The 56,202-nt window shown below is 72.6% G+C and carries 57 protein-coding genes (1 of these 57 cut by a window edge); 27 read left to right on the forward strand and 30 right to left on the reverse strand.

Annotated elements, in window-relative coordinates; all coding sequences use genetic code 11:
- The 5 genes from AC3A5R_RS08970 to AC3A5R_RS08990 all read left to right on the forward strand — a co-directional run.
- Positions 1-866, forward strand: an 866-nt coding sequence (locus tag AC3A5R_RS08970) for an ABC transporter ATP-binding protein (RefSeq protein ID WP_487620404.1), incomplete at its 5' end; no start/stop codon positions are given.
- Positions 826-1,647, forward strand: a complete 822-nt coding sequence (locus tag AC3A5R_RS08975; protein WP_487620405.1) for an ABC transporter permease — start codon at positions 826-828, stop codon at positions 1,645-1,647. The genes AC3A5R_RS08970 and AC3A5R_RS08975, both read left to right, overlap by 41 nt.
- 105 nt (positions 1,648-1,752) lie before the next feature.
- On the forward strand, positions 1,753-3,021 hold the full coding sequence (locus tag AC3A5R_RS08980) for an MFS transporter (RefSeq protein WP_487620406.1): 1,269 nt from the start codon (positions 1,753-1,755) through the stop codon (positions 3,019-3,021).
- A gap of 5 nt (positions 3,022-3,026) precedes the next feature.
- Positions 3,027-3,797, forward strand: a complete 771-nt coding sequence (locus tag AC3A5R_RS08985; protein WP_487620407.1) for a HipA family kinase — start codon at positions 3,027-3,029, stop codon at positions 3,795-3,797.
- Positions 3,794-4,171, forward strand: a complete 378-nt coding sequence (locus AC3A5R_RS08990) for a DUF3037 domain-containing protein (protein ID WP_487620408.1) — start codon at positions 3,794-3,796, stop codon at positions 4,169-4,171. Before AC3A5R_RS08985 ends, AC3A5R_RS08990 begins: the two co-directional genes overlap by 4 nt.
- Before the next feature lie 18 nt (positions 4,172-4,189).
- Here AC3A5R_RS08990 and AC3A5R_RS08995 read toward each other — a convergent pair whose 3' ends face one another.
- From AC3A5R_RS08995 to AC3A5R_RS09015, 5 genes are all read right to left on the reverse strand, one after another.
- Entirely contained in the window at positions 4,190-5,008 is an 819-nt protein-coding gene (locus tag AC3A5R_RS08995) for a TrmH family RNA methyltransferase (protein WP_487620409.1), read from the reverse strand.
- A gap of 14 nt (positions 5,009-5,022) precedes the next feature.
- Positions 5,023-5,802 carry a sulfite exporter TauE/SafE family protein gene (locus tag AC3A5R_RS09000; protein ID WP_487620410.1) on the reverse strand — a complete coding sequence of 260 codons (780 nt, stop codon included), beginning with the start codon at positions 5,800-5,802 and terminating at the stop codon, positions 5,023-5,025.
- Positions 5,803-5,885: 83 nt separating this feature from the next.
- Entirely contained in the window at positions 5,886-7,097 is a 1,212-nt protein-coding gene (locus tag AC3A5R_RS09005) for an SPFH domain-containing protein (RefSeq protein ID WP_487620411.1), read from the reverse strand.
- 79 nt (positions 7,098-7,176) lie between these two features.
- Positions 7,177-7,635 carry an NfeD family protein gene (locus AC3A5R_RS09010; protein ID WP_487620412.1) on the reverse strand — a complete coding sequence of 153 codons (459 nt, stop codon included), beginning with the start codon at positions 7,633-7,635 and terminating at the stop codon, positions 7,177-7,179.
- Between the two features lie 147 nt (positions 7,636-7,782).
- Positions 7,783-8,568 carry an ABC transporter ATP-binding protein gene (locus AC3A5R_RS09015; protein WP_487620413.1) on the reverse strand — a complete coding sequence of 262 codons (786 nt, stop codon included), beginning with the start codon at positions 8,566-8,568 and terminating at the stop codon, positions 7,783-7,785.
- A 78-nt stretch (positions 8,569-8,646) separates the two neighbouring features.
- Here AC3A5R_RS09015 and AC3A5R_RS09020 point away from each other — a divergent pair, with 78 nt between their 5' ends.
- The gene (locus AC3A5R_RS09020) at positions 8,647-9,411 is read left to right on the forward strand and encodes a hypothetical protein (protein WP_487620414.1); all 765 of its coding nucleotides are present in this window, start codon (positions 8,647-8,649) and stop codon (positions 9,409-9,411) included.
- A gap of 12 nt (positions 9,412-9,423) precedes the next feature.
- On the opposite strand, the gene AC3A5R_RS09025 is transcribed toward AC3A5R_RS09020, so the two are convergent.
- Positions 9,424-9,825 carry a pilus assembly protein CpaE gene (locus tag AC3A5R_RS09025; protein ID WP_487620415.1) on the reverse strand — a complete coding sequence of 134 codons (402 nt, stop codon included), beginning with the start codon at positions 9,823-9,825 and terminating at the stop codon, positions 9,424-9,426.
- Positions 9,826-9,877: 52 nt separating this feature from the next.
- Here AC3A5R_RS09025 and AC3A5R_RS09030 point away from each other — a divergent pair, with 52 nt between their 5' ends.
- Entirely contained in the window at positions 9,878-10,609 is a 732-nt protein-coding gene (locus tag AC3A5R_RS09030; protein ID WP_487620416.1) for a PIG-L deacetylase family protein, read from the forward strand.
- A gap of 11 nt (positions 10,610-10,620) precedes the next feature.
- Here the strand turns inward: AC3A5R_RS09030 and AC3A5R_RS09035 are convergent, their stop codons facing one another.
- The gene (locus AC3A5R_RS09035) at positions 10,621-11,538 is read right to left on the reverse strand and encodes a phosphotransferase family protein (RefSeq protein ID WP_487620417.1); all 918 of its coding nucleotides are present in this window, start codon (positions 11,536-11,538) and stop codon (positions 10,621-10,623) included.
- The gene (gene glgA / locus AC3A5R_RS09040; RefSeq protein WP_487620418.1) at positions 11,538-12,740 is read right to left on the reverse strand and encodes a glycogen synthase; all 1,203 of its coding nucleotides are present in this window, start codon (positions 12,738-12,740) and stop codon (positions 11,538-11,540) included. Before glgA ends, AC3A5R_RS09035 begins: the two co-directional genes overlap by 1 nt.
- A 90-nt stretch (positions 12,741-12,830) precedes the next feature.
- Between glgA and glgC the strand changes: the two genes are divergently transcribed.
- The 6 genes from glgC (at position 12,831) to cphA (ending at position 20,718) form a co-directional block, all read left to right on the forward strand.
- Positions 12,831-14,090: a glucose-1-phosphate adenylyltransferase gene (glgC, locus tag AC3A5R_RS09045; RefSeq protein WP_487620419.1), complete on the forward strand. Its 1,260-nt coding sequence runs from the start codon at positions 12,831-12,833 to the stop codon at positions 14,088-14,090.
- An 11-nt stretch (positions 14,091-14,101) separates the two neighbouring features.
- Positions 14,102-14,548: a GNAT family N-acetyltransferase gene (locus AC3A5R_RS09050; RefSeq protein WP_487620420.1), complete on the forward strand. Its 447-nt coding sequence runs from the start codon at positions 14,102-14,104 to the stop codon at positions 14,546-14,548.
- Between the two features lie 105 nt (positions 14,549-14,653).
- Complete coding sequence (locus AC3A5R_RS09055; RefSeq protein WP_487620421.1) at positions 14,654-15,508, forward strand: LLM class F420-dependent oxidoreductase; 855 nt, start codon at positions 14,654-14,656, stop codon at positions 15,506-15,508.
- Positions 15,509-15,576: 68 nt separating this feature from the next.
- Positions 15,577-16,830, forward strand: coding sequence for a phosphoserine phosphatase SerB (serB, locus tag AC3A5R_RS09060; protein WP_487620422.1), 1,254 nt, complete (start codon positions 15,577-15,579; stop codon positions 16,828-16,830).
- 9 nt (positions 16,831-16,839) lie between these two features.
- Entirely contained in the window at positions 16,840-17,763 is a 924-nt protein-coding gene (locus AC3A5R_RS09065) for a cyanophycinase (RefSeq protein ID WP_487620423.1), read from the forward strand.
- A 39-nt stretch (positions 17,764-17,802) separates the two neighbouring features.
- Positions 17,803-20,718 (forward strand): cyanophycin synthetase, encoded by a 2,916-nt coding sequence (cphA, locus tag AC3A5R_RS09070; protein ID WP_487620424.1) that lies wholly within the window; start codon positions 17,803-17,805, stop codon positions 20,716-20,718.
- A gap of 80 nt (positions 20,719-20,798) precedes the next feature.
- On the opposite strand, the gene AC3A5R_RS09075 is transcribed toward cphA, so the two are convergent.
- Genes AC3A5R_RS09075 through fabG form a run of 3 tightly spaced genes read right to left on the reverse strand, consistent with a single transcriptional unit; the run spans position 20,799 to position 24,679 of the window.
- A complete protein-coding gene (locus AC3A5R_RS09075) occupies positions 20,799-23,057 on the reverse strand; it encodes a tetratricopeptide repeat protein (RefSeq protein ID WP_487620425.1) in 2,259 nt (752 codons plus the stop codon).
- Positions 23,058-23,116: 59 nt separating this feature from the next.
- Positions 23,117-23,878 carry an enoyl-ACP reductase FabI gene (gene fabI / locus AC3A5R_RS09080; RefSeq protein ID WP_487620426.1) on the reverse strand — a complete coding sequence of 254 codons (762 nt, stop codon included), beginning with the start codon at positions 23,876-23,878 and terminating at the stop codon, positions 23,117-23,119.
- A 57-nt stretch (positions 23,879-23,935) separates the two neighbouring features.
- On the reverse strand, positions 23,936-24,679 hold the full coding sequence (gene fabG / locus AC3A5R_RS09085; RefSeq protein ID WP_487620427.1) for a 3-oxoacyl-ACP reductase FabG: 744 nt from the start codon (positions 24,677-24,679) through the stop codon (positions 23,936-23,938).
- A gap of 177 nt (positions 24,680-24,856) precedes the next feature.
- Between fabG and AC3A5R_RS09090 the strand changes: the two genes are divergently transcribed.
- Both AC3A5R_RS09090 and AC3A5R_RS09095 read left to right on the forward strand, forming a co-directional pair.
- Positions 24,857-25,150 carry a DUF3099 domain-containing protein gene (locus AC3A5R_RS09090; RefSeq protein WP_487620428.1) on the forward strand — a complete coding sequence of 98 codons (294 nt, stop codon included), beginning with the start codon at positions 24,857-24,859 and terminating at the stop codon, positions 25,148-25,150.
- A gap of 7 nt (positions 25,151-25,157) precedes the next feature.
- Positions 25,158-25,409 carry a hypothetical protein gene (locus AC3A5R_RS09095; protein WP_487620429.1) on the forward strand — a complete coding sequence of 84 codons (252 nt, stop codon included), beginning with the start codon at positions 25,158-25,160 and terminating at the stop codon, positions 25,407-25,409.
- A 21-nt stretch (positions 25,410-25,430) separates the two neighbouring features.
- Here the strand turns inward: AC3A5R_RS09095 and moaA are convergent, their stop codons facing one another.
- Entirely contained in the window at positions 25,431-26,453 is a 1,023-nt protein-coding gene (gene moaA, locus AC3A5R_RS09100; protein WP_487620430.1) for a GTP 3',8-cyclase MoaA, read from the reverse strand.
- A 177-nt stretch (positions 26,454-26,630) separates the two neighbouring features.
- Between moaA and AC3A5R_RS09105 the strand changes: the two genes are divergently transcribed.
- A complete protein-coding gene (locus AC3A5R_RS09105) occupies positions 26,631-27,713 on the forward strand; it encodes an ANTAR domain-containing protein (protein WP_487620431.1) in 1,083 nt (360 codons plus the stop codon).
- Positions 27,714-27,765: 52 nt separating this feature from the next.
- Positions 27,766-28,602: an SURF1 family cytochrome oxidase biogenesis protein gene (locus AC3A5R_RS09110; protein WP_487620432.1), complete on the forward strand. Its 837-nt coding sequence runs from the start codon at positions 27,766-27,768 to the stop codon at positions 28,600-28,602.
- A 33-nt stretch (positions 28,603-28,635) separates the two neighbouring features.
- Here the strand turns inward: AC3A5R_RS09110 and AC3A5R_RS09115 are convergent, their stop codons facing one another.
- From AC3A5R_RS09115 to AC3A5R_RS09135, 5 genes are all read right to left on the reverse strand, one after another.
- Entirely contained in the window at positions 28,636-30,507 is a 1,872-nt protein-coding gene (locus AC3A5R_RS09115; RefSeq protein ID WP_487620544.1) for an ABC transporter ATP-binding protein, read from the reverse strand.
- Positions 30,508-30,639: 132 nt separating this feature from the next.
- Entirely contained in the window at positions 30,640-31,443 is an 804-nt protein-coding gene (locus AC3A5R_RS09120) for an enoyl-CoA hydratase/isomerase family protein (RefSeq protein WP_487620433.1), read from the reverse strand.
- A gap of 26 nt (positions 31,444-31,469) precedes the next feature.
- Positions 31,470-31,700 (reverse strand): hypothetical protein, encoded by a 231-nt coding sequence (locus tag AC3A5R_RS09125; protein ID WP_487620434.1) that lies wholly within the window; start codon positions 31,698-31,700, stop codon positions 31,470-31,472.
- A 74-nt stretch (positions 31,701-31,774) separates the two neighbouring features.
- Entirely contained in the window at positions 31,775-32,497 is a 723-nt protein-coding gene (locus tag AC3A5R_RS09130) for a hypothetical protein (RefSeq protein WP_487620435.1), read from the reverse strand.
- A gap of 35 nt (positions 32,498-32,532) precedes the next feature.
- Positions 32,533-34,131: an ABC-F family ATP-binding cassette domain-containing protein gene (locus tag AC3A5R_RS09135; protein ID WP_487620436.1), complete on the reverse strand. Its 1,599-nt coding sequence runs from the start codon at positions 34,129-34,131 to the stop codon at positions 32,533-32,535.
- Positions 34,132-34,316: 185 nt separating this feature from the next.
- Between AC3A5R_RS09135 and AC3A5R_RS09140 the strand changes: the two genes are divergently transcribed.
- On the forward strand, positions 34,317-34,451 hold the full coding sequence (locus AC3A5R_RS09140) for a hypothetical protein (RefSeq protein WP_487620437.1): 135 nt from the start codon (positions 34,317-34,319) through the stop codon (positions 34,449-34,451).
- Positions 34,452-34,518: 67 nt separating this feature from the next.
- Here AC3A5R_RS09140 and AC3A5R_RS09145 read toward each other — a convergent pair whose 3' ends face one another.
- Positions 34,519-35,694, reverse strand: a complete 1,176-nt coding sequence (locus AC3A5R_RS09145) for a DNA polymerase III subunit beta family protein (protein ID WP_487620438.1) — start codon at positions 35,692-35,694, stop codon at positions 34,519-34,521.
- 34 nt (positions 35,695-35,728) lie between these two features.
- Positions 35,729-37,216: an MFS transporter gene (locus AC3A5R_RS09150; protein WP_487620439.1), complete on the reverse strand. Its 1,488-nt coding sequence runs from the start codon at positions 37,214-37,216 to the stop codon at positions 35,729-35,731.
- Between the two features lie 59 nt (positions 37,217-37,275).
- Between AC3A5R_RS09150 and AC3A5R_RS09155 the strand changes: the two genes are divergently transcribed.
- The 6 genes from AC3A5R_RS09155 (at position 37,276) to AC3A5R_RS09180 (ending at position 43,656) form a co-directional block, all read left to right on the forward strand.
- Positions 37,276-37,791: a winged helix-turn-helix transcriptional regulator gene (locus tag AC3A5R_RS09155; protein ID WP_487620440.1), complete on the forward strand. Its 516-nt coding sequence runs from the start codon at positions 37,276-37,278 to the stop codon at positions 37,789-37,791.
- A 44-nt stretch (positions 37,792-37,835) separates the two neighbouring features.
- A complete protein-coding gene (locus AC3A5R_RS09160) occupies positions 37,836-38,576 on the forward strand; it encodes a hypothetical protein (RefSeq protein ID WP_487620441.1) in 741 nt (246 codons plus the stop codon).
- Positions 38,573-40,528, forward strand: coding sequence for an MGH1-like glycoside hydrolase domain-containing protein (locus AC3A5R_RS09165; protein WP_487620442.1), 1,956 nt, complete (start codon positions 38,573-38,575; stop codon positions 40,526-40,528). The genes AC3A5R_RS09160 and AC3A5R_RS09165 overlap by 4 nt, the downstream gene beginning before the upstream one ends.
- Positions 40,529-40,580: 52 nt before the next feature.
- Positions 40,581-41,699, forward strand: coding sequence for a lipid II:glycine glycyltransferase FemX (locus AC3A5R_RS09170; protein ID WP_487620443.1), 1,119 nt, complete (start codon positions 40,581-40,583; stop codon positions 41,697-41,699).
- Positions 41,700-41,705: 6 nt separating this feature from the next.
- Entirely contained in the window at positions 41,706-42,722 is a 1,017-nt protein-coding gene (locus AC3A5R_RS09175; protein ID WP_487620444.1) for an alanine racemase, read from the forward strand.
- 124 nt (positions 42,723-42,846) lie between these two features.
- Positions 42,847-43,656, forward strand: a complete 810-nt coding sequence (locus AC3A5R_RS09180) for a CPBP family intramembrane glutamic endopeptidase (protein WP_487620445.1) — start codon at positions 42,847-42,849, stop codon at positions 43,654-43,656.
- A gap of 53 nt (positions 43,657-43,709) precedes the next feature.
- Here AC3A5R_RS09180 and AC3A5R_RS09185 read toward each other — a convergent pair whose 3' ends face one another.
- Positions 43,710-44,921 carry a S1C family serine protease gene (locus tag AC3A5R_RS09185; protein ID WP_487620446.1) on the reverse strand — a complete coding sequence of 404 codons (1,212 nt, stop codon included), beginning with the start codon at positions 44,919-44,921 and terminating at the stop codon, positions 43,710-43,712.
- A 215-nt stretch (positions 44,922-45,136) separates the two neighbouring features.
- Between AC3A5R_RS09185 and ypfJ the strand changes: the two genes are divergently transcribed.
- Complete coding sequence (gene ypfJ / locus AC3A5R_RS09190; RefSeq protein ID WP_487620447.1) at positions 45,137-46,105, forward strand: KPN_02809 family neutral zinc metallopeptidase; 969 nt, start codon at positions 45,137-45,139, stop codon at positions 46,103-46,105.
- On the opposite strand, the gene AC3A5R_RS09195 is transcribed toward ypfJ, so the two are convergent.
- The 10 genes from AC3A5R_RS09195 to AC3A5R_RS09240 all read right to left on the reverse strand — a co-directional run bounded on the left by AC3A5R_RS09195 (position 46,098) and on the right by AC3A5R_RS09240 (position 55,050).
- On the reverse strand, positions 46,098-46,712 hold the full coding sequence (locus AC3A5R_RS09195; RefSeq protein WP_487620448.1) for an acVLRF1 family peptidyl-tRNA hydrolase: 615 nt from the start codon (positions 46,710-46,712) through the stop codon (positions 46,098-46,100). The genes ypfJ and AC3A5R_RS09195 overlap by 8 nt on opposite strands.
- A gap of 10 nt (positions 46,713-46,722) precedes the next feature.
- Positions 46,723-47,049: a metal-sulfur cluster assembly factor gene (locus AC3A5R_RS09200; RefSeq protein ID WP_481340725.1), complete on the reverse strand. Its 327-nt coding sequence runs from the start codon at positions 47,047-47,049 to the stop codon at positions 46,723-46,725.
- Positions 47,046-47,552 carry a Fe-S cluster assembly sulfur transfer protein SufU gene (gene sufU, locus AC3A5R_RS09205; RefSeq protein WP_487620449.1) on the reverse strand — a complete coding sequence of 169 codons (507 nt, stop codon included), beginning with the start codon at positions 47,550-47,552 and terminating at the stop codon, positions 47,046-47,048. Before sufU ends, AC3A5R_RS09200 begins: the two co-directional genes overlap by 4 nt.
- On the reverse strand, positions 47,552-48,928 hold the full coding sequence (locus AC3A5R_RS09210; RefSeq protein WP_487620450.1) for a SufS family cysteine desulfurase: 1,377 nt from the start codon (positions 48,926-48,928) through the stop codon (positions 47,552-47,554). Before AC3A5R_RS09210 ends, sufU begins: the two co-directional genes overlap by 1 nt.
- A 5-nt stretch (positions 48,929-48,933) precedes the next feature.
- Positions 48,934-49,701 carry a Fe-S cluster assembly ATPase SufC gene (gene sufC, locus AC3A5R_RS09215; protein WP_487620451.1) on the reverse strand — a complete coding sequence of 256 codons (768 nt, stop codon included), beginning with the start codon at positions 49,699-49,701 and terminating at the stop codon, positions 48,934-48,936.
- A gap of 4 nt (positions 49,702-49,705) precedes the next feature.
- Entirely contained in the window at positions 49,706-50,971 is a 1,266-nt protein-coding gene (gene sufD / locus AC3A5R_RS09220) for a Fe-S cluster assembly protein SufD (RefSeq protein WP_487620452.1), read from the reverse strand.
- Complete coding sequence (gene sufB, locus AC3A5R_RS09225) at positions 50,971-52,392, reverse strand: Fe-S cluster assembly protein SufB (RefSeq protein WP_487620453.1); 1,422 nt, start codon at positions 52,390-52,392, stop codon at positions 50,971-50,973. Before sufB ends, sufD begins: the two co-directional genes overlap by 1 nt.
- Positions 52,389-53,219: a helix-turn-helix transcriptional regulator gene (locus AC3A5R_RS09230; RefSeq protein ID WP_487620454.1), complete on the reverse strand. Its 831-nt coding sequence runs from the start codon at positions 53,217-53,219 to the stop codon at positions 52,389-52,391. Before AC3A5R_RS09230 ends, sufB begins: the two co-directional genes overlap by 4 nt.
- A 128-nt stretch (positions 53,220-53,347) precedes the next feature.
- Positions 53,348-54,346, reverse strand: coding sequence for a CDP-alcohol phosphatidyltransferase family protein (locus AC3A5R_RS09235; RefSeq protein WP_487620455.1), 999 nt, complete (start codon positions 54,344-54,346; stop codon positions 53,348-53,350).
- A complete protein-coding gene (locus tag AC3A5R_RS09240; protein WP_487620456.1) occupies positions 54,343-55,050 on the reverse strand; it encodes a phosphatidylserine decarboxylase in 708 nt (235 codons plus the stop codon). The genes AC3A5R_RS09235 and AC3A5R_RS09240 overlap by 4 nt, the downstream gene beginning before the upstream one ends.
- 148 nt (positions 55,051-55,198) lie before the next feature.
- Between AC3A5R_RS09240 and AC3A5R_RS09245 the strand changes: the two genes are divergently transcribed.
- Together AC3A5R_RS09245 and AC3A5R_RS09250 are read left to right on the forward strand one after the other, a co-directional pair.
- Complete coding sequence (locus tag AC3A5R_RS09245) at positions 55,199-55,909, forward strand: ABC transporter ATP-binding protein (RefSeq protein WP_487620457.1); 711 nt, start codon at positions 55,199-55,201, stop codon at positions 55,907-55,909.
- Positions 55,906-56,202 carry the start of an ABC transporter permease gene (locus AC3A5R_RS09250; protein WP_487620458.1) on the forward strand. Its footprint extends 504 nt past the window's final position, so 297 of the gene's 801 nt are visible here — the first part of the coding sequence; the start codon lies at positions 55,906-55,908; the stop codon falls past the right edge of the window. The genes AC3A5R_RS09245 and AC3A5R_RS09250 overlap by 4 nt, the downstream gene beginning before the upstream one ends.

Below are 56,202 nucleotides of genomic sequence, written 5' to 3' on the forward strand. Positions count from 1 at the left end.
CGGCACGACGAGCGCGCAACCCGTCCCGGCCACCGCCGAGGAAACCCGGTGACGCCGTGACGGCGGTCGCGGCCCTCGACATCCGGGGCCTCGGCTACAGCTTCGGCCAGCACCGCGCCGTCGACGACCTCACCCTGGCCGTCGAGCGCGGCGAATGCTTCGGCCTGCTCGGCCCGAACGGCGCCGGCAAGACGACGACGATCCGTCTGCTCAACACGCTGCTGCCGCTCCAGGACGGCGAGGTCGAGGTCTTCGGCCACAGCGTGCGCACCGACGCCATGCGCGTCCGCCGACTCATCGGCTACGTCCCGCAGCAGCTGTCGATCGAGGGCGCGCTGACCGGCCGTGAGAACGTCGAGTGGTTCGCCCGCCTCTTCGACGTGCCCCGCCGCGAGCGCGCGACTCGCGTCGACGAGGTGCTGGACATGGTCGACCTGCGACCGGACCAGCACCGCCTCGCCTCGACGTACTCCGGCGGCATGGTCCGCCGCCTCGAGCTGGCCCAGGCCCTCGTCAACCAGCCGGCGCTGCTCGTCCTCGACGAGCCGACCGTGGGGCTGGACCCGGTGGCTCGCGACAGCGTCTGGCAGCGGGTCGACCAGATGCAGCGCGACCACGGCATGACCGTCGTGCTCACGACGCACTACATGGAGGAGGCCGACGCGCTGTGCGACCGCGTCGCCCTCATGCACCACGGCGCGCTGCGGGCCCTCGGCGCTCCTGACGACCTCAAGGCCGCGGCCGGTGAGGGCGCCACCCTCGAGGACGTCTTCCGTCACCACACCGGCGACACGCTCGAGGGCGAGCAGAAGGGAGGGCTGCGCAGTGTCCGGACAGCTCGTCGAACCGCGCGCCGCCTCGGCTGAGCGGGTGCGCCGCGCGGGGGTGCGCCTGATGGTCTCCCGGGTCGGCACGTTCTGCCTCGTCGAGCTGCAGAAGCTGCGCCACGACCGCACCGAGCTGCTGACCCGCGCCATCCAGCCGATCCTCTGGCTCGTCATCTTCGGCACGACCTTCAGCCGCATCCGGGCCATCCCGACCGGCGACGTGCCCTACCTCGACTTCCTCGCACCGGGCGTCATCGCGCAGTCGGCCCTGTTCATCGCGATCTTCTACGGCATCCAGATCATCTGGGAGCGCGACGCTGGGGTGCTGACCAAGCTGCTCGTCACCCCGACGCCGCGGGCCGCCCTCGTGACCGGCAAGGCGTTCGCTGCTGGGGTGCGCTCGGTGGCCCAGGCCGCGATCGTCGTCGTCGTGGCCGCGCTCATGGGCGTCGGCATGACGTGGAACCCGGTGCGCCTGCTCGGGGTCGTCGTCGTCGTCATGCTCGGCGCCGCGTTCTTCTCGTGCCTGTCGCTGTCGATCGCGGGGGTCGCCCTCAAGCGGGACCGGCTCATGGGCATCGGGCAGGCGATCACGATGCCGCTCTTCTTCGCCTCGAACGCCCTCTACCCCATCGAGCTCATGCCGGACTGGCTCCAGGTCGTCAGCCACGTCAACCCGTTGACCTACGAGGTGTCGGCGCTGCGCGGGCTCCTGCTCGGCACACCGACGAGCTACTGGCTGGACTGCGGGGTCCTGCTCGGCAGCGCCGTCGCCGGCATCGCGTGCGCGGCCGCGCTCATCGGCCGACTCGCCCGCTGATTCACCCGGCGGCCACCGGTTCTTCACCCGTCGCTCACCGATCCGACAGCAGGACGCGCCGCGTCCGTTCCGCGTCTGCTGGACACCGACCGTACGCTGTCCGCCGTGACCTTCCTGCGTGCGCTCTGGAGCCTGTTGCACGGGCGACGCTTCCGACGGCTCTTCGTCAGCCGCGTCACCTCGCAGGGCGCCGACGGCATCTTCCAGGTCGCCCTGGCCAGCCACGTCCTCTTCAACCCCGAGAAAGCCGCCGACGCGCGCAGCATCGCGCTCGCGTTCGCGACGGTGCTGCTCCCCTACAGCCTCCTTGGACCGTTCGTCGGCGTGCTGCTCGACCGGTGGGACCGCCGTCGGGTGCTCGTCGTCAGCCAGGCCGTGCGCGCCGCGGCGATGCTCGGCGTCGCCACGATCGTCACCGGTGCCGAGAGCGGTCCACTCTTCTTCGGGCTCGTCCTGCTCGTCTTCAGCGTCAACCGCTTCATCCTCGCCGGCCTCGGCTCGGCCATCCCGCACGTCGTCGAGCCGGACGAGCTCGTCAGCGCCAACTCCGTCGCACCGACGTGCGGCTCGCTCGCCTACCTGCTCGGTGGTGGCATCGGCACGGGCATCCGCGCGGCCGGGGGCTCGGACGTCGTCGTGGTCGTGCTCGGCGCGGCTGCGGTGCTCGTCGCGATGTGGGCGGCCGCCCGCCTCCCGAACGTCGGGCCCGACGACGTCAGCGAGTCCCCCTCGTTCGGTCACATCGCCCGGTCGGTCGTGTCCGGGTTCGTCGAGGCCGTCCGCACGGGACCGCGCCGGGCCCGCGTCCTGCTCGGGCTGGTGTTCCTGACCCGTCTGCCGTTCGGCTTCCTGCTGCTGCAGACGCTCCTGCTGTTCCGGGGCCCGTTCGAGCAGGGGCACGGCGCGCTCGGGTTCACCGTGGCGGCCGGGGCCTCGGCCCTCGGGTTCGCCTCCGCCGCCTTCGTCACCCCGTGGCTCGAGCCGCGCCTCACCGCCCTGCCGTTCGTCTCCCGCGTCCTCGCCGTCGGCGCCGCCGTGTGCGCGCTGCTCGGCCCCTTCCTGCAGCCGTGGAGCATCGTCGCCGTCGCGTTCGCCGTCGCGCTGACCTCCCAGTGCGTCAAGATCACCGTCGACTCCCTCATGCAGGCCCACGTGCCCGACCACCTTTTGGGCCGGGCCTTCTCGGCCTACGACGTCGTCTACAACGCCGGCATGGTCGCGGCGGCAGCCCTCGGCGCGGTGCTGCTGCCCGAGTCGGGGCTCGCCTGGTGGCCGCTCATCGCGTTCGCGTGCCTCTACGCCGGGGCGGCGATGTTCGTCGGACGGGCGTGGTCCGCGGCGGCACGGCTCGACGAGGAGCGGCCACTAGGCTGACGCCCGTGCTCCCCCAGCTCACCGCGACCCGCTACGTCACGCCGCTCAAGGAAGGCGGGTCGCTGCCGGGGATCGTCGAGGCCGACGACGACGGCACCTACGTGCTGAAGTTCCGCGGCGCGGGCCAGGGGCTCAAGGTGCTCGTCGCCGAAGTGCTCGTGGCCGGACTCGCACGGCTCGTCGACGTGCCCGTGCCCGACCTCGCCGTCGTGACCCTCGACCCGCGTATCGCTCGGTACGAGGCCGACGAGGAGGTCCAGGACCTGCTCACCGCGTCGGTCGGCACCAACCTCGGCGTCGACTTCCTGCCCGGTTCGCTCGGCTACGACGGGTCGCGCCCGCCGGACGCCGACCTCGCCGAGCGCATCCTGTGGCTCGACGCGCTGACCGCCAACGTCGACCGCACGTGGTCCAACCCGAACCTGCTCGTCTGGCACGGGCGCACGTGGGCCATCGACCACGGCGCCGCCCTCTACTTCCACCACTCGTGGCCGGGCCGCGCGCCCGACCCCGACCGCTTCGCGGCCCAGCCGTTCGACGCGTCGCGGCACGTGCTGCGCGAGGTCGCCGGCGACGTCGACGCCCGCCACGACGAGCTCGCGGCTCGCGTCACCCCCGACGCCGTGGCGTCGGTGCTCGCCGACGTACCCGACGAGTGGCTCGAGGACACTCCGTTCCTCACCGGCCCGGCCGAGGTGCGCGACGCCTACGTCCGGATGCTCACCGCCCGTCTCGCCAACCCGGGCGCCTGGCTGCCGACGGAGGCCGCCGCGTGAACGCCTACCAGTACGTCCTGCTGCGACTCGTGCCCCGCGTCGACCGCGAGGAGTTCATCAACGTCGGCGTCGTCCTCTACAGCCAGGACGCCGACTTCCTCGACGCCGCGTGGCAGGTCGACGAGGCGCGCGCCGCCGCACTGTGCCCGGCGTGCGACCTCGACGGCGTCCGCGCCATGCTCGAGCAGGTGCGGGCGGTGTGCCGGGGCGAGTCCGGTCGGGGTCGACCCGTGCTGGACAAGCTCGGCCAGCGCTTCGGCTGGATCATCGCCCCGCGCTCGACCGTGGTGCAGCCCGGCCCCGTCCACGGCGGGCTGTGCCACGACCCCGCCGTCGAGCTCGACCGGCTGATGACGCGCCTCGTGCGCGCCTGAGCCACAGCGCGTTCGGCGTCAGGCCCGGGCGCGCGGCCGCAGCGACCACATCGCCACGGCGCTCGCCGCGGCGACGTTGAGCGAGTCGACGCCGCCGGCCATCGGGATGCGCAGGGTGAGGTCGGCGTCGGCCACGGTGCGGTGCGACAGCCCGTCGCCCTCGGTGCCGACCACGAGGGCGAGCCGCGCGGGCGGTTCCGTCTCGAGGTCGTCGAGCGAGACCGAGTCGTCGGACAGCGCCATGGCCGCGACCGTCAGGCCGGCCTCGTGCAGCAGCCCGATCCCCTGCGGCCACGGGTCGATGCGGGTCCAGGATACTTGGAACACCGTGCCCATCGAGACCCGGATCGACCTGCGGTACAAGGGGTCCGCGCATCGCGGAGTGACGAGCACCGCGTCGACACCCAGTGCGGCGGCTGAGCGGAAGATGGCCCCGACGTTGGTGTGGTCCACGACGTCCTCGAGGACGATGACGCGGCGGGCGTCGGCGATGAGCGACTCGACGGACGGCAGCGGCGGGCGCTGCATGGCGGCCAGCGCCCCACGGTGCAGGTGGAACCCGGTGAGCTGCTCGATGACGTCGTGCTCTGCGAAGTAGACGGGCACGCCGTCGTTCTCGGCGTCGGCCACGATGTCGGCGAGGTCGTCGAGCCACCGCCGGGCCATGAGGTAGGACCGCGGCCGGTGCCCCGCCCGCAGCGCCCGCCGGATCACCTTCTGGCTCTCGGCGATGTAGAGGCCCTTCTCGGGCTCGTGCCGGCGCCGCAGCACGACATCGGTGAGGGACACGTAGTCGGCCAGGCGCGGGTCGGCGGGGTCGGAGATCTCGATCGGCACGGGAGCAGGCTAGGTCACGTGAACCAGAGGAGCCGAACCACGGCCACCACGCCGATGACGACGATCAGGGCCCGCAGCGCGTTCGGTGGGATGCGCCGGCCGATGCGCGCCCCGATGATGCCGCCGACGAAGGAGCCGGCCGCGATGAGCAGCACGATGAGCCAGTCGATGTGCTCGCGCGCGAAGAGGACGAAGACGACGGCCGCGACGAGGTTGACGATGAGGGCCAGCACGTTCTTGTAGCCGTTGAGCCGCTGGAGCGGCTCGCTGCTGAGCACGCTGAACAGCCCCATGAGGAGAACTCCCTGGGCGGCCCCGAAGTAGCCGCCGTACATGCCGGCCACGAAGACGCCGACCGCCATCGCCGGGGCGTGCCAGCGCGGGTCGCGCCCGCCGACGATGCCCTCCTCGGCGGCGGCCCGGCGCCGCTGCAGGGCCGGGCCGGCGAGGACGAGTGCGACGGCGATGACGATGAGCACCGGGACGATGGCCTTGAAGGCCTCCGGGGGCAGCACGAGCAGCAGCCCCGCGCCGGCGATCGACCCCAGGAAGGACAGCGGCATGAGGCGCCGGAGCGTCGGCCCGGCCCCGTGCAGCTCGTGGCGGTAGCCCCAGGACCCGGTCATGCCGCCGGCGACGAGGCCGATGTTGTTCGACACGTTGGCCACGAGCGGGTTGACGCCGAAGAACAGCAGCGTCGGGAACGTCAGCAGGGTGCCCGACCCGACGATGGTGTTGATGATGCCGGCACCGGTCCCGGCCAGCGCGACGACGACGGCAGACCAGAACGACACCCGGCCACCCTAGCGAGGGTGACCGGGTGTCGGCCGTCGCGTCCACGAGGGACGCGACGCGGGGTCGCGGACGCAGGGACGCGTCAGTGCTGGGCGGGCGGCTCCTGGCCGGGCTGCGGCGGGATGTCGCCCGAGGGCTGCGGCGGGGCGGCGGGCGGCTGCGCCGGAGCCTGCGCCGGAGTCTGCGCCGGAGTCTGCGACGGCGCGGCGGGCGCGCTCGGCGGCGGCGGGACCTCGCTCGCGGGGTGGATCGGCGGCTGCTGGCGCGCGACCGGTGCGGCGTGCTCGGTCGACTCGGCGCTCGCCTGGGCGGCCTGCCCGCGGGCCTCGGCGAGAGCCTTGGCCGGGTCCTCGAGGACGGTCGCGAGGAAGGCGTCGTCCACCTCGGGCTCGACCCAGCCCTCGTCGTCGCCGCCCTCGGGACGCGAGCTGCCGCCGAGGGCGTTCGAGATGCCCTTGAGGGCGTCGGTGACCTCGGACGGGATGATCCACATCTTGTTCGCGTCGCCGCGGGCGATCTGCGGCAGCACCTGCAGGTACTGGTAGGCGAGGAGACGCTGGGTCGGCTTGCCGCGGTGGATGGCCGCGAAGACCTGCTGGATGGCGCGCGCCTGGCCCTGGGCCTCGAGGATGCGGGCCTGGGCCGAGCCCTCGGCGCGCAGGATCTGGCTCTGCTTCTCACCCTCGGCGGTGAGGATCGCCGACTGCTTGACGCCCTCGGCGGTCAGGATCGCGGCGCGGCGGTCGCGCTCGGCGCGCATCTGCTTCTCCATCGAGTCCTGCACCGAGTGCGGCGGGTCGATGGCCTTGAGCTCGACGCGGTTGACGCGGATGCCCCACTTGCCGGTGGCCTCGTCGAGGACGCCGCGCAGCTGGCCGTTGATCTGGTCGCGGCTCGTCAGCGTCTGCTCGAGGTCGAGCGAGCCGATGACGTTGCGCAGCGTGGTGACCGTCAGCTGCTCGATGCCCTGGATGAAGTTGGCGATCTCGTAGACCGCGGCCTTGGCGTCGATGACCGAGTAGTAGATGACGGTGTCGATGCTGACGACGAGGTTGTCCGACGTGATGACCGGCTGCGGCGGGAAGGACACGACCTGCTCACGGAGGTCGATGTTGGCGCGCACCTTGTCGACGAACGGCACGAGGAAGTGGATGCCGGCGGTGAGCGTCTTGTTGTAGCTGCCGACGCGCTCGACGATCTGCGCGGTCTGCTGGGGCACGATCCGGACCGTGCGCAGCACGATGACGGCTGCCACGACCACGATGAGGATCGGGATGATGTATACCGGGTCCACGACCTTCTCCTTGTCTGGCCACGCGCCCCCGAGGACGCGTGGTCGCTTGCCCGGACCGGTCGGCCCGGGCGTCGAACGCTCAGCCGCCGACGATGTGCGCGCGGCTGACGATGACGGTGGCGCCGTCGATGGAGTCGACGACGACCTCCTCACCCGGCTCGATGCTGTCCCCGAGCGTGCGGGCCGACCACTCCTCGCCCGCGAGCTTGACCCGGCCACCGGCCGGGGTCACGTGGTCGAGGACGACGGCGGAGCGGCCGACGTTGGCGGCGGCGCCCATGATCTGTGTCGGGGCGCGGGTGTTGAGGCGGTTCTTGAGCCAGGGGCGCACGATGGCGAGCAGCGCCACGGCCACGAGGGCCGCGACGATGGCCTGGACGGCCGGCGGCGCACCGAGGGCCGCGGCGACCGAGCCGCCGACCGCGCCACCGGCGAGCATGAGGAACGTGAAGTCGACGGTGGCCGTCTCGATGGCGACGAGGACGAGCGCCACCCCCAGCCAGACCATCCACGCGTAGCCCTCGGACACCCCGTCCACCCCGTCTCGTCGAGCCGGCGCCGTGAGGTCACCGACGTCTCGTGCGTCACTCCTGTGACGTTCACAAGTCTGCCTCAGTTCCCTCCGGGTACGAACGTCCGCGCCCGGTCGCGACCGGAGCGTTACCCGGCGTGGAGCAGGGGGACCTCAGGAGCGGGCGCGAGCCGACCAGCGGTCGCCGTGCTGCTCGAGGACGAGCGGCAGCCCGAACGTCTCGGAGAGGTTCTCCTCGGTGAGCGTCAGCGGGATCGGGCCGGCGGCGACGACCCGGCCGTCGCGGATCATCAGCACGTCGGTGAACGACGGCGGGATCTCCTCGACGTGGTGGGTCACGAGCACGAGCGCGGGAGCCTCGGTGTCGGCGGCGAGGTGGCCGAGGCGGCGCACGAGGTCCTCGCGCCCGCCGAGGTCGAGACCGGCCGCGGGCTCGTCGAGCAGCATCAGCTCGGGGTCGGTCATGAGGGCGCGGGCGATCTGCACGCGCTTGCGCTCCCCCTCGCTCAGGGTGCCGTAGCGGCGGTCGGCCAGGTGGTCGGCGCCGAGGGCCTTGAGCAGCTCCATGGCGCGCACGTAGTCGACGGTGTCGTAGGACTCGCGCCAGCGGCCGATGATGCCGTACGAAGCGGTGACGACGACATTGCCGACGAGCTCGTCCCCGGGGATGCGCTCGGCCATCGCCGCGCTGGCCAGGCCGATGCGGGGCCGCAGCTCGAAGACGTCGACCGCGCCCAGCACCTCGCCGAGCACTCCTGCGACACCGGTCGTCGGGTGCATCCGCGCCGCGGCGACCTGCAGCAGCGTCGTCTTGCCGGCGCCGTTGGGGCCGAGCACGACCCAGCGCTCACCCTCCTCGACCTCCCACGAGACGTCGTCGAGCAGCGTCGTGGGTCCACGTCGGACGCTGACACCGGCGAGGGCGAGGACGTCGCTCATGGCTCGACCCTATGGCACGGGCCCCGCGGCTCGGACGCGCCACCCTGCCCGCAGCGGGGCCCGCCCTACGATGGCGGGGTGTCCGAGCTGCCCGCATCCGTGCGCCTGGCGCTCTGGGTCACGGCCTCGTGGCGCGGCGACGTCACGACGACCGAGGCACTGCAGCGCTCCTTCCCCGACCTCGACCACGTGGCCGGCGACCTGCGACGGATCGACGTGTGGCACGACCTCGGCGAACGCGCCCTCTTCGTCGCACTCCCCCGTCCGGGAGACCTCAGCCGGATGCCGAAGGGGTCCCCCGCTGGGGCCGCCCACGCCGCAGAGTCGGGCGAGTGCGTCTTCGTCGCCGGCATCGGTGGCGTCCTCGTGCCCACGCTGTCGGAGTTCGGACCGGACGACGACCTCGGCTACCGCGCGGACTGGACGGCCTACGAGGCCGACCCGATCCCCCGGCACCGGCTCGAGATGCTGGACCTGCGCGAGATCGAGCGTGGTCTCCTCCAGTCGCTGCGGGCGCACACGGACCGCTTCGAGGAGGTGGGCGGCCATCCGTGGGGGCCCGAGGCGAGGGCGGAGGCGGAGTCCGACCTCGACGCGTCGATCTGGGGCGTCCCCGAGGGCACGCCCGGCCGCGCGCTGCGCCTCATGTCGCTCGCCTCGAGCGTGTCGCGCCTCGCGCACCGGACGTCCGGGCTGACCGGGCTCGGCAGCTCGGGCGTCGACGCCGGCACGACGACCACCCGGGAGCTGCTCCTGCGTGACCTCGCCGCCGACGCCGACACGGCGCTGGCCGACGCGACGAACGTCGCCGTCATGTCCCTCGCCGGCTGGCGCCCCGCCTGAGGGCGACCACCCTCAACCGGTCAGGCGCTCGAGCAGCGCTCTCGCGTAGGCGCGTTCGGCGTCGATGTCGACGTGACGCTCCTGATTTCCCGACGCGTCGCGGACGACCACGGCGAAGCCGCCCTCGAGCCGCTCGAGCGCGACGAAGGCCTCGCCGAGCAGGTCGCGCAGCTGCTCCTCGCGAGGCAGCCACACCACCTTGTCCTGCTCGACGCTGTCGAGGGCCCACTCGGTCGTGCCGTTGAAGCCGATGACGTCACCGGTGGCGAAGTGGTGGACGTCGACGGTGAGGTCGCTGATGACGAAGACCTCCTCCTCCATGCCGTCGACCGGGACGACGAACCGGTCGCCCGAGCGCGGTTCCCAGGACAGGCCGGCCACGGAGAGCCGGCGTGCGAGGTCGAGGGTGAGCATGCCCCATCCTCACATCCCCCGCGGGCGCCGCCAAGGTCCCTAGATTGGGCTCATGACGACGCCGCCCGAGCTGGCCCCCCTCGACGAGTCCGCCTTCGACACCGTGCTCTGCGTCGTGGCCCACCCGGACGACCTCGAATACGGCACGGCCGCAGCCGTCGACAAGTGGGTGCGGGCCGGCAAGACCGTGACCTACCTGCTCGCGACGCGGGGGGAGGCCGGCATCGACACGATGCCCCCGGACGAGGCCGGTCCGCTGCGCGAGCGCGAGGAGCGGGCGGGCGCGGCCCATGTGGGGGTCGAGGTCGTCGAGTTCCTCGACGGCTTCACCGACGGCGCCGTCGAGTACGGCCTGCCGCTGCGTCGGGCCATCGCGCGCGAGATCCGGATCCGGCGCCCCGGCATCGTCGTCGCCCAGACCTACGCCGACCGCTTCCCGGGTGGCTGGAGCAACCAGGCCGACCACCGCGCCGTCGGCCTCGCCACCATCGACGCCAAGGCCGACGCCGGCAACCGGTGGATCTTCCCGGAGCTCGTCGAGGAGGGCCACGAGCCCTGGAGCGCCAAGCAGGTGCTGGTCATCGGCGACCCCGAGCCGACCCACTGGGTCGACGTGTCAGGTCACTTCGAGGCGGCCGTGGCCTCGCTCTCGGCGCACGACGAGTACCTGTCGGCCCTCGGACCCGACTACCCGGCCCCGCGCGACCTGCTCGGCATGATCCTCGGGGGCCCCTCCGAGCACCTCGGCGTGGAGCACGCCGTGGTGGGCCGTCTCTTCGGCTGACCCAGTGGGTGTCAACGCGGGACGATGCGCTGCAGGAGCGCTCGTGCCGGGGCGGCACGCCGGTCCGCCGACGCGTCCGGGGCGGTGAGGGCACGCTGCCTCAGCGACCCGGAACACGCGACGACGAACCGTGTTGCCTCGTAAGGCAGCCCGGTCAGGATGCCCGTCGCCAGATCGACCGCGGTCCGCGGACCGCCGACGTGGCCGGACACGACGATGTCGAGGGCCAGCAGCGCGCTGTCGGTCCACACGGCGCCCTTCGATGCCAAGGCCCATCCGACCAGCCGGACGTCGTCGTCTCGGCCGACGAGGTTCGCACAGCGCGGGTCGAGGTGCACGAGGCGGTCGCCGGCGGACCACCGGCGCCACCCGTCCGACATCGCCACGAGGGCAGGCAGCATCACCAGGTCCGCGTCGTCGAGTCGGTGGGCAGGCCCGGACGCCAAGGAAGCCCACGCGTCGAGGCCGTGAAGGTGCTCCGCGGCGTCGGGCAGCTCCCGCGGCGCGACGTGGGACGCCGTCGCCTCGATGACGTCACGCGCGGCCGCGATCCCCTGCGAACGCCACGGCGGCCCGAGGTCGTCGTGCGGGAGCGCCTCGCGGGCGAGGGCGACCCAGTCCTCGCGCCGGGCGCGGGCCAGCAGGCGCGCGTGCGGCACGGACGACGGCAGCACGGCTAGCACAGCGGCCTCGCGCTCGATACGTTCGGCCACACGCGGATCCGTCGGTGCCGCAACGGCTTCGACGTGCACACGCCGGCCGTCGTCGAGGTCGAGGAGGGCGACGACCTCGCCCGGTGCGGCACCTGCGACGGAGCCGCGGACATCCTCATGGGCCACGACTGCGGCACCCAGCGACCGCTCGAGGGCTCGGACGAGGGCGGGCGGCGCGTCGGCCCAGCCGCTGCCCGCGGTGGAGCCTCGGGGCATCAGCGCCCGAGCACCTGCTGGTACACCTCGAGCGTGCGGTCGCCGATGGACGCCCACGAGAACGACTCGACGGCACGCACCCGCCCGGCCCGACCGCGCTCGCGGGCCCTCTCGACGTCGGACACCGCGTCGGTCAACGTCGCCGCGAGGTCGGCGACGAAACGGTCGGGGTCGACCGGTGTGCCGGTGCCGTCCTGCACCTGGTCGATCGGCACCAGCCAGCCGGTCTCGCCATCGACGACGACCTCCGGGATGCCACCGGTCGCCGTCGCGACGACGGCCAGCTCGCACGCCATCGCCTCGAGGTTGACGATGCCGAGCGGCTCGTACACCGACGGGCACACGAACACCGTGCCGTGGCTGAGCAGGGCGACCACCTCGGACCGCGGCAGCATCTCGGCGATCCAGACGACGCCCTCGCGCCGGGCCTTGAGGTCGTTCATGAGCCCCTCGACCTCAGCCATGATCTCCGGTGTGTCCGGGGCCCCGGCGCACAGCACGAGCTGGACCTCCGGCGGCAGCTCGGCGCAGGCCCGGAGCAGGTAGGGCAGACCCTTCTGCCTGGTGATGCGCCCGACGAACACGACCGAGGGCCGGTCGGGGTCGACGCCGTGGCGCTGGACCGTCGCCCGCGCCGTGTCGGAGCGGTCAGGGGACCACCGCTGTGCGTCGATCCCGTTGTGCACCACGTGGACCCGCGCGGGATCGAGCGACGGGTAGCTCTTGAGGATGTCCTCGCGCATGCCAGCGCTGACGGCGACGACACCGGCCGAGGCCTCGTACGCGGTGCGTTCGGCCCACGACGAGACGCGGTACCCGCCACCGAGCTGCTCGGCCTTCCACGGGCGCATCGGCTCGAGGGAGTGCGCGGTGACGACGTGCGGCATGCCGCCGAGGAGCGAGGCGAGATGGCCGCCCATGTTGGCGTACCACGTGTGCGAGTGGACGATGTCGGCCCCGACGCAGTCGCCGGCCATGCCGAGGTCGACGCCCAGGGTCTGCAGGGCCGCGTTCGCAGAGGCCAGCTCGGGCAGGTCGGGATAGGCCGTCGTGCCGGGCTCGTCGCGCGGGGCACCGAAGCAGCGGACCTGCACCTCGAGGTCGCCGCGGGCCCGCAGGGCCCGGACGAGCTCGGCGACGTGGACGCCTGCTCCCCCGTAGATCGCCGGCGGGTACTCCTTGCTGAGGATGTCGACGCGCACGTTCGCAGACTAGTCCCGCCGCTCGGGACGGCAACTGTTTGTTCGTGGCACAACCTGCCGGGTCCCCGGCCGCTGGCCTACTGTGGCGACATGGCCCGACGAAGCCCTGCCGCAGGTCCGAAAGTGCTCGCGATCGTGCTCGCCGGAGGTGAGGGCAAGCGCTTGATGCCGTTGACGGCGGACCGGGCCAAACCAGCCGTGCCCTTCGCCGGCATCTACCGGCTCATCGACCTCGCCCTGTCCAACGTCGTCAACTCCGGCTACCTGCAGGTGGTCGTGCTGACCCAGTACAAGTCGCACAGCCTCGATGCCCACGTGACGAAGACGTGGCGCATGTCGACGCTCCTCGGCAACTACGTCACGACGGTCCCGGCCCAGCAACGGGTCGGCAAGAACTGGTACCTCGGCAGCGCCGATGCCATCTTCCAGAGCCTCAACCTCATGCACGACGAGCGCCCCGACATCGTCGTCGTCGTCGGCGCCGACCACGTGTACCGCATGGACTTCAGCGAGATGGTCGAGCAGCACATCGAGTCGGGCGCCGCGTGCACCGTCGCCGCCATCCGCCAGCCGATCTCGCTCGCCGACCAGTTCGGTGTCATCGAGGTCGACGACGCCGACCCCAAGAAGATCGCCGCCTTCCTCGAGAAGCCGAAGGACCCGAAGGGCCTGCCCGACAACGAGCACGAGGTGCTTGCGTCGATGGGCAACTACGTCTTCACCGCCTCGGCGCTCGAGGAGGCCGTCACGACCGACCACGACAACGACGCGAGCAACCACGACATGGGCGGCGACATCGTGCCGTACTTCGTGGGGCGCGGCGAGGCCGGCGTCTACGACTTCAAGGACAACGACGTCCCCGGCTCGACCGACCGCGACCGCGGCTACTGGCGCGACGTCGGCACCATCGAGTCCTACTACGACGCCCACATGGACCTCGTCTCGATCCACCCGGTCTTCAACCTCTACAACTACGAGTGGCCGATCTACACCCAGCACACGCCCTACCCGCCGGCGAAGTTCGTCCACGGCAGCGGAGACCGCATCGGCGAGGCGCTCAACTCGGCCGTCTCCCCCGGCGTCGTCGTCTCGGGCGCGCACGTCTACGCGTCGGTGCTCTCGCCACTCGTCCACGTGCACTCCTACGCGAGCATCCAGGGCTCGGTCATCCTCGACGGCGTCGAGGTGGGGCGGCACGCGCAGATCCGCCGGGCCATCATCGACAAGAACGTCGTCATACCGGAGGGTTGCCAGATCGGCATCGACCACGAGCACGACCGCGCCCGCGGCTTCCACGTCACCGAGACCGGCATCGTCGTCGTCGGCAAGGGCCAGGTCGTCACCCGTTGACCGTCCGGATCGTGCGGGCCTCCCCCGCCCACCTCCTCGAGGTGGGCGGGCTGCGCTGGGACGACGCCACCGGCGCGGGTGTCGAGACCGGCACGACCCGGCAGGCCTTCGCCGAACGGTTCCGCGACTGGGCCGAGGCGCACTCGGCCAGCCACCACGGCCTCGTCGGGGTCGACGCCATGGACGGCAGGGTCCTCGCCTTCGGCTTCCTCGCCGTGACTCCCCGCGTACCCACCGCCGAACGGCACGAGCGGACCTGCGCCGACGTGCAGTCGGTGTGGGTGGCGCCGGACCGCCGCGGGGACGGCGTCGGAGGGCGGCTCGTCACGGCGCTGCTCGACCTCGCCCACGAGCTCGGGGCCGAGCACGTGACCGTGCACTCGAGCCCTCGCGCGGTGGCGCTCTACGAGCGCGTCGGGTTCGTCCACGACCGCGAGCTGCTCAACCACGTGCCCTGAGACCCGGCGGGGCCCGGTGCGAGGATGGGGCGCGCCCGCCGGCACCTGCCTGCCGTCGCCACCCGTCGCCACCCGTCGCCACCCGTCATCGTCCGCGGAGGACCCATGAGCGCCCAGAACGATGTGAGCACGCCCCCCAGCGCCGCCGACCCGCGGCCCGCGCGCGTCGGCATCCAGATCCCGCCACAGCACGCGACGTGGGAGCAGATCCGCCGAACCGCAGCGACGCTCGAGGAGATGGGCGTCGACCTGCTCCTCAACTGGGACCACTTCTACCCGCTCAGCGGCGACCGCGGCGGGATGCACTTCGAGTGCTGGACGATGCTCGGCGCGTGGGCCGCCTCGACCGAGCGCGTCGAGATCGGCGCGCTCGTCACGTGCAACAGCTACCGCAACCCGAACCTGCTGGCCGACATGGCTCGAACCGTCGACCACATGAGCGGCGGCCGCCTCGTCCTCGGCATCGGGTCCGGGTGGGCCCAGCTCGACTACGACGAGTACGGCTACGAGTTCGGCACCGCGGGAGGCCGACTCGACGACCTCGCCCGCGACCTGCCGGTCATCCGCGACCGCTGGACCCGCCTCAACCCGCCGCCCACCCGCGACATCCCGATCCTCATCGGCGGTGGAGGCGAGAAGAAGACGCTGCGCATCGTCGCCGAGCACGCCGACATCTGGCACGGCTTCGGCGACGCCGACGAGATCGCCCACAAGCACCGCGTGCTCGACGAGTGGTGCCGGCGGCGCGGACGCGACCCGCTCGAGATCGAGCGCTCGGCCGGCGTCGCGTTCGTGCCCGGGCGCAACCCCGACCAGCGGGCCGACTACGCGGGCAACGCGGCCCGGCTCCACGCCATCGGCACCCGCCTGTTCACCGCGAGCGTGGCGGCCGCCGACCCCGACCTCGGACGCGTCCGTGACCTGCTGCAGTGGCGCGACGAGGTCAACACGCGCCGATGAGCCAGCACGCACGGGCCGCATGCCGGAAGGCGAGACTCCCGCACGGCGCCGCTCGTTAGCCTGACGAGGTGACCGACGCGAGCATCCCCGAGGCCATCCCCCCGACCGGCGCCACCCTGAGCGTCACCGTGACCGGCCAGGACCGCCCCGGTGTCACGGGCGGCCTGCTCAGCGCGCTCTCCGGCGTCGGTGCCGAGCTGCTCGACATCCAGCAGGTGGCGGTGCAGGGCCATTTGACCCTGACGATCCTGCTGCGCGCGGGCGACCACGCCGACCGACTGCGCGACGCCGCCGCCGTCGCGGCGCACCGGCTCGGGCTGACGCTGTCGGTCGTCGAGGGCTCCGGCGACAACCCGCGCTCCCGTCAGGGCCGAGCGGCGGTCGTCGTGCTCGGTGCCCCGCTGCGCGCCGACGCCGTGTCGCTCGTGACGACCCACATCGCCGCGCACGGCGCGAACATCGACCGCATCCGGCGCCTCTCGCGCTACCCGGTCACGACGGTCGAGTTCGACATCTCCGGCGCCGACGTCCCCTCGCTGCGCACCGAGCTGACGCTCGTGGCCGCGAGCGAGGGCATCGACGTCGCCGTGGCCCCCGGCGGCCTGGCCCGTCGCGGACGTCGCCTCGTCGTGCTCGACGTCGACTCGACGCTCATCCAGCAGGAGGTCATCGAGCTGCTCGCCTCGCACTGCGGCCGCGAGGCCGAGGTGGCCGAGGTGACGGCGCGCGCCATGGCGGGCGAGCTCGACTTCGAGGAGTCGCTGCGGGCCAGGGTCGCCACCCTTGCGGGCCTGCCCGAGTCGGTCCTCGGCGAGGTGCGCGACTCGGTCGTGCTGACGCCGGGGGCCCGCACGCTCGTGCGTACGCTCAAGCGGCTCGGCTTCACCGTCGGGCTCGTCAGCGGCGGGTTCATCGAGATCGTCGGCACGCTCGCCGACGATCTCGGCATCGACCACGCCCGGGCCAACCGCCTCGAGATCGAGGACGGGGTCCTCACCGGGCGCGTCGTCGGCGAGGTCGTCGACCGGGCCGGCAAGGCCCGCGCGCTGCGCGAGTTCGCCGAGGCCGAGGGCCTGCCGCTGAGCCGCACCGTGGCCATCGGAGACGGCGCCAACGACCTCGACATGCTCGACATCGCCGGGCTCGGTGTCGCCTTCAACGCCAAACCCCTTGTGCGCGAACAGGCCCAGACCTCGGTCAACGTGCCCTACCTCGACTCCGTCCTCTACCTGCTCGGCATCTCGCGCGAGGAGATCGAGGACGCCGACCTCTCCGACGGCACGCCGACCCAGGCTCCGCCCGTGCCGCACGGCGGTCACTAGGCTGGGCCGATGCAGAGCATCCCGCCGCCCGACCCGGCCCCGCCCACGGGTGGCGTGCGCCGGACGCTGCTCGTCATCGGCGGCGCCGAGGACCGCCTCGGCCGTTCGGTGGTGCTCAAGCGCTTCGTCCGCCTCGCCGGCGGGCGCTCGTCGCGGATCGTCGTCATCCCCACGGCGTCGTCGTACGCCGACGAGGTGTCCGAGTCCTACCGCGACGCCTTCACCCGCCTGCGCGGCGGCGACGTGTCCGTCGTGCACCCCGAGACCCGTCGCGACGCGGGCTCGCCCGACATGGTGGCCGCGCTCGACGCCGCCACCGGCGTCTTCCTCACCGGCGGCAGCCAGGTCAAGCTCGCCCAGAACGTCGTCGGCACCCCCGTCGGCGACGCCGTCGTGCGCGCCTACGAACGGGGCGCCGTCGTTGCCGGCACGTCGGCGGGCGCCTCGATCCTCAGCCGCTTCATGATCTCCCTCGGCGACGAGGGGCTGACGCCGCGCCAGCGCTCCAGCCAGATCTCGGCCGGCCTCGGGCTCGTCGAGGACGCGATCATCGACCAGCACTTCGACCAGCGCGGCCGCTACGGACGCCTCATGTCGATGGTCGCCGCCTCCCCCAACCTGCTCGGCATCGGCATCGACGAGAACACGGCCGCCGAGATCCGCGACGGCCGCCGTCTCACCGTGCTCGGGGCGGGCTCCATCTTCGTCGTCGACGCCCGCAACGCCATCACCGACGCCGCCGACGCCCGACGCGGGGCACCCCTGCTCGTCTCGGGTGCGGTGGTGCACTCGCTGCCGACCGGCAGTACGTTCGACCTCGAGCACGTCGAGCTGACGGCGTTCGTCGAGCGGCACCCTGACATCGAGGGCGCCGTCGTGCCGGCCAAGGACCGCGCGGCACGCTCGGCCCACGGCAGCTCCACCGTCCGCTGAGATCCCCGACTCTCTCTCCCGACCACCAGGAGGAATGCGATGGCCGTCGAGGTCCCGACCCCCACCGGACCCGCCCGTCCCGACCTGACGATCCTCGAGACGCGGATCTACCGCGGCCCCAACGTCTGGTCCTACCAGCAGGCCGTCCACCTCGTCGTCGACCTCGGCAGCCTCGAGGAGTACCCGACGGTGTCGCTGCCGGGCTTCACCGAGCGGCTCCTCGAGGCCGTGCCGGGCCTGGAGAACCACACGTGCTCGCGCGGCCGCAAGGGCGGCTTCATCGAACGGCTCCAGGAGGGCACCTGGCTCGGGCACGTCGCCGAGCACGTCGCGCTCCAGCTCCAGACGCTCGCCGGGCACGACTCGCGCCGGGGCAAGACCCGCGGCGTCAAGGGCCACCCGGGTCGCTACGACGTCGTCTACGCCTACACCGACGAGACCGTCGGCGTCGCGGCCGGGCGCCTCGCCGTCCGCCTCATCAACCACCTGGTGCAGGCCGAGGACGGCTTCGACTTCGACGCCGCCTTCCACGACTTCCTCCGGCAGGCCGAGCGGGTCGCCTTCGGGCCGTCCACCTCGGCGATCCTCGAGGAGGCGGCCTCCCGCGACATCCCCTTCATCCGGCTCAACACCGGCTCGCTCGTCCAGCTCGGCCAGGGCGTGCACGCCCAGCGCATCCGCGCGACGATGACGAGCCGCACGGGGGCCCTCGCCGTCGACATCGCCGGCGACAAGGACCTCACGACCAAGCTGCTCGGGTCGGCCGGGCTCCCGGTGCCGAAGCAGGAGTCGGTCCGCACCCTGCGCGGCGCGGTCGAGGCCGCCCGGCGCATCGGCTTCCCCGTCGTCGTCAAGCCGCTCGACGGCAACCACGGCCGCGGGGTGTGCCTCGACCTGCGCAGCGACGAGGACGTCGAGAAGGCCTTCGACATCGCCAAGGAGCAGTCGCGCCGGGGCACGATCATCGTCGAGTCGTTCGTCACCGGCCGCGACTACCGGTGCCTCATCGTCGGCGGCCGGATGCAGGCCATCGCCGAGCGCGTGCCGGCCCATGTCGTCGGCGACGGCGCGCACACCGTCGCGGAGCTCGTCGACACGACCAACGCCGACCCCCGGCGCGGCGTCGGGCACGAGAAGGTCCTGACGAAGATCCGCGTCGACGACAACGCGCTCGACGTCCTTGCGGCACAGGGGTACTCGCTCGACTCCGTCCCGCCGGAGGGTGAGATGGTCAAGCTCGCCCTCACCGGCAACATGTCGACCGGCGGCATCTCCATCGACCGCACCTTCGACGCGCACCCCGACAACGTCGAGATCGCCGAGGAGGCCGCGCGCATCGTCGGCCTCGACGTCGCCGGCATCGACTTCATCTGCCCCGACATCACCTACCCCGTGCGCGAGACCGGCGGTGCGATCTGCGAGGTCAACGCCGCGCCGGGCTTCCGGATGCACACCCACCCGACCGTCGGCGAGCCGCAGTTCATCGCCAAGCCGGTCGTCGACCTCCTCTTCCCGCCGGGCACGCCCTCGCGCGTGCCGATCGTCGCCGTCACCGGCACGAACGGCAAGACGACGACCTCGCGGATGATCGCCCACATCTTCAAGGGCCTCGGCCGCAAGGTCGGCATGACCTCGACCGACGGCGTCGTCATCGACGAGCGCCTCGTCATCAAGGCCGACGCGTCTGGCCCCCGGTCGGCGCGGATGGTGCTGCAGAACCCGCGCGTCGACTTCGCCGTCATGGAGGTGGCCCGCGGCGGCATCCTGCGCGAGGGCCTCGGCTATGACCGCAACGACATCGCGGTCGTCACGAACATCGCGCCCGACCACCTCGGCATGAAGGGCATCGACACCCTGCGCCAGCTCGCCGACGTCAAGGCCGTCATCGTCGAGGCCGTGCCGCGCGACGGCTTCGCCGTGCTCAACGCCGACGACCCGCACGTGCGCAACATGCGGCGCCGCTGCTCGGGCGGAATCGTCTGGTTCACCATGTCCGAGCCCGGCAGCGAGGTGCGCGAGCTCGTCGACGACCACTGCCGCCGGGGCGGGCGGGCCATCGTGCTCGAGCCGAGCGAGCGCGGCGAGATGATCGTCATCAAGCACGGGCGCCGCAGCATGCAGCTCGCGTGGACCCACCTGCTGCCCTCGACGTTCGGTGGGGCGGCTCGCTTCAACGTGGCCAACGCCCTCGCCGCAGCCGGTGCGGCCTTCGCGGCCGGCGCTCCGCTGCACGACATCCGCCAGGGCCTGCGCACCTTCGCCACGACCTACTACCTGTCCCCCGGGCGCCTCAACCTCGTGCAGGTGGGCAATGCCGACGTGTTCGTCGACTACTGCCACAACGCGGCCGGCATGAAGGAGCTCGGCACGTTCGTCGACCGGTACGCCGAGCAGAAGCGCGGCCAGGCCGACCTGTCGCGGGTCTCACGCATCGGCATGATCGGTGCCGCGGGTGACCGCCGCGACGACGACATCCGCGAGCTCGGCGAGGTCGCCGCGCACCACTTCGACGTCCTCGTCGTCCGTGAGGACGCCCGCCTGCGCGGCCGCCGCCCCGGCGAGTCCGCCCAGCTCGTCGCGGAGGGAGCGCGCAAGGCCATGGCCGACGGCGCGCGGTGCCGCCAGGTCGAGATCGTCCTCGACGAGCTCGAGGCGACGCGGCACGTGCTCGGGCGCACCAACCCCGGCGACGTCGTCGTCATGTGCGTCGACAACCACGCCCGCGTCGTCGCCGAGCTCGAGGATCGCACCAAGTCGGCCCAGGCCGGCGCGCGACTCGGTGCCCCCGGGGCCGCCACGAGCGACCCCGACCTCGACCCGAGCACCCTGACCGAGACCGCCGAGGCGGAGGGCACCGAGGCCGAGGAGGAGGCGCTCGGCGCGATCCCCGGCGAGGCCACGGGCGAGGCGTCCACCGGCAGCACCGTCGACCAGGCCGACGACACCGCCGTCTGACCGACGCCGTTCGGCTGGAACCCGCGCCACGGCGCGGTTCCAGCCGCGGGCCCGCCGACTCGGCCGGGGCGACGTTCGGGTCAGGCGTCCGGGGACGTGGCGTAGCGCTCGGAGGACTCGAGGTCGTCGGCGTAGGCGCGCAGGGCCCGGCGGTAGGACTGCGCGTCGACGTCGGTCGTCGCGTCGAGCGTCGCCCGGACGAGGTCGGCGACGGCCTCGCGCTCCCGGCCGAGGTCGGTGCGCACGAGCGCGCGGAACAGCAGGGCGGCCGTGCTGTGCGGACGGGTCTCGAGGACGTCGGCCAGGACCGCGTCGGCCTCCTCGGGCCGCCCCACGACGCGCAGGCTCGAGGCCAGCTGCAGCTGCGCCCGGTGGCGGTGCGGCTCGGGAAGCCCACCCCGGATCGCTTTCTCGTACAGGGGGATCGCGCCGTGCTCGTCGCCGGCGGAGTCCATGGTGCCGGCGAGCTCGAACTCGAGACGGGCGTCGCCTGGGTGCTCCTCCAGCAGGGTCCGTGCCGACGCGATGCGGGTATCGGCGTCGTCGGACTCCCAGAGGGCGGCGATCTCGGTCTCCAGCTCGTGCTCGCCGCGGGCGGCCACGACCTTGCGGCGGATCGCGCGGGCGTCGTCGACGCTGCCACCGTGCTCGCGCAGCCAGGAGTCCACCTCGGACCGCTCGGCGTGGCACATGAGCGCGACGACGTCACCGGCGTTGGCCTGCGCCACGAGCTGCTCGAGGGCGCCGAGCTCGGTGTCGTGCGACGGCACGTCGAGCACACCGACGCGCGCCAGGCCGTCGCGGAAGAGGCCGAGCAGGTTCTCCGGTTCGCGGCCCCGGAGGTAGCGCCGGGCGATCTTGAGCACGACGTCGTCGGCACCACGGCCGGCGATCTCGCCCATCGCCTCGATGGCCTCGTCGGTGCGGTCGCCCGCACAGCCGAGGCCGACGCGGACCGCGCCACCCGGGGCGACGAGTCCGTGGGCCACCTCGAGCAGCGCCTCGAGCCCGGCCTCGTTGTGGGCCATGTCCATGATGACGGTGGCCCGGCCGCCCTTCTCGAGCGGCAGCGAGTACGTGTTCATCCGGCCCCAGTTGTGCTCGGGGTCGGGGGCGAAGGTGCGTAGGCCCTCCACGACCGCCGACCGCGGCACGCCGAGCCCGAGGGCCGCGGCGGCACCGGCCAGCGCGTTGGCGATGTTGTTGCGCGACAGGCCGCTCAGCGTCATCGGCACGTCGGTGACCTTGACGAGGCGGTCGGGGTCACCGTTCGGCGACAGGACGACGATCTCGCCCTCCAGCACCGTGATGCCGCGGCCGCCGGCGTTGACCGCCTCCCACAGGGCCGGCGAGTCGGGGTCGAGGCTGAAGGCCCACGGCTTGGCGCGGCTGCCCCGGCGCATCGCCCAGACGCGCGGGTCGTCGCCGTTGAGGACGCACCACCCCTCCGGCTTGGTCACGGTGGTGACGATGGCCTTGACCTCGGCCAGCTGGTCGAGGGTGTCGATGCCCTGCAGCCCCAGGTGGTCGGCGCTGACGTTGGTGACGACGCTGACGTCGTTGGTCGTCACGCCCATGCCGCGCAGCAGCATGCCACCGCGGGCGGTCTCGAGGATTCCCATCTGCAGACCGGGCGTCTCGAGGACGCCACGCGCCCCGGCCGGACCCGAGAAGTCGCCGGACTCCTTGGTCTCGCCCATGACGACGACGCCGTCGGTCGAGCTCCAGGCCGTCGTGAGGCCGGCGGACATGCACATGTGCGCCATGAGACGCGTCGTCGTCGTCTTGCCGTTGGTGCCCGTGACCGAGGCCACGGGGACGCTCGGGGTGATGACGTTCGGACCGGGGCCATCGGGCGCGGCGAGGATCTTCTCGGCGGCGGCGCCGATGACCTCGTCGGGGCGCCGTGACGCGTCGAGCAGCTGCCCGAGCACCGCGGCGATCTGCTCTCCCGCCACCTGGCCCCGCGTGCGGTGCACCCACGGGAAGGCGAGCACGGCGTCCTCGACGGCACCGCCGGCGCGGACCCGGACGCCGAGGCGACCGACGCCGATCTCCGCGCCCACCCGTCGGGTCACCGTGCGGATGACCCGCATGACGAACCGCTGGCGCAGCGCCGTGCCACGTTTGCCGGGCCGCGCCGACCGCAGCCCGAGCCTCGACGCGAGCGCCTCGGCCTGGGGCCGCTTGAGCCCGAGGTAGCCGGGCAGGTGGAGGCTGACCTTGATCGCGGGTCGCGCGAAGTAGAGGTTCGGCCCGTCGAGGACACGTACCTCCTCGACGTGGACGCCCTTGGCGTGGTCGGTGGCGGTCGCGGCAGGGGTCGCGGCGTCAGGCATGGCAGGACTCTAGCGACGGGCGCTGCGGGTCGCTCGGGTGCCGGGCCGGCGTCGGCTCGTCACTGCCCCATCGCGTGGACGCCGCCGTCGACGTGGACGATCTCGCCCGTCGTGGCCGGGAACCAGTCCGACAGCAGGGCCGCGCACGCCTTGGCCGCGGGCACGGCGTCGTTGACGTCCCAGCCGAGGGGGGCGCGCTCGTCCCAGACCCGCTCGAACTGCTCGAAGCCGGGGATCGACTTGGCGGCCGTCGTGCGGATCGGGCCGGCGGCCACGAGGTTGCAGCGCACGTTCTTCGGGCCGAGGTCGCGGGCCAGGTAGCGGTTCGTCGACTCGAACGCGGCCTTGGCCACGCCCATCCAGTCGTAGACCGGCCACGCGAACTTGGCGTCGAAGGTGAGCCCGACGACGCTGCCGCCGTCGGCCATGAGCGGCAGGCTCGCCGCGGCGAGCGACTTGAGGCTGTAGGCCGAGATCTGCAGCGCCGTCGACACGTCCTCCCACGTGCCCTCCATGAAGTTGAAGGCCCCCTGCGGCGCGAAGCCGATCGAGTGCAGGACGCCGTCCAAGCCGTCGACGTGCTCGCGAAGTCTGTCGGCGAGCGTGTCGAGGTGCTCCTGCTCGGCGACGTCCAGCTCGATGACCGGGGGCGTCTCCGGCAGGCGTCGGGCGATCGTCTGGGTGATCTTCATCGTCCGGCCGAAGGAGGTGAGCACGACCTGTGCGCCCTCCTCCTGGGCGATCTTCGCCACGTGGAACGCGATCGAGCTGTCCATGAGCACGCCGGTGACGAGCAGCTTCTTGCCTTCGAGGATTCCCATGCCTGCGACTTTCTGTGGTTTCGGGGAGGAGTGCGGGGGCTGGCGCGCGGCGCCTGGTCAGTGACCCATGCCGAGGCCGCCGTCGACGGGGATGACGGCGCCGGAGATGTAGCCGGCGTCCTCGCTCGCGACGAAGCGCACGACCGATGCGACCTCCTCGGGTGTGGCGAAGCGTCCGGCGGGGATGCCGGCGAGGTAGGCCTTCTTCTGGTCCTCGGGCAGCACGGCCGTCATCTCGGTCTCGATGAAGCCGGGGGCGACGACGTTGGCCGTGATGCCGCGACCGCCGAGCTCGCGGGTGATCGAGCGGGCGAGGCCGACGAGCCCGGACTTCGACGCGGCGTAGTTGGTCTGGCCCGGCGAGCCGTAGAGGCCGACGACGCTGCTGATGAGGACGATGCGCCCCTTGCGCTTGCGGATCATGCCCGTGGCGGCGCGTCGGGCGCACCGGAAGGCGCCGGCGAGGTTGGTGTCGATGACGGAGTCGAACTCCTCGTCGCTCATCCGCATCAGCAGGGTGTCGCGGGTGATACCCGCGTTGGCCACGAGCACCTCGACCGGACCCCCGAGGATCTCCTCGGCCTCGGTGAAGGCGCGGTCGACAGACGCGGTGTCGGTGACCTCGCAGACGACGCCGCGCAGCCCCTCCGGCGGCTCGCCGGAGCGGTAGGTGATGACGACGTTGTCGCCCCCCTCGACGAAGGCCCGGGCGATCGACAGACCGATGCCGCGGTTGCCACCGGTCACGAGGACGTTGCGCGGGTTCCCCGTCGGGGTCTCGGGCGATGCGGTCGATGCCACTGGTCGTCTCCTCCGTCCGCCCGGCCCTCGGCCGGGTCGTCGTGCTCTCGAAGCGGCTCGTCGGCCGGGCCCCCGGAGCTCCATCGGTGCTGTCTGGTGCTGCCCCGAAACCTAACGGACTACCCAAGGGTAGACAGCACTGTGTGCGTCGGCCGGACGGCGACCTAGAGTGGATGGGTGGCACGTAGCAACGACCGACCGGTGGTCCACACCGTCACCTCAGCGGCGACGTCGGCGACCGACGACCAGGACGCGCGGATGAAGCGCTACCTCATCATGATGGGGATCCGCGTCGCGTGCTTCGGGCTCGTGTTCGTCACGTCGGGGTGGGTGCGGTGGGCGGCCGTCGCCGGTGCCGTCGTCATCCCTTACTTCGCGGTCGTCATCGCCAACGCGGTGGCCCCCCGCCAGATGGGCTCCATCCAGGCCGTGACGCCCCAGCCCGACGACACCCATCGCCTCGAGCGGTGACCCACCGGTGAACGTCCTCCCCTCCCTCGACCCCGTCGAGGACGCCGGCGCGCCCGAGCACGTCTGCAGCGCCAAGGGCTGCCGGGCCACGGCACGGCACGCCGTGGTCTGGAACAACCCGAAGCTCCACGCGGCCGACCGCCGCAAGGTCTGGCTGGCCTGCGAGGACCACCGGGGATCGCTCGCCGACTTCGTCGCGCTGCGCGGGTTCCTCATCGAGGTCGTCCCCGTCGAGGACCTCACCGACGCCGACGGCTGACGCGGCGCGCGGGGCGACCGCTCAGCCGCCGATGGCCGACATCGGTCGCTCGGGCTGCACGAAGCCCGGCTCGCCGATGCCGTGCCCGCGCCGCTTGCGCCACATCTCGCCGCGCATGAGCCCGAGCAGCTCGTCGTCGGAGGCGCCGTCGCGCATCGGGCCGCGCAGGTCGGTCTCGGTGGTGGAGAAGAGGCAGTTGCGCACCTGGCCGTCGGCGGTGAGCCGGGTGCGGTCGCAGGCGGCGCAGAACGGCGCCGAGACACTGGCGATGATGCCGACGGTCTCGGGCCCGCCGTCGACGAGGAACCGCTCGGCCGGCGCGCTGCCGCGGTCGGCGGCCGACAGCGGGGTCAGCTGCCAGCGCTGCGAGAGCCGGGCGCGGATCTCGTCGGCGGTCACCATGTCGCTGCGGTGCCAGGCGTGCTGGGCGTCGAGTGGCATCTGCTCGATGAAGCGCAGCTCGTAGCCGCGCTCGAGGCACCAGGCGAGGACGTCGGCGACCGAGTCGTCGTTGACGCCGCGCATCGCGACCGCGTTGACCTTGACGGGGGTCAGCCCGGCGTCGGCCGCCGCCTTGAGGCCGGCCTCGACGTCGGCAAGCCGGTCGCGACGCGTCAGTTGGGTGAACGTCTCGGAGTCGATGGTGTCGAGGCTGACGTTGACGCGGTCGAGGCCGGCCTCCTTGAGCCCCATGGCAACCCGCTCGAGGCCGACGCCGTTGGTCGTCATGGCGATGCGCGGTCGAGGCTCGAGCGCGGCGATCCCCGCGACGAGGTCGACGAGTGAGCGACGCAGCAGCGGCTCACCACCGGTGAGGCGCACCTGGGTGACGCCGTCACGGACGAAGAGCCCGATGACGCGCAGCATCTCCTCGTCGGTGAGCATCTCGGCCCGCGGCATCCACGGCAGGCCCTCGGCCGGCATGCAGTACGTGCACCGCAGGTTGCAGCGGTCGGTGACCGACACGCGCAGGTCGCGCGCCACCCGGCCGAACTGGTCGGCCAGGCCTGCCGGTCGAACGCTCGGGTCGGGAAGCGCGGTCATGCCACCCACTCTAGGCCGCGGGTGCGACGAGCCGGATCAGGTGACCACGCCGATCCTTCACGACCCGGAGATGCGCGCTTCCCACCGGCCCCGCTCGACCGCGACATCTGCCGGACCCGGGGCAGCGCACAGGCATAGAGTCCAAGCAGGGCGCCGTCGGCGAGGAGGTGGGATCCGATGGCTGAGCACGCACCCGACGACGAGAGCATGTGGGCCGCCGAGAAGCGCGACTTCGTCGCCGACCACCGGGACGACCTGGCCGCCGAGCGGGACGCAGCCGCCGACGCGCGCGAGCGGATGGCCGACGCGCGCGAGTCCGCCCTCGACGAGCGGGAACGGCTTCTGGACGCGCGCGCTGCCGAGCTCGCGGTCCTGCCCGATGAGGCCGAGCGCGCCCAACGGGCCGGAGCCTCCTCCGCCCGGGACGAGGCACGGCAGGGCCGCGAGCAGGCCCACGAGGACCGGGACCTCGCCGCCGACGCCCGTCACGAGGCAGCGGACCTCCGCCTGGAAGCGAGACCGACGACGAGGCTGGCAGCGACCTTCGCCGCCATCGCCGAGAACCTGTACAGCGCGGACTCCTACGACGCCGTGCTCCACCGCATCGCCCAGGCCGCGGTCGACACCGTCGCCGGGTGCGAGATGGCCAGCGTGACCCTCTTCGAGAGGGGCGCCTACCGGACCGCCGCGTCGACCGCCGCGAACGCATCGGCGGTCGACCGGGCCCAGTACGTCGCCGGTGAGGGTCCCTGCCTCGATGCCGTCGAGGCGCCCGTCGTCTATGCGCGGGCGTTTCCCGACCCCCGCTGGCCGACCCTCGGGTCCCGCCCGGTCGAGCTGGGCGCGTGCGCCGCGGCCTCGTACCGTCTTGCGGCCGCCGGCTCCGCACACGCCGCGGACCCCGAACGGACGGCCACGACCGGGTCGCTCAACACCTATGGAAGCACCGCCGACGCATTCAGCGTCGAGGCGCAGCAGATCGGGCTCATCCTGGCGGCACACGCCTCCCTGGCGGCGGCCGTCGTCCGCGAGCGGAGCCACCTGCACGACCAGACGCAGCAGCTGAGCGAGGCCCTGATCTCGCGGGACGTCATCGGCCAGGCCAAGGGCATCCTCATGGAGCGCCTCAAGCTCACCCCCGAGCAGGCCTTCGACGCGCTCCGGCACTCGTCCAAGCGGCTCAACGAGAAGCTCCGCACGGTGGCCGGCACCCTGGCCGAGACCGGTGAGTTCGACTCAGGCAGGATCCCCCGGACCTGACGGCGGCCGACCGGTCTCCGTGGCCCTCAGCGGGTCCGGGTACCGTCGAGGCGTGCTCAGAGTGTGGCTGACCCGGCGCTGGATGGTCGGGACCCTCATCGCGGTGCTCTTCGGCGTCGCGTGCTTCTACCTCGGCCTCTGGCAGTGGCACCGCCACGAGGACAAGCTCACCAAGGCCGACGCGATCGCCCAGCACTACGACGCGACGCCGGTCCCGCTCGAGCAGGCCCTCGGGGCCGGCCCACTCTCCCCGGAACGGCAGTGGACCCGCGTCACCCTGACCGGCACCTATGCCGGGGACGCCGACCTGCTCGTGCGCAACCGCACGCTGGACCAGACGGTCGGGTTCGAGGTGCTGACGCCCTTCACGACGGGTGGGCGCACCGTCCTGCTCGACCGCGGCTGGGTGCCCAACGCCGAGAACGCGGAGACGACGCCCCCGGCGGACCCCCCACCGGGCGGTGAGGTGACCGTGACGGGCTGGCTGCGCACCGACGAGCCGAGCCTGGGCCGCGACCTGCCGCGTCCGCAGCTGGCCAGCATCGACCTGCCCGACGCCCGGGCCCAGGTGCCCGGGCTCTCGGCCCTCGACCTGTACGTCGTCGTCGGCAGCCAGCAGCCGGGCCCTGCCTCGGGCTCGCACCCGGTCCGCCCGCTGCCACGCCCCGACCAGGACCTCGGACCGCACCAGGCCTACGCCTACCAGTGGTGGCTCTTCATGCCCGGCGGCGTCGTCTTCGTCTGGTGGGCCATGCGCCGCGAGCTGCTGCTCGAGCAGGCGGAGGTGGACGAGGGCGACGGGGCCGGGTCACGTCCAGTGGCGCCACCGCATCCCGCCCGACCCGCCAAGCCCAAGAAGGTCCGGATCTGGGACGAGGAGGACGCGTAGGCGTCCTCCGTCAGACGGCGCCACCGACACCGTTCAGCCGGCCCGCTCGACGGCCTTCTCGTCGAACTGGGTGGCGTGCAGGTCCGCGTAGAGCCCGCCACGCGCGAGCAGCTCGGCGTGGCGGCCGGTCTCGACGACGCGGCCGTGGTCGAGGACGACGATGAGGTCGGCCTGGCGGATCGTCGAGAGACGGTGCGCGATGACGATCGAGGTGCGGCCCTCGAGGGCGGCGTCGAGGGCCCGCTGGACCGCCACTTCGGACTCGGAGTCGAGGTGGGCCGTGGCCTCGTCGAGGACGACGACGTCGGGTGCCTTGAGCAGCAGGCGGGCGATGGCGAAGCGCTGCTTCTCGCCGCCGCTGAGCCGGTGGCCGCGGTCGCCGACGACCGTGTCGAGGCCCTCGGGGAGCTCCTCGACGAGCTCGCTGATCTGTGCGGCTCGCAGCGCCGCAGCGACCTGCTCGTCGGTGGCGTCGGGACGGGCGTACAGCAGGTTGGCGCGGATCGTGTCGTGGAAGAGGTGGGCCTCCTGGGTCACGACGCCGACGCGGGCGCGCAGCGAGTCCATCGTGACGTCGCGCAGGTCGACGCCGCCGATGCGGACGGCGCCGCCGCTCGGGTCGTAGAGGCGCGCGACGAGCGAGGTCAGGGTCGTCTTGCCCGCGCCGGACGGTCCGACGAGCGCCACGAGCGAGCCGGCGGGCACGTCGACGTCGATGTCGTGGAGCACGACGCCGCTGCCCCGGCGGTCGCCCGAGGCGACGGACTCGAGGGAGGCGAGGGAGATCTCGTCGGCGGAGGGGTAGCGGAACGAGACGTCCTCGAGCCCGACCCCGAGCGGCCCGGCCGGCAGGGCCACCGCGCCGGGGCGCTCCTTGACGAGCGGCTCGAGGTCGAGCACCTCGAAGACCCGCTCGAAGGAGATCAGCGCGGTCATGATGTCGACGCGGACGTTCGACAGCGACGTGAGCGGGCCGTAGAGGCGCGCGAGCAGGGCCGCGAGGGCGAGCAGCGTGCCGACCGACAGCGTGCCGTTCACGGCCATGACGCCGCCGAAGCCGTAGACCATCGCCGTCGCGAGCGCTGCCACGAAGGTGAGCCCGGCCATGAAGAGCGTGCGGTTGACGGCGATCTCGATGCCGATGTCACGGACGCGGCCGGCGCGGTCGGCGTACTCGGCCTCCTCCCGCACGGGCGAGCCGAAGAGCTTGACGAGGAGCGCACCGGCGACGTTGAAGCGCTCCGTCATCCGCGTGCCCATGTCGGCGTTGAGGGTCATCTGCCGGTGCGCGAGGGCCGCGAGCCGCCGCCCCATGAGCCGGGCCGGGACCAGGAAGAGCGGGACGAGCAGCAGCGAGCCGAGGGTCAGCTGCCACGAGAGGGCGAACATCGCCCCGACGACGAGGACGACCGACACGACGTTGCTGACGACGTTCGACAGCACCGAGGTGAAGGCCTGCTGCGCGCCGACCACGTCGTTGTTGAGCCGAGAGACGAGCGAGCCGGTCTGGGCGCGGGTGAAGAACGCGATGGGCTGGCGCAGCACGTGGCCGAAGACCTCGACGCGCAGGTCGTTGATCAGCCCCTCACCGATGCGGGCGGAGTACCAGCGCGACACGATCGTGAAGAGGACGTCGACGACCGCGATGACCGCCACGAGCAGGGAGAGCTTCACGACGACGCCGGAGTCCTTGGGCACCACGCCGTCGTCGACGATCGCCTTGAGCAGCAACGGGACCGCGACGACGAGCAGCGAGTCGAGCACGACGACCACGAGGAACGCCGCGATGTCGGCCCGGAACGGGCGGGCGTAGCCCAGGACGCGACGTCTCGTGCCGGGCGCCAGCCGGCGTTCGGCCACCGACGAGTCGCGCGACATCGACCGCATCGCCATCCACGGCTGCATGCCCACGGGCTGGTCCCTCCTGGTCCACGGTCAGCCGTACGTCCGGCTGCTCCTCCATCATCCAACCGCGGACCACCGACGCCGATTCCCGGCCGGCCTCGCGACCGATGCGGTGGTCCAGGACGCGGTGGGTCAGGACGCGTCGGGGCGCAGGCGGCCGAGCATCCCGAGCAGCAGCCCCGTCTGGGCCTCTCGCTCGGCCCGCAGCTGGGACTCGGCGTCGTTGGTGACGGCCGCGCGCAGCAGCGGCTTGAGGGCGCGCAGCGCCTCGTCGGGTGCCTCGAGCAGGGCCGCGACGAGCGAGGCGGTCGCGTCGTCGAGGTCGGCGGCAGGCGCCATCGAGGTGAGCAGGCCCATGGCGTGCGCCTCCGGCGCCGAGACGGGGCGCCCGGTCGCGCACAGCTCGAGCGCGCGGGCGTACCCGACGAGGTGCACGAGCGGGCCGGTGCCGCCGAGGTCGGGCACGAGGCCGAGGCTCGTCTCGCGCATGGCGAACCAGGCGTCGAGGGCCGCGAGGCGCAGGTCGGCGGCGAGCGCGAGCTGGAACCCGGCCCCGATGGCGTAGCCGTGCACCTGGGCCACGACGACGGCCGGGCACTGCGCCCAAGCCGTGAAGCCCTCCTGGTAGCGCACGATGCCCGCCTGGATGCCGGCCGGCCCGCCCTCGGCCAGGGCGAGGACGCTCTCCTCACCCGGCACGCCCTCGGGGGTGAACATCGCGGTGTCGATGCCCGCGCTGAAGGCCGGCCCCTCGCCGCGCAGGACGACGACACGGACCTCGTCGGGCACCGACCGGGCCTGTTCGGCGAGCGCGGCCCAGAGCGACGGCGTCTGGGCGTTGCGCTTGTCCGGGTGGTCGAGCACGAGGGTGCGCACGGGCCCCGCGGTCTCGACGCGCAGGTGCGGGTGCGGCCGGTCGGTCTGGGTCGACGTCATGGCCCGCAGGCTACCGGCGGGTCACCTCAGGCGGCGACGGGCGTGACGGAGGTGACGCAAGGGGCGGGCGTGACGGTCGCTCGGCCCGGCAGGACGGCGCGGAGCACGCCCCAACCGGTGACCGACGCCGGTTGCACGACCTCGACCCGGAACACGCGCGCGCAGTCCAGGCACGACCAGGCAGCGGTCGGGTCCGGGAACGGCGTGACGTCCTCACCCGAGCAGAACGGGCACGTGAGGGTGTGGTCGGTGGGCATGCCGTTCAGAGTGGCAGGACGACTCCGCAGATACAATAACCATCCATTATGTGATCCACAGGCAGTGGTTATGGCTAGCCGCCACCGCCCCCGAGCGCGCCCACCGCCCGGGCCACGACCAGGAGCGAGGTGAGCAGGGCCGCGGTTGCCTCGAGGCCCATCAGCGCCTTGGCCCGGGTGGACAGCGGCATCGTGTCGGTCGGGCTGAACGCGCTCGAGTTCGTCAGCGACACGTAGAGGTAGTCGACGAACTCCGGACGCCAGTTGCTCCGGTCCCCCGACGTCGCCGCGACCTCGACCACGGTGTCGCGGTTCTCGTCCTGGGAGAAGCGCCAGTCGGCCGGCGGTAGCCGGTCCCGCGAGAGGGTGTGCCGGGCCACCGGGCCGCCGCGGTCGACCTCCCAGAACAGCAGGCCGAACCCGATGACGTTCGTCAGCCAGACCTGCAGGCCGGCCAGCAGCAGCGGCATCCCGCTCGGCTGCCCCGACGTCAGGGTGCGCACGAGCATCCCCAGAGCGACGAGGTTCGCGGCGATGACGACGCACGCGAGGGCGATGGACACGGCTCGCGACCAGCGGGTCTGGCGGACCAGACGCGTCGGGTTCGTCACGAGCAGCGCGACGAGCAGCGCCAGCTCGACCGCCGGGATGGCGAGGCGCGGCCCGACGAGCAGGCTCTCGGGGAGCGCCGCGTAGGCAGCGATCGCGACGAGGACGGCGAGCGTCGGCCACAGCCGGTGCTCGCCGGTGCTGCTGCGGGCCTCGTGGTGTCGACGCCGCTGTCTGCCGGGTGCCATGCCGCCAAGGTAGCGGCCGGAGATCGGAATACCTCTCAGGCGAGCGCGATGAGGTCGCGGTAGTCCGGGCCCCAGAGGTCCTCGACGCCGTCGGGCAGCAGCAGGATCCGCTCGGGCTCCAGGGCCTCGACAGCCCCTTCGTCGTGCGTGACGAGCACGACGGCGCCCTCGTAGGTCTTGAGCGCGCCGAGGATCTCCTCGCGCGAGGCCGGGTCGAGGTTGTTCGTGGGCTCGTCGAGGAGCAGGACGTTGGCGGCCGACACGACGAGCATGGCCAGCGAAAGGCGCGTCTTCTCACCACCGGAGAGCACGCCCGCCGGCTTGAGCACGTCGTCGCCGGAGAAGAGGAACGAGCCGAGCACCTTGCGCACCTCGGTCTCGCCGAGGTCGGGTGCCGACGACTTCATGTTCTCGAGGACGGTCCGCCCGACGTCGAGGTTCTCGTGCTCCTGGGCGTAGTAGCCGAGGCGCAGCCCGTGGCCGGGCTCGACCTCGCCGGTGTCGGGTGCGTCGACGCCGGCGAGCATGCGCAGCAGCGTCGTCTTGCCCGCGCCGTTGAGGCCGAGCACGACGACCCTGCTGCCACGGTCGATCGCGAGGTCGACGTCGGTGAACACCTCGAGCGAGCCGTACGAGCGGGACAGCCCCGACGCGCGCAGCGGCGTGCGGCCGCAGGAGGCCGGCTTGGGGAAGCGCAGCTTGGCCACCTTGTCCTGCACGCGCTCGCCCTCGACGCCGGCGAGGAGACGCTCGGCCCGCTTGGCCATGTTCTGCGCGGCGACCGCCTTGGTGGCCTTGGCCCGCATCTTGTCGGCCTGGGCCAGCAGCGCCCCGGCCTTCTTCTGCGCGTTCTGCAGCTCGCGGCGCCGGCGCTTCTCGTCGGTCTCGCGCGACTGGAGGTAGGTCTTCCAGCCGACGTTGTAGACATCGAGGGCCGAGCGGTTCGCGTCGAGGTGGTAGACCTTGTTGACGACGGCGTCGAGCATCTCGGCGTCGTGGCTGATGATGATGAGCCCGCCCTTGTAGGCGCGCAGGTACTCGCGCAGCCAGACGATCGAGTCGGCGTCGAGGTGGTTGGTCGGCTCGTCGAGCAGCAGGGTCTCGTTGCCGGAGAAGAGGATCCGCGAGAGCTCGACCCGTCGGCGCTGACCGCCGGAGAGCGTGCGGAGCGGCTGCGAGAGGATGCGCTCCTCGAGCCCGAGGGCGCTGGCGATCGAGGCGGCCTCGGACTCGGAGGCGTAGCCACCCTGGGCCTCGAACTCGACCTCGAGCCGCGCGTACTTGCGCATGGCCTTGTCGCGGACCTTCTCGTCGTCGCTGCCCATCCGGACCTCGGCCGCCGCGCGGTCGCGGACGATGGTGTCGAGACCGCGGGCCGACAGGATGCGGTCGCGGGCGAGGATCTCGAGGTCGCCGGTGCGGGGGTCCTGCGGCAGGTAGCCGACGGCGCCGGTGCGGGTCACGGTGCCGGCGGCGGGCATGCCCTCGCCGGCGAGGACCTTGGTCAGGGTCGTCTTGCCGGCGCCGTTGCGGCCGACGAGGCCGATGCGGTCGCCGGAGTCGACGCGGAAGCTCGCATCCTCCAGCAGCAGGCGCGCGCCTGCACGCAGCTCGATCCCGGTGGCGACGATCACGGCATTCCTCCTCGGTGTGCCGCACTTCGTCAGCGGCCGGACAACCCCACCATTCTAGGAGCCCACCGGACGTGCCCTGAACGCCTCATCCCGCCGCCCGCCTCGGCGGCGCGTCCTCCGCCGCGAGGAGCCGTGCGGCAGCGGCGTGGCAGGCGCCGCACGCGCACGTGGTCGACGCGTGCATCGTGCCGACGTTCCGACGCGTGCCGGGCGGCCACAGCGGCTCGGGCGCCCCGCCGGGCGACGTCCACGTCGGCAGCAGCGTCGGTTCGGGGTCCGGCTCGGCCGCGCCGGCCCTGCAGCACCGGCACGGCGTGTAGCCGCCGTTGCCGCCCTCGTGCCACGCCGCCTGGTGGCCACAGGTGCGACAGAGGTGGGCGAGGAGGCTCACGGGACGGCCACCGGCATGAGCACCGAGAAGCCGGCGCCGTCCCCGCGGATCGCGAGCGGACGCGTCGGCCCGTCGAGCACGAGGGTGGGGGCCGGACCGGCTGCGGCGAGCGCCTCGTGGAGGAACTCGGGATCGACGAACACGTCGGCCTCGGCGTCGGGGACGACGTCGACGCCGTCGACGCGCAGGGCGAGCCCGACGCGGTCGGCCTCGACGGGCAGGCGGCTGGCGAGTCCTGCGGCGAGGGCCGACACGGCCGAGACGGTGGTGCCCACCGGCCCGACGATCCCGCGGTGGTCGGGGAAGGTCCCCGCCACCGCCTCGGCCTCGATCACGTGCGCCGCTCCCCCGGCGTCGAGGGCCTCGACCCGCGCGGCGAGCGCCCCGGCGCCCACGTCGAGCAGGACGACCCGTGACTCGTCGCCCTCGCGGGCATCGGTCTCGGTCGAGCCCGTCGCGCCGCAGCGGGCGACCAGCTCATCGGCCCAGGCGACGGGTGCGACGACCGACGCGAGGACGGTCGCGTGCTGGGACGCGTGGACGGTGCCCACGGCGTCCGTGGCGTCGGTCGCGTCGATCTCGGTGAGCGCCGTGTCTACCCGCGGCACCTCGGCCACGGCCATCCGGTAGCGGTCGGTGGCGACGAGGCGCACCGCGTCGGCGGTCACCTCGACGAGGACACCGGTGAGCACCGAGAGGTCGCGGCCGTCAGGCGCTCCTGCCACGGGCACGCCTGGGGCGACAGCGAACCGGACGGCACGCACCGCGTCCGCCAGGTCGACGGCCCGGACGCGGACGCGGCAGCCCTCCCCGTCGCCGAGCAGCCCCAGCGTCCGGGCGATCTCGGTCCGCGCGTCATGCAGGCCGTCGACGAGGCGCTGCTCGTGGGCCGCCACGACGTCGCGCGCCGCCTGCACCTCGCCACGGGCGTCCTGCTCGAGGACGACCGACACGTCGGCGAGCGGCATCCCCACGCGTCGCAGCGACGCGACGAGCCGGGCGGCGCGCAGCTGGCCGGCGGCGTAACGGCGGTAGCCGGTCAGGGCGTCGACGTCGGCGGGCACGAGCACGCCTTCTCGGTCGTAGAAGCGCAGGGCGCTCGCGGACAGGCCGCTGGCGCGGGCGAGCTCCCCGATGGTGAGGAGGCGGTCGGGATCGGTCGTGACGGGCATGGGCGCCAGCCTGACCCCTCGACCGGGTCGAAGGTCAAGCCTTCGCGCCGGCAGCCTGGTGCCTGACAGCCTCCGCACGCCGGTCGAGGACCATCGTGACCGCGACGACCAGTGCCCCGGCGAGCGAGAGGCCGGCGGTGACCCACGCGGCGAGGTTCCACCCCGCGACGAGCCCCGTGGGCGCGGATCCGGCAGCGCCGCCAGTGCCGGCGTGCGCCGCGACGACGACGGACACGACAGTGACCCCGACCGACGAGCCGAGGTAGCGGGCCGTGTTGTTGGCTCCGCTGCCCATGCCACCACGGCCCGCCGGGACGCTGGCGACCGCCTCGCGCCCCAGGGCCGCGTTGAGGACGCCGCTGCCGACGCCCGCGACGAGCAGGCCCGGCAGGAAGCGTCCCCACGACGCGCCCGGTGCGAGGCCCGACAGGGCGAGCTGGCCCGCGGCGACGACGACGAGCGCGCCGGCCAGCTGGGCCCGCCCCGACCACCGCGCCGGGAGACGGCGCGCCAGCAGTGCGAAGACGACGCTCGTGCCGGACCACGCGAGGAAGAGGACGGCGGCCGTCGTCGGAGCGAGTCCCAGGGCGAGGGCGAGGAAGCCGGGCAGGAACGACAGCAGGCCGATGATGCCGGCCCCGGTGGCGAGCGCCGCCGCCGTGGCCGCCACGAAGCGTCCGTCGCGGGCGAGCGCCGGGTCGACCATCGGGAACGGGACGCGCCACTCGGTGACCGCGAAGGCGACCGCTGCGCCGACGGCCAGGGCGAGCAGGAGCAGGACGGCCGGCCGGCCCCACCCGCTGCGCCCCTCGACGAGGGCGGCGAGGAACGCAGTGGTGGACAGGCCGAGAAGGAGCGCGCCGGGCACGTCGAGCGGGCGGCGCTCGTGCGAGCGGCTCTCGACGAGCACACGCCGGGAGAGGGCCGCGAGTACGAGCGTGGCGGCGGCGAGGAGCCAGTGGACCTCACGCCAGGACGCCCACCGGTCGAGGCTGCTGGCGAGGATCGGGCCGAGGGCGATGCCGGCGCCGACGCTGGCGCCCCAGACGCCGCTGGCCGCGGCGCGTGCCGGGCCGGGCTCGAACCAGTGCGCGACGAGGCCGAGGCTCGCGGCGACGACAGCCGCCGCGCCGATGCCCTGGCCGACCCGGGCGAGGACGAACACGAGCGTGCCACCGGCCAGGGCCGCTACGACGCTCGAGGCGGCGAGACCGACGAGGCCGGCGACGAGGACGCGTCGGCGCCCCCGGTCGTCGGCGAGGGTGCCGGCCGTGAGCAGCGCGGCGCCCAGACCGATGCCCATGGAGCTGAGGATCCACGTGCGCCCGGCGAGGCCGGCGCCGAGGCTCGCGGCGACCGAGCCCACGGTCGCGAGTGGGGCCGTGAACGCGACGAGCGCGAGGACCGTGCCGACGGCGGCGACGGCGAGAGCGCGTCGTGGCTGGTCGGCGGTGGAGGAGGCGTCGGGCAGCGGCGCCGGTGTCGGGGTCTGCGGCGGTGCAACGGTTCGGTCTCGCGACATGACGTCCTCCATGGTCCGGCACTTGGTCTTGTGAACAGACCACGGCGTACATTCATTCCGTGGCACTCGGCACGGACTACTCCGGACAGGACTGCTCGCTCGCGAAGGCGCTCGAGATCGTCGGCGAACGGTGGTCGCTGCTCCTCGTCCGCGACGCCTTCCTGGGCGTGACCCGCTTCAGCGACTTCAGGCGCAGGCTCGACATCTCCAAGGCCGTCCTGACCCAGCGGCTCGGCGCCCTCGTCGGTGCCGGCGTCCTCGAGCGGCGCGCGCAGGGCGGCCACGACGCGTACGCGCTGACGGCGTCCGGCGAGGCCCTCTGGCCCGCCGTCCACGCGCTGATGCGCTGGGGCGACGCCACCACCTCCCCCCACGGACAGCGTCGCCTCTTCCGGCACGTGACGTGCGACGCCGACCTCGACGCGTCCGGGAGGTGCCCCGTGTGCGGGTCGACGCCCGCCGCCCGCGAGCTGGAGACGCGCCCCGGGCCCGGGGCGAGCACCGACCCGCCGACGAACCCGCTCTCGGCCCGGCTCCGCGCACCGCACCGGCTCCTGACGCCACTGCGCGACTGAGGGCCGTAACGCGGTCTTCACACGGATGCCCCACCATGGGGTCCGTGAACAGCCCGATCCACCCGGGCGAGCCGCTCAGCCCGGAGCACGCACGGCTCGCCTCCTCCCCCGGACACGACGCCCCGTGGCGCCTCTGGGGCCCGTACCTGTCCGGCCGCCAGTGGGGCACGGTCCGCGAGGACTACTCCGCGGGCGGCAACGCCTGGTCGGAGTTCCCGTTCGACCAGGCGGTCTCGCGGGCCTACCGCTGGGGCGAGGACGGCCTCGGCGGGATCAGCGACCGCTTCGGCTTCCTCAACGTCGCCGTCGCGCTGTGGAACGGCAAGGACCCGATCCTCAAGGAGCGGCTCTTCGGGCTGACGAACGAGGAGGGCAACCACGGCGAGGACGCCAAGGAGTACTGGTGGGCCCTCGACGGCACCCCGACGCACTCGTGGATGCAGTGGCTCTACCGCTACCCGCAGGCCGAGTTCCCGTACGAGCAGCTCCGCCGCGAGAACCGCGAACGCACCCGCGACGAGCGCGAGTTCGAGCTCGGCGACACCGGCGTCCTCGACGAGAACCGCTTCTTCGACGTCACGATGACCTACGCCAAGGCCGGCCCCGACGACCTCTGCCTCCGCATCACCGCGACCAACCACGGGCCCGACGCCGCTCCGCTGCACCTCCTGCCGACGATCTGGCTGCGCAACACGTGGGCGTGGGGCACCGACGACCGGGTCACCGAGCTGCACGAGATCCGGCCGAACGGGCGGCCGCCGCGGGGTTCCGGGCCGCCGAGGTGACGCACGGCTTCCTCGGCCGCTACGTCCTCGCCGCGTCTGGTTCGCCCACGACCCTCTTCTGCGACAACGAGACCAACGCCGCGCACCTCTTCGGCCAGCAGCCTCACGCCAACCAGTCGCCCCACCCCAAGGACGCGATCAACCAGCGCGTCGTGCACGGGCGCACCGGGGCGGTCAACCCCGGCCGCCACGGCAGCAAGTGCTCGTTCTGGTACCGCTGGGACTCGGTGGCCCCCGGCCAGACGGTGACCGTCGACGTGCGCCTCGCCACGGGTGACCCCGGGCTGCACTGGTTCGGCGAGGGATTCGACGAGGTCCTCGACACCCGCTCGGCCGAGGCGGACGAGTTCTACAGCCACGTCATCGACGCGTCCCTCGACCAGGCCGACCGGCACGTCGCGCGACGCGCCTACGCGGGCCTGCTCTGGGGCAAGCAGCTCTACCGCTACGACGTGCGCCAGTGGCTCGAGGGCGACCCGGCGGGCCCGGGCACGCCCGAGTCGCGCCACCAGGGCCGCAACGAGCACTGGAAGCACCTCGCGCTCGCCGACGTGATCTCGATGCCGGACGAGTGGGAGTACCCGTGGTTCGCCGCGTGGGACCTCGCCTTCCACTGCCTGCCCCTGGCCCACGTCGACCCCGAGTTCGCCAAGGAGCAGTTGCTCCTCATGTGCCGCGAATGGGCCATGGCCCCCAACGGCCAGCTGCCCGCCTACGAGTGGGAGTTCGGCGACGTCAACCCGCCGGTCCATGCCTGGGCGGCCTGGCACGTCTACCGGATCGACGGCTACCGCGACCGGGAGTTCCTCGTCCGCGTCTTCACCAAGCTGCTGCTCAACTTCTCGTGGTGGGTCAACCGCAAGGACGCCAACGGCTCCAACCTCTTCGAGGGCGGCTTCCTCGGGATGGACAACATCGGCCTGTTCAACCGGTCGGCCCCGCTGCCGCCCGGCTTCCGCCTCGAGCAGTCCGACGCGACGAGCTGGATGGCGTTCTACTGCCAGCAGATGCTGAAGATCGCCCTCGAGCTGGCCCGCACCGACAAGGCGTGGGACGACGTCGCGACGAAGTTCCTCGAGCACTTCCTGTCGATCGCCCAGGCGATGCGGCACTTCGGCTCGAGCGACAAGAGCCTCTGGCACGAGGAGGACGGTTTCTACTACGACGTCCTCGTCCAGCCCGACGGCCGCGCGCCGCACATGCGGGTGCGCTCGATGGTCGGCCTGCTGCCGATCCTCGGCGCCACCGAGATCCCCTCGTGGGTCATCGAGGAGTGCCCCGACGTCACGAGCCGGTTCCAGTGGCTCCAGGAGCGCCGGCCCGAGCTCGTCAAGCCGATGCTGGCCCGCGAGGACGGCAAGATGCTGCTCACCCTCGTGCCGCCGAAGCGGCTGCGCCGCATCCTCGAGCGGATGTTCGACACCGAGGAGTTCCTCTCCCCGTACGGGATCCGCTCGCTGTCGGCCGCGCAGCGACAGGCCGTGACCGCCCGGGTCGGCAACGAGACGCTGTCGATCGAGTACGAGCCCGGCGAGTCGCGCACCGGCATGTTCGGCGGCAACTCGAACTGGCGCGGGCCGGTGTGGTTCCCCGTGAACGTGCTGCTCGCCGACAAGCTGCGCACGTACGGCCGCTACTTCGGCGACGACTTCACCATCGAGGTCCCGACGGGGTCGGGCAACTGGCGCACGCTCGACGAGGCGGCCGACGTCATCGACGGCGGCCTGACCGACCTCTTCCGGCCCGTCGACGGCCGGCGCCCCGCCGACGGCAAGCGCCTCGAGTCCAGCCCCGACCCGCTGTGGGCGGCGCACCCGACCTTCTCCGAGTACTTCGACGGCGACACCGGCGAGGGCCTCGGGTCCACGCACCAGACGGGCTGGACGGCCCTGGTCGCGCACCTGCTCAACCCGCGGCTGCCCCCGGACCCGCGGACGATGGGCTGGGCCTGACGCGTCCGGCGGGGTCGGGCGCGGCGGCCACGCTCCGGTAGCGTGAGCCCCCGTGACCGCCCCCATCACCGCCCGTGACATCACCGCAGCCGAGCACTTCGCGTGGCTGCGCACCCAGCCCTCGGCGAGCTTCCTGCAGACCCCGGCGTGGGGCGAGGTCAAGCGCGACTGGAGGCACGGGTCGGTCGGCTTCTTCGAGGGCGAGCAGATGGTCGGTGCGGCCCTCGTGCTCTACCGGTCGCTGCCGCGCATCGGGCGGTCGCTCGCCTACGTGCCCGAGGGCCCGGTCATCGACTGGTCGTCCCCGCGGCTCGTCGAGCTGCTCCGGGCGCTGCGCGACCACCTCAAGGCCAAGAAGGCGTTCGCGCTGCGCCTGGGGCCGCCGGTGCCGACCCACCGCTGGCACCCCGACACCATCAAGGCCGCCATCGCCGACGACGACGTACGCCGCTACGACCAGGCCGTCCCCGACGTCGTGGAGCCCGTCGGCGCCGCCGTCGTCGCCGAGCTCGAGCGCCTCGGCTTCACGCACCTGTCCCCCGAGGACGGCTTCGCCGCAGGCCAGCCCGAGTACGTGTTCCAGGTGCCGCTCGCCGGACGCACCGAGGCCGACGTGCTCGCGAGCATGAACCAGCTGTGGCGGCGCAACATCAAGAAGACCGCGAAGAACGGTGTCACGGTCCGCGTCGGCGACGCGTCCGACCTCGGCACGTTCCACCGCGTCTACGTCGAGACCGCCGAGCGCGACCGGTTCACGCCGCGCGGCCGCGAGTACTTCGAGCACATGTACGCCGTCATGTCGGCCGAGGACCCGGATCGGATCCGCGTCTACCTCGCCGAGCACGAGGGCGACGTGCTCGCCGCGACGATCTGGATCCGCGTCGGCGAGCACGCCTGGTACTCCTACGGCGCGTCCACGGCCGCCAAGCGCGAGCTGCAGGGCTCGACGGCCATCCAGTGGCAGATGATCCGCGACTCCCTCGCCGCCGGCGCGACGGTCTACGACCTGCGCGGCATCACCAACACCGTCGCCGCCGACAACCCGCACATCGGCCTGATCCGGTTCAAGGTCGGCACCGGTGGCGAGGCCGTGCGACTCGCCGGCGAGTGGGACCTTCCGCTGAATCCGTTGCTGTACAAGCTCTTCGACCTCTACATGAAGCGGCGGTGACCCCTCGTGTCCTTCGTGCTGCACGTCGACGGTGAGCGCTGGCGCGCTGCCCACGACCGGTTCCTCGCCGACCGACCGGGCCTCGTGCCCGTGGTCAAGGGCAACGGCTACGGCTTCGGCCGCGACCTGCTCTGCGCCGAGGCCGCGCGCCTCGGCGTGCCGATGGTCGCGATCGGCACGTATGCCGAGCTGCCCGAGACGCTCGGCTGGTTCGGGGGCGACGTCCTCGTCATGGAGCCGTTCCGGACCACCATCCACTCCGGCCTGCCCGACCTCGCCCACGGCCGTGCCGTGCACACGGTGACGACGCGCGAGGACCTCGCCGCCCTGCACGCCGCCAACCCGACGGCCCGGGTCGTCGTCGAGGGCCTCACGTCGATGAACCGCTTCGGCACCCCGATGACCGAGGTCGCCGCCCTCGTCGGGGAGGCCGACGCCGTGGGCGTCACGCTGCACCTGCCGCTCGGCACCGGCCACGTCGAGGAGATCAGCCGGTTCGTCGCCGCCGTACCGGGCGAGCTGACCTGGTACGTCTCGCACGTCACCGCCGCCGAGCTCGCCGAGCTGCACCGTCGCCACCCCGGCCTCGAGTTCCGGCCCCGCATCGGCACCGACCTCTGGTACGCCGACAAGGGCTCCTACGAGGTGCGCGCCCACGTCCTCGACGTGCGCGCCGTCAGCCGCGGCGCCCGGGCCGGCTACCGGCAGCGCCCGGTGCCCGCCGGCCACGTCGTCGTCGTCAGCGGCGGCACGTCGCACGGCGTCGCCATGGAGAGCCCGTCCTCCGCCGCCACGGCCCGCACGCGCGCGGTGGCCGTCGCCGAGGGCGTCCTCGAGGCGGCCCACCGGGTCCGCTCCCCCTACACCGTGTCGGGCACGATGCCCCGCTTCGCCGAGCCGCCGCACATGCAGTGCAGCATCCTCGCCCTGCCCGGCGGCGTCACGCCCCCGCGCGTCGGTGACGAGGTGACGGTGCGGATGCGCCTGACGACGACGACGCCCGACGCCGTCGTCGTCTCCTGAGCCCAGGCCCGGTTCGGGGCGGGGCGGCTCGCTCGGGTCAGGGTCGGTCTCAGGGTCGGGTCGGGATGGTCTTCAGGGCCATGCCGGATGTCGGGCGGGGGCCTTGCGGCGCACGCTTCGATCCATGAGTGACGTGGACCGGGAGCTGGAGCGTGGAGCTGTCCTCGCCGACGGCGGACCCCTGTCAGCGGTGAGGGCCGCACCTCCCCAGTACAGCCTCCGCCGCGTGCTGGGGGTCTGGGCCCTTGCGGCGCTGCCGATGGCCGTGCTGGCGTGGGTCGTGACCCCGGTGCTGGCAGACCGGTTGAGCGGCCCCGCCGCCTGGCCGAAAGCCCTCATCGCCTCCCTGACGGTGGGCCTGGTGTGGCAGGGCGTGCTGGTGCTCGTGCTGCTGCGACGCGAGATCGGCCACCTCCGGTGGGACGCCGTCAAGGACGCGCTGTGGCTGCGTCCGCCGCGCAGCCCGCGGACGGGACGCGTCGGTGGACGGGTGTGGTGGGCGCTCGTGCCGGCCGTGCTCGTCGTCGGCGTCGAGCAGCTCCTCCCCTCGCTGCCGGTCCCGGCCGTCCGGGACCTCGGGGTCCTGCTCAGGTCCCAGGTGGGGCACGACTTCCTGTCGGGCAACTGGCCCTGGTTCGCGGTGATCGTCGTGATGGCCGTCTTCAACACGGTTCTCGGCGAGGAGCTGCTCTTCCGCGGCCTGCTGCTCCCCAGGATGCGAGGCGTGTTCGGCCGGGCCGACTGGCTCGCCAACGGGATCCTGTTCGCCGCCTACCACCTGCACATGCCGTGGGCCATGCCCAAGATCCTGCTCGACAGCCTGGCGCTGGCCTACCCGGCCCGCCGCTACACCAGCGCCTGGCTGTCCATCATCGTGCACAGCCTGCAGTCGGTGATCGTCGTGGCCGGATCGCTGGCCCTCGTCCTGCGGTGACTCGTGCCCCGGGCCGTTGGAGCCCGGGGCACGAGTCGGCGTCGGGGAGGCCGTCAGGCGACCGGGCTGGCTCCGAGCGTGACGGGCGCCGTGTGCTGGCTGCCGTCCTGGCTGGTCCACCCCATGGTCACCCGGTCACCGGGGTCGGCGCCGACCAGCGCTGCCGACACGTCGTCCGGTGAGGAGACGACCTGCCCGTTCAGGCTCGTGATGACGTCGCCGGCCTGGAGCCCGGCGCTCTCGGCGGGCGCCCCGCCGACGACGCCGCTGACCTGCGCGCCGGGAGTCATGACGAACCCTCCACCGGCGCCATCACCGGCGCCATTTCCCGCGTACGGGGAGGCGCTGGCGACCTCGACCCCGAGGAAGGCGGCGGGGCCGATCCGGACCGTGCTCGTCTCGTGACCGGACTGGATCTCCTGGGCGATCTCGAGGGCGCGCGCGATCGGGATGGCGTACGCGTCGGCCGGACCACCTGACGAACCGGCCGTGTCGATGCCGACCACCTCGCCCTGTGCGTCGAACAAGGGCCCTCCGGAGTCGCCGGCGAGGACGTTGGCGTCCGTCTCGACCATGCCGGTCAGGGTCTCGGGAGACGTCCCGTCCTCCGACCCCGCGGTGACCGAGGCGCCGAGCCCGGTGATCGTGCCGTCCGCCGCGCTCAGTGTTCCCGTGCCACCGGCGTTCCCGACGGCGGTCACCTGCGCGCCGACGTTCACGTCATCGGTGTCGGGCTTGATCGTCGTCAGACCCGAGGCGCCGTCGAGCTGCAGGAGCGCGACGTCCTGCGACCGGTCGCTGCCCACCACGCTCGCCTGGTAGGTCTCGCCGGTCCGCGCGACGGTGACCCGTATCGAACCGGCACCCTGGACGACGTGGTAGTTGGTCAGCACCCGACCGTCCGAGGTCAGGACCATGCCGGTGCCGGCGGCCCGGCCGTTCTGGTACGGCAGAACGGTGTCGATGAGCACGACTCCCGCGGACTCGGCCTCGGTCGCCGACCGTGACGCCGTCCTCGACCCAGCGCTCGACCCAGCGCTCGACCCAGCACTCCACCCCGGGGTCCCCGATCCGTTCCAGTCCTGCAGCGTCGCGTGGTACGGGTTGGAGGCAGCAGCCATGGCGGGCGCGGCAGCGGTCAGGCCCACCACCAGCGCGGTGGCTGTGCCGAGGGCGCCACGTCGCAGCCCTGACGTGCGGATCGGCGATCTGCGTCGGCACTCGGCGGACTGCAGGACGGACGGGGAACCGGCTGCTGCTCTCATCTTCGTCTCCTTCACGGCGATGCAGCGGATCTGCTGAGACGAGTTGGCGCCGGCCGGCCATGAGGCATCTCTGCAACAGCCATGAGTCGGTTGTGAGCCGGTACCGGCGCAGCGGGTACGACCTCCTCGCGACGCAGCCTGCGTGCCAGCGCTCGGCGCTAGGGTGAACTCGGTCGGACCGGGACTCCCCCGCCCTGAACTCGAGGATCGGTGACATGACCTTCAACGACAACGCGCAGCTGGACACCTCGCAGGTCGAGAGCGGCAGCGGCGGCGGGCTGGGCGGCGGCGGAGGCGGCGGGGGCGGGTTTCCGGGTGGCATCCAGGTCGGCGGCGGCATCGGCGGGCTCATCATGCTCGTCCTGCTGCTCATCTTCGGCGGCAGCCGCCTCCTCGGCGGCAGCGGGTCCGGCGACGCCGGCACGGGTGGGCTGCCGTCCCAGCAGCTCGACAGCAGCCAGGTGGCGGCCGCCGGGCAGGTCCGGCAGAGCGACTTCTCGCAGTGCAAGTCGGGTGCCGACGCCAACAAGGACGACGTGTGCCTCGTCGTCGCGACGGTCAACAGCGTGCAGGACTACTGGAAGAAGACCCTGCCGAAGTACCAGATGAACTACGAGCCGGCCAAGACCGTCATCTACCAGGGCCAGACGCCCTCGGGCTGCGGCACGGCCAACTCGCAGGTCGGCCCGTTCTACTGCCCCCTCGACGGCAAGGTCTACATCGACGCGAGCTTCTTCTCCGAGCTGCAGAGCAAGTTCGGCGCCGACGGCGGGCAGCTGGCCAAGGAGTACGTCGTGGCGCACGAGTACGGCCACCACATCCAGGACCTCCTCGGCATCCTCAACAAGGCGCAGCAGGACCCCCAGGGCGCCAACTCGGGCTCCGTTCGCATGGAGCTCATGGCTGACTGCCTCGCCGGCACATGGGTCAAGCACGCCACCGAGACGACCGATGCGAAGGGCACGACGCTGCTCCAGCCGATCACCGAGTCCGACATCACGTCCGCCCTCTCGGCCGCGTCCGCGGTCGGTGACGACCGCATCCAGGAGAAGATGCAGGGCCGGGTCACGCCCGAGACGTGGACCCACGGGTCCTCGACGGCACGGCAGCAGTGGTTCACCCAGGGCTACCGCACCGGCGACATCAACCAGTGCAACACCTTCGGCGTCGACACCGTCAGCTGAGGGGTTCGGTCAGCTCGATGCGAACGGCGCGGCCGCGTCGCAGCGCGGTCTCGAGCACGTCGCGCCTCGGGTCGGGCAGGTCGTAGAGCTCACGCATCGGCAGGTCGCGCAGCGCCCGCAGTGCCGACGCGTCGAGCACCTCCCGCACGAGGCCGCGGTCGCCCCCGACGACGAGCGCCCGCGGCACGCCGGGGGCGTCGGCCGGCGGTGACTCGTCGTCACCGAGCAGGACGCGTCGGGCGTGGCCCACGACGGCCTCGACGAGCTCGTCGGCCTGCTTGCCCCGACGCCGGGCGAAGCGCTGCTGGGACCACCCGCCCGCGGCCGTGCGCGACTGCACGTGCCGCGTCCCGACCTTCGAGCCGACCCACCCGCCGCCGGACGCCAGTCCCACTGCATAGCCGCCCCGACGCACGAGGACGACGCCGAGCGGGTCGTGCGCGAACGGCGTCGCCACGACGGTCGAGCCATCGGCCGCGCGTGCGGACACGACGACGCCGCCGGGAGTGGTCTCCTCGGCGGCGTCGAAGGTGCCGTGCCGTTCGGCGAACCCGGCCATCCAGCGGTCGAACCGGTCGGGGTCGACCTCGATGATCCGGGCTGCCACGTCGCGGGTGTCAGAGGTTGAAGCCGAGCGCGCGCAGCTGCTCGCGGCCGTCCTCGGTGATCTTGTCCGGGCCCCACGGCGGCATCCACACCCAGTTGATGCGGTGCGAGGCGACGAGGCCCTCGAGCGCCTGGGCGGTCTGGTCCTCGATGACGTCGGTCAGCGGGCAGGCCGCGGACGTCAGCGTCATGTCGATGACGGCGTGCGCCTGGGCGTCGACGGTGATGCCGTAGACGAGCCCGAGGTCGACGACGTTGATGCCGAGCTCGGGGTCGACGACGTCACGCAGCGCCTCTTCGACGTCGGCGACGTTGGTCGGGGTGGTGGTCTCGGTCATGACGAAACTCCTTGCGGGGAGGCAGAACTCGTGGTGGAAGTCGTGCTGGGTCTCGGCGTCGAGATGTCGACGCCGGCGCGGGCCAGGGCGTCGGTGAAGGCGGTCCAGCCGAGCAGCGCGCACTTGACGCGGGCCGGGTACTTCGCGACCCCGGCGAAGGCGACACCGTCGCCGATGACCTCCTCGTCGCCCTTCACGGCGCCCTTGGAGGTGAGCATCGCGCGCATCGCCTCGAAGGTCCCGAGCGCCTCGGTGACGGGGCGGCCGATGACCTCCTCGGCGAGGACCGACGAGCTGGCCACCGAGATCGAGCAGCCGCGCGCGTCGTAGGACACGTCGGTCACGACCGCGTCGGCACCCTCACCTGACACGTCGACGCGGAGGGTGACCTCGTCGCCGCACGTCGGGTTGATGTGGTGCACCTCGGCGTCGAACGGCTCGCGCAGACCGGCGTGGTGCGGCCGCTTCGAGTGGTCGAGGATGAGCTCCTGGTAGAGGTCCATCAGCTCGCCTCCCGCGTGCTCTCGGCCTCCCCGCGCAGGGCGCGGGCGTCGTGACGCGCTTCGAGGTCGGCGTCGGGGTCGGTGTCGGACACGTCGATGCCGAAGATGGCCGGCACGCGGTCGAGCGCGTCGAGCAGCGACTGCACGTCGTCGAGGCCGTTGTGCACGCCGAAGGACGCGCGGGTCGTCGCGGCGGCGTCGAGGACGCGGTGCAGGGGCCACGCACAGTGGTGCCCGACGCGGACGGCGACACCGGCGTCGTCGAGCACCTGCCCGACGTCGTGGGCGTGCACGCCGTCGACGACGAACGCGACGGCCCCACCCCGGTCGATGCCGTGCGGCGGACCGACGACGCGGACCCACGGCCGCTCGGCGAGGCCGGCGAGCAGCGCGTCGACGAGGGCGGCCTCGTGGGCGTGGATGCGCTCGATGCCGACGCCCTCGACCCAGCGGACCGCAGCAGCCAGGCCGACGGCCTGGGCGGCATTGGGCACGCCGGCCTCGAACTTCTGCGGAGCCGGCGCGTACGTCGAGCGCTCCATCGTCACGAGCTCGATCATCGAGCCCCCGGTGAGGAACGGCGGCATGACCTCGAGCAGCTCGGAGCGGCCCCAGAGGACGCCGACTCCCATCGGCCCGTAGACCTTGTGGCCGCTGAAGGCGATGAAGTCGGCCCCGAGCGTCGAGACGTCGACGGCCAGGTGCGGCACCGACTGGCACGCGTCGACGACGACGAGCGCGCCGACGGCGTGGGCCCGCTGCGCGAGCTCGGTCACCGGGTTGACGGTGCCGAGCACGTTGGACACGTGCGTGAAGGCGAAGACCTTGGTGCGCTCGGTGAGCAGGTCGGGCAGCGTCGAGAGGTCGAGCGTGCCGTCGGCGGCCACGGGCACCCAGCGCAGGGTGGCGCCGGTGCGCCGGCACAGCTCCTGCCACGGGACGAGGTTGGCGTGGTGCTCCATCTCGGTGACGAGAACCTCGTCGCCCGGGCCGAGCACGAACCGCTCGTCCTTGGGCTCGTCGGTCGGCGCGGCATTGGAGAACGCGTACGCGACGAGGTTGAGCGCCTCGGTGGCGTTCTTGGTGAACACCACCTCGTCGGCCGGGGCACCCACGAACGCGGCCACCGTCGCACGGGCGGCCTCGAAGTCGTCGGTGGCCTCCTCGGCGAGCTGGTGCGCGCCGCGGTGCACGGCCGCGTTGTGCTGCTCGTAGAAGGCGCGCTCGGCGTCGAGGACGGTGGTCGGCTTGTGCGACGTCGCCCCGGAGTCGAGGTAGACGAGTGCCTTGCCGTCACGGACCGAGCGCGCCAGGATCGGGAACTCGCCGCGCAGGGCGGCGAGCTCCCGGTCCGTGAACGGCTGGACGTCCGGCACGGTGGTCAGGCCCCTGCCGCTGCCGTCGTCGTGAAGCGGTCGTAGCCCTCGTCCTCGAGGCGGTCGGCCAGCTCGGGGCCACCCTCCTCGACGATCTTGCCCTCGACGAACACGTGCACGAAGTCGGGCTTGATGTAGCGCAGGATCCGCGTGTAGTGCGTGATGAGCAGGACGCCGAGGTCGCTGTTCTCCTTGGCGCGGTTGACGCCCTCGGACACGATCTTCAGCGCGTCGACGTCGAGGCCGGAGTCGGTCTCGTCGAGGACGGCCACCTTCGGCTTGAGCAGCTCCATCTGGAGGATCTCGTGGCGCTTCTTCTCACCGCCGGAGAAGCCCTCGTTGACCGAGCGCTCGGCGAAGGCGGGGTCCATGCGGAGGTTGTTCATGGCCTCCTTGACCTCCTTGACCCACGTGCGCAGCTTCGGCGCCTCGCCGTCGACGGCGGTCTTGGCCGTGCGCAGGAAGTTGCTCACCGTGACGCCGGGTACCTCGACGGGGTACTGCATCGCGAGGAACAGGCCGGCCCGGGCGCGCTCGTCGACGGTCATGGCGAGGACGTCCTCGCCGTCGAGCGTCACGGTGCCGCCGGTGACGGTGTACTTCGGGTGGCCGGCGATGCTGTAGGCCAGCGTCGACTTGCCGGAGCCGTTGGGCCCCATGATCGCGTGCGTCTCCCCCGACTTCACGGTGAGGTCGACCCCGCGCAGGATCTCCTTGGGGCCGTCCTCGGTCTCGACCGAGACCGTCAGTCCCTTGATCTCGAGCGTGCTCATCGGGTCAGTTCTCCTTGTTCGTGGGGCTGTTCGTGGGGCTGTTCGTGGTGCTGGGGGTCTGCTGGGTGGCGGCCGCGTAGGCCGTGGAGGCGAGCTCCTCCTCGATCGCCGCGGTGATCTCGTCACGCAGGTCGGCGAGGGGGATCTCGCGGATGATGTCGGCGAAGAAGCCGCGCACGACGAGGCGCTTGGCCTCGTCCTCGGTGATGCCGCGCGACTGCAGGTAGAACAGCTGCAGGTCGTCGAACCGGCCCGTGGCAGAGGCGTGCCCGGCGCCCTCGATCTCGCCGGTCTCGATCTCGAGGTTCGGCACGGAGTCGGCGCGGGCGCCGTCGGTGAGCACGAGGTTGCGGTTGAGCTCGTAGGTGTCGGTGCCCTCGGCCTCCGCGCGGATGAGCACGTCGCCGACCCACACGGTGCGGGCCGTCTCGCCCTGGAGCGCGCCCTTGTACGTGGCCCGGCTCTTGCAGTGCGCCTCGTTGTGGTCGATGTAGGACCGGTGCTCGAGGTGCTGGCCGGCGTCGGCGAAGTAGACGCCGAGGAGCGTCGCGTCACCGCCCGGACCCGCGTAGCGGACGTTGGCGTTGACGCGGACGACCTCGCCGCCGAGCGTCACCGCGAGGTGCTTGTAGCGGGAGTCGCGCCCGACGAGCGCGTCGTGCTGGGCGAGGTGCACGGCGTCGTCGTCCCACCGCTGCACCGAGACGACCGTGAGGTCGGACCCGTCGCCGGTGACGACGGAGAGCAGCTGGGAGTAGTGCGCCGAACCGGTGTGCTCGACGACGACGGTGGCCTTGGAGAAGCGCCCGGCGCGCACGACGAGGTGGCCGTGCACCGGCTCGCCGCCGCGACCGACGAGCGAGACGCGCACCGGCGCGTCGAGCTCGGCCTCGGCCGCGATGTCGAGGAGCACGGCACCCGTGGCGGCGCCCGCGACGACCGCGGCGCGGTCCTGCGGGGGCAGGACGCCGAGGGCCCGGGCCTGCTCGGCGGTGACCGTCGAGGAGGTGACGCCCTCGGGCAGCTGGGTGTCGGCCTCGAGCGTGCCGGTGGCACCCTCGGCGAGGACGGCCTTCAGCTTCTTGACCGGGGTGAAGCGCCACTCCTCCTCGCGGCCGGTCGGCACCGGGAACGCCGCGACGTCGAACGACGCGGTGCGCTCGGCGCGTGACTGGTCCGGCACGAAGGCGGCGGCGGAGTCGGTGTGGGCACGGTTGGCGGCGTCGGCCACGGAGCTACCCGTGTCGACGAGCGTGTCGGCAACGGACATCAGCCGACGGCTCCTTCCATCTGGAGTTCGATGAGGCGGTTGAGCTCGAGGGCGTACTCCATGGGCAGCTCACGGGCGATCGGCTCGATGAAGCCGCGCACGATCATCGCCATGGCCTCGTCCTCGGCCATGCCGCGGGACATGAGGTAGAACAGCTGGTCCTCGGACACCTTCGAGACCGTCGCCTCGTGGCCCATGGACACGTCGTCCTCGCGGATGTCGACGTAGGGATAGGTGTCGGAGCGGCTGATCGTGTCGACGAGCAGGGCGTCGCAGCGCACCGTCGAGGCCGAGTGCGAGGCGCCCTCGAGCACCTGCACGAGACCGCGGTAGGAGGCGCGACCGCCGCCACGGGCGACCGACTTGCTGATGATCGAGCTCTTCGTGTTGGGAGCCGCGTGGACCATCTTCGAGCCGGTGTCCTGGTGCTGGCCCTCGCCGGCGAAGGCGATCGAGAGCGTCTCGCCCTTGGCGTGCTCGCCCATGAGGAAGACGGCCGGGTACTTCATCGTCACCTTCGAGCCGATGTTGCCGTCGATCCACTCCATCGTCGCGCCCTCCTCGCAGGTGGCGCGCTTGGTGACGAGGTTGTAGACGTTGTTCGACCAGTTCTGGATCGTCGTGTAGCGCACGCGGGCGTTCTTCTTGACGATGATCTCGACGACCGCGGAGTGCAGCGAGTCCGACTTGTAGATCGGCGCCGTGCAGCCCTCGACGTAGTGCACGTACGAGTCCTCGTCGGCGATGATCAGCGTGCGCTCGAACTGACCCATGTTCTCGGTGTTGATCCGGAAGTAGGCCTGCAGCGGGATGTCGACGCGGACGCCCTTGGGCACGTAGATGAACGAGCCGCCGGACCACACCGCCGTGTTGAGCGCCGCGAACTTGTTGTCGCCGGCCGGGATCACCGTCGCGAAGTGCTCGCGGAAGATGTCCTCGTGCTCCTTGAGGGCGGTGTCGGTGTCGAGGAAGATGACGCCCTGCGCCTCGAGGTCCTCGCGGATCTGGTGGTACACGACCTCCGACTCGTACTGCGCGGCGACACCGGCGACGAGACGCTGCTTCTCGGCCTCGGGGATGCCCAGGCGGTCGTAGGTGTTCTTGATGTCCTCGGGCAGCTCGTCCCAGGTGGTCGCCTGCTTCTCGGTGGACTTCACGAAGTACTTGATGTTCTGGAAGTCGATGCCGGTGAGGTCCGAGCCCCACGACGGCATGGGCTTCTTGTCGAACAGGCTCAGGCCCTTGAGCCGCAGCTTGGTCATCCACTCCGGCTCGCTCTTGCGGGCCGAGATGTCACGGACGACCTCCTCGGAGAGACCACGACGCGCGGTGGCACCGGCGGTGTCGGCGTCGGCCCAGCCGTACTCGTAGCGCCCGATGTCCTTCAGACCCGGGTTCAGCTCTTCGATGTGGGTGGTCATGAGGAACCTTCCTTGACGTGCGTGCGGTCGTTCCGTGAGGTCGTGCTGGTCGTTCGAGCCGCGCGGGGGCTGCCGGCGGCAGCACCCGGGGCAACACCGGAGGCCTCCGCGGTCTTCCGCGCGAGTCCACCGGTCGGGATGAAGGTCGTGCACACGTGGTGGCCGCCGGCGAGGGTGGCCAGACGCTGCACGTGGACGCCGAGGAGGCGTGAGAAGGCGTCGGTCTCGGCCTCGCAGAACTGCGGGAACTCCTCGGCGACGTGCTGCACCGGGCAGTGCCCCTGGCACAGCTGGACGCCGGTGAGTCCGCCGCTGCCGACGGGCCGGGCCGTGGCCGCGAAGCCGTCCTCGCTCAGGGCCTCGACGAGCACCTCGGCGCGCGCCGCGGGGTCGTCGCCGGCGGCCGCGAGGCGCGGCGCGTAGCGCTGCTCGAGGGCCGCGACGCGCTCACGGGCGAACGCCCCGACGGCGCCGTTGCCGGCGCGGTCCTCGAGGAACCGGAGCACCTCGACGGCGAGCGAGTCGTAGTCGGCCTCGAGCGAGCGGTGGCCGGCCTCGGACACGACGTAGGCGCGAGCCGGACGGCCCCGGCCCCGGCGCTGGCCGGCCGGCTCGTGGGGCACGACGGCCCCCTGCTCGACGAGGGCGTCGAGGTGGCGCCGCACCGCGGCCGGGGTGAGGTCGAGGTGACGGCCGAGCTCGGCGGCCGTGACGGGCCCGTCGACCGACACCATGTGGAGCACGCGCGAGCGCGTGCGCGACTCGAGCGGCGAGCTGTTCTCGCCGTCCCGGGCCTCACGCGGTGCGTGCTCAGGGAAAAACACCACACCATTGTGACGTAATTACTCGCCGGAGTTCCAGTTAGGCCCCCCTAACCGGACGAGAGGGGCCTTCCGGGCCGCGCCGACAGGGCGTCAGGAGGCCTCAGCAGGCCTCACGAGGCCTCACGAGGGCGTCACTCCTCCTCGTCGCGCTCCCGACGCTCGGCGGCGTCCTCCTCCTCGTCCTCGCCGTAGCCCTCGTCCGCGTACGCCTCGTCGTAGGAGTCCCCTTCCTCCTCCTCGGGCGTCGGCTCGGGCGGCATGATGACCGACGGCAGCCGGGTGCGCGGCGGGGCCACGGCGCCGGGACCGAACCACCGCCGGCGCAGCGGGGCCGTCACCCAGCCGAGCGGGCAGGTGAGGACGTAGCCGTAGGCCACGACCATGCCGGTGGCGCCCGGGAAGAAGATGAGCCCGAGCACGAGGAGCACGCCGAGCGGGACCGAGATGCGCAGGTGCCGCGGCGAGAGCAGGTCGCGGAACGAGCGGAACCGGAACGAGGACGCCATGAGGGCCGCGGGCACGACGCCGGCGGCGATGGGCAGCAGCGGCGCCCAGTCGTAGAGCGGGTCGCCGATCGCCATGACCGTGGCGATGACGACACCGGCCGCCCCCGGACTGGCCAGACCCACGAAGTACCGCTTGTCCGCGAGCGGGTCGATGGTGACGTTGAACCGGGCCAGGCGGTAGGCCGCGCAGGCGAGCCAGAACATCGCGCCGGCCCAGGCCCACACCGGATGCGCCGGCAGCGCCCACGTGTACACGAGCACGGCGGGCGCGATGCCGAAGGAGATGAGGTCGGCCAACGAGTCGAACTGCAGGCCGAACGGCGTGATGGCCCCGACGGCACGGGCCACCGCGCCGTCGCAGATGTCGAGGACGATCGAGATGCCGATGAGCACGGCGGCCGCGCGGAACCGGCCCTGGAACGAGAGCAGCACCGCCGAGAAGCCGCACAGCATGTTGCCGAGCGTGAAGAGGCTCGGCAGGACGGCCCGGGCCCGCACGCGCGGGTTGAGCCGGCTCCACGGGACGACCCGCGCCCCGGTGGCCGAGACGAGACGGATGCCGCGTGTGACGCGGCCGCCGCGCCGGGGGCGGCGCTGCGGATCGGCCGCGGGATCGCCGCTCACGACGCGTCCGTCGCGGTCGCCACGGCAGCGCCGGCGGCGCCGTCGGCGTCGGCAGCCGGGAAGCGGCCGAGGACGGTCTCGCCGCCGATGGCCCGCTTGCCCTTGCTCACCTCGAGCACCACCTCCGGTGGCACGAAGACGTCCATCCGCGACCCGAACTTCATCAGCCCCATGCGGGCTCCGGTCGGTACGTCCTCGCCCGGGGCGACGCGGGTGACGATGCGGCGGGCGAGCTGTCCGACGAGCTGGCGGTAGACGACGCGTCGGACGGTGCCGCCGACCTCGCGCTCGACGACGATCTCGCTGCGCTCGTTCTTCGTGGCGCTCTCGGCGCGGTAGGCCGCGAGGAAGCGGCCCGGGGTGTGCGTGACGTCGACGACGCGTCCGCCGTAGGGCGAGCGGTTCATGTGCACGTCGAGCAGCGACAGGAAGATGCTCACCTGCTGCCACTGCCCCGGCGGGGCGATGCCCGGCTGCGGCTCGCCGACGTGCATGACGATGCCGTCGGCGGGGGCGAGCACGACGTCGGGGTCGGTGACCGGCGTCGCGTCGGGGGTGCGGTCGGGGTCGCGGAAGAAGAGGGTGACGCCCGCGGTGAGCAGGCCGAGAGCAAGGGTCGTCCGGGGCTTGCGGGCGAGCGCCGCGACGACGGTGGGCACCGCGGCCATGGCGGTGAACGGTCGGGCGGCGGGGTCGATCTTCACGGGGGTGGGTCTCCGGCTTCTCGGGTCTCGGCGTCGTGGAGGGTGCGAGGGGTCGGCGGGACGGTACTGCCTCCGGGGCGCCCGGCGCAGGTCGAGCAGGCCGGTGCGGTGACGGACCGTCCCGGCACCGAGCCTAGACTCATCAGCCATGACCGCAGCGGTGAGACTGACCGACCTGCACCGCTCGTTCGGTGACGTCGCCGCCCTCGACGGCCTCTCGTGGAGCGCCCCAGCGGGCCTCGTCACAGCGGTCCTCGGCCCGAACGGGGCCGGCAAGACGACGGCGGTCGAGTGCGCCGTCGGCCTCGGTAGGCCCGACTCCGGCGAGGTGCGCGTGCTCGACGTCGACCCGTGGCAGGCCGGGCCGGACCACCGGGCCCGCGTCGGCGTCATGCTGCAGTCCGGCGGCCTGCCCAACGGCACCCGCCCGATGCGCCTGCTGCGCCACCTCGCCCGCTTCTACGCCGAGCCGGCCGACGTCGACGAGCTGGCCCGGCTCCTCGGCGTCACCGACTTCGCCGGCACGACCGTGCGCCGCCTCTCCGGCGGGCAGAAGCAGCGGCTGGCCCTCGCGGCGGCGCTGCTCCCCCGCCCCGACGTCCTCTTCCTCGACGAGCCCGCGGCCGGTCTCGACCCCCACGGACGCCTCGACGTCTGGGAGCTCGTGGCCGCGCAGCGCGACGCCGGTGTCACCGTCGTCGTCACGACGCACTCGTTCGAGGAGGCCGAGCGCCTCGCCGACCACCTCGTCATCATGAACGCGGGGCGCACCGTCGCCGAGGGCACGCCGGCGGAGGTAGCGGGTGACCGCTCGCTCGAGGACGTCTACTTCAGCCTGACCCGCAAGGGAGCCGCATGACCGCCGCACCGACTCCCGTGCCGTCCCCGGCCGGCCGCGCGACCGGGAGCGGCCGCGGCGCCGCCCCCGCCCGGCACCGGGTCCTGGCCCAGGCCTCCTTCGAGGTCGGCAGCCTGCTGCGCAACGGCGAGCAGCTGCTCGTCTCCCTCGTCCTTCCGGCCCTCGCCCTGGTCGGGCTCAGCATGACGAGCGCACCCTCCCTCGGCGCCGGGCGTCGTATCGACCTCGCGGTCCCGGGCGTGCTCGCGCTCTGTGTCGTGTCCGCCGCCTTCACGGCGCAGGCCATCTCCACC

Source organism: Intrasporangium sp. Soil_C_50 (assembly GCF_057656595.1).

What these genes read in the sequence shown, in the direction of transcription:
- sufD (WP_487620452.1), bottom strand. Translation starts at nt 50,971, where the DNA reads ATGTCCGTTGCCGACACGCTCGTCGACACGGGTAGCTCCGTGGCCGAC.
- AC3A5R_RS09035 (WP_487620417.1), bottom strand. Translation starts at nt 11,538, where the DNA reads ATGCCCCGAGGCTCCACCGCGGGCAGCGGCTGGGCCGACGCGCCGCCC.
- AC3A5R_RS09130 (WP_487620435.1), bottom strand. Translation starts at nt 32,497, where the DNA reads ATGGCACCCGGCAGACAGCGGCGTCGACACCACGAGGCCCGCAGCAGC.
- AC3A5R_RS09150 (WP_487620439.1), bottom strand. Translation starts at nt 37,216, where the DNA reads ATGTCGCGAGACCGAACCGTTGCACCGCCGCAGACCCCGACACCGGCG.
- AC3A5R_RS09245 (WP_487620457.1), top strand. Translation starts at nt 55,199, where the DNA reads ATGACCGCAGCGGTGAGACTGACCGACCTGCACCGCTCGTTCGGTGAC.
- cphA (WP_487620424.1), top strand. Translation starts at nt 17,803, where the DNA reads ATGGCCGTCGAGGTCCCGACCCCCACCGGACCCGCCCGTCCCGACCTG.
- ypfJ (WP_487620447.1), top strand. Translation starts at nt 45,137, where the DNA reads ATGACCTTCAACGACAACGCGCAGCTGGACACCTCGCAGGTCGAGAGC.
- sufU (WP_487620449.1), bottom strand. Translation starts at nt 47,552, where the DNA reads ATGGACCTCTACCAGGAGCTCATCCTCGACCACTCGAAGCGGCCGCAC.
- AC3A5R_RS09030 (WP_487620416.1), top strand. Translation starts at nt 9,878, where the DNA reads ATGACGACGCCGCCCGAGCTGGCCCCCCTCGACGAGTCCGCCTTCGAC.
- AC3A5R_RS09180 (WP_487620445.1), top strand. Translation starts at nt 42,847, where the DNA reads ATGAGTGACGTGGACCGGGAGCTGGAGCGTGGAGCTGTCCTCGCCGAC.
- AC3A5R_RS09185 (WP_487620446.1), bottom strand. Translation starts at nt 44,921, where the DNA reads ATGAGAGCAGCAGCCGGTTCCCCGTCCGTCCTGCAGTCCGCCGAGTGC.
- glgC (WP_487620419.1), top strand. Translation starts at nt 12,831, where the DNA reads ATGGCCCGACGAAGCCCTGCCGCAGGTCCGAAAGTGCTCGCGATCGTG.
- AC3A5R_RS09075 (WP_487620425.1), bottom strand. Translation starts at nt 23,057, where the DNA reads ATGCCTGACGCCGCGACCCCTGCCGCGACCGCCACCGACCACGCCAAG.
- sufB (WP_487620453.1), bottom strand. Translation starts at nt 52,392, where the DNA reads ATGACCACCCACATCGAAGAGCTGAACCCGGGTCTGAAGGACATCGGG.
- AC3A5R_RS09145 (WP_487620438.1), bottom strand. Translation starts at nt 35,694, where the DNA reads ATGCCCGTCACGACCGATCCCGACCGCCTCCTCACCATCGGGGAGCTC.
- AC3A5R_RS09015 (WP_487620413.1), bottom strand. Translation starts at nt 8,568, where the DNA reads ATGAGCGACGTCCTCGCCCTCGCCGGTGTCAGCGTCCGACGTGGACCC.
- AC3A5R_RS09065 (WP_487620423.1), top strand. Translation starts at nt 16,840, where the DNA reads ATGCAGAGCATCCCGCCGCCCGACCCGGCCCCGCCCACGGGTGGCGTG.
- AC3A5R_RS09125 (WP_487620434.1), bottom strand. Translation starts at nt 31,700, where the DNA reads ATGCCCACCGACCACACCCTCACGTGCCCGTTCTGCTCGGGTGAGGAC.
- AC3A5R_RS09115 (WP_487620544.1), bottom strand. Translation starts at nt 30,507, where the DNA reads ATGCAGCCGTGGATGGCGATGCGGTCGATGTCGCGCGACTCGTCGGTG.
- moaA (WP_487620430.1), bottom strand. Translation starts at nt 26,453, where the DNA reads ATGACCGCGCTTCCCGACCCGAGCGTTCGACCGGCAGGCCTGGCCGAC.
- sufC (WP_487620451.1), bottom strand. Translation starts at nt 49,701, where the DNA reads ATGAGCACGCTCGAGATCAAGGGACTGACGGTCTCGGTCGAGACCGAG.
- AC3A5R_RS09105 (WP_487620431.1), top strand. Translation starts at nt 26,631, where the DNA reads ATGGCTGAGCACGCACCCGACGACGAGAGCATGTGGGCCGCCGAGAAG.
- AC3A5R_RS09120 (WP_487620433.1), bottom strand. Translation starts at nt 31,443, where the DNA reads ATGACGTCGACCCAGACCGACCGGCCGCACCCGCACCTGCGCGTCGAG.
- AC3A5R_RS09200 (WP_481340725.1), bottom strand. Translation starts at nt 47,049, where the DNA reads ATGACCGAGACCACCACCCCGACCAACGTCGCCGACGTCGAAGAGGCG.
- AC3A5R_RS09025 (WP_487620415.1), bottom strand. Translation starts at nt 9,825, where the DNA reads ATGCTCACCCTCGACCTCGCACGCCGGCTCTCCGTGGCCGGCCTGTCC.
- fabI (WP_487620426.1), bottom strand. Translation starts at nt 23,878, where the DNA reads ATGGGAATCCTCGAAGGCAAGAAGCTGCTCGTCACCGGCGTGCTCATG.
- AC3A5R_RS09055 (WP_487620421.1), top strand. Translation starts at nt 14,654, where the DNA reads ATGAGCGCCCAGAACGATGTGAGCACGCCCCCCAGCGCCGCCGACCCG.